Source organism: Aquisalimonas lutea (assembly GCF_030409225.1).
Taxonomy (GTDB): Bacteria; Pseudomonadota; Gammaproteobacteria; order Nitrococcales; family Aquisalimonadaceae; genus Aquisalimonas; species Aquisalimonas lutea.
Genome location: NZ_JAUFPK010000007.1, coordinates 1 through 55,427, shown reverse-complemented (window position 1 = coordinate 55,427; position 55,427 = coordinate 1). Strand labels below are relative to the sequence as shown.

The 55,427-nt window shown below is 70.0% G+C and carries 54 protein-coding genes and 1 pseudogene (1 of these 55 running past the window's edge); 27 read left to right on the top strand and 28 right to left on the bottom strand.

The annotated features are described in order from the left end of the window. The 11 genes from QWY84_RS18010 to QWY84_RS17960 form a co-directional block, all read right to left on the bottom strand. On the bottom strand, positions 1-579 hold the 5' portion of the coding sequence (locus tag QWY84_RS18010; RefSeq protein WP_290204312.1) for an ABC transporter ATP-binding protein. The gene continues 111 nt to the left of window position 1, outside the view; only the first 579 of its 690 coding nucleotides appear in the window; the start codon lies at positions 577-579; its stop codon lies beyond the left edge, outside the window. Further along, positions 579-1,328, bottom strand: a complete 750-nt coding sequence (locus QWY84_RS18005) for an ABC transporter ATP-binding protein (RefSeq protein WP_290204311.1) — start codon at positions 1,326-1,328, stop codon at positions 579-581. The genes QWY84_RS18010 and QWY84_RS18005 overlap by 1 nt, the downstream gene beginning before the upstream one ends. A 6-nt stretch (positions 1,329-1,334) precedes the next feature. Further along, the gene (locus QWY84_RS18000; RefSeq protein ID WP_290204309.1) at positions 1,335-2,318 is read right to left on the bottom strand and encodes a branched-chain amino acid ABC transporter permease; all 984 of its coding nucleotides are present in this window, start codon (positions 2,316-2,318) and stop codon (positions 1,335-1,337) included. Beyond that, on the bottom strand, positions 2,311-3,225 hold the full coding sequence (locus QWY84_RS17995; RefSeq protein ID WP_290204308.1) for a branched-chain amino acid ABC transporter permease: 915 nt from the start codon (positions 3,223-3,225) through the stop codon (positions 2,311-2,313). Before QWY84_RS17995 ends, QWY84_RS18000 begins: the two co-directional genes overlap by 8 nt. A gap of 71 nt (positions 3,226-3,296) precedes the next feature. Continuing rightward, a complete protein-coding gene (locus tag QWY84_RS17990) occupies positions 3,297-4,475 on the bottom strand; it encodes an ABC transporter substrate-binding protein (RefSeq protein WP_290204307.1) in 1,179 nt (392 codons plus the stop codon). A 32-nt stretch (positions 4,476-4,507) separates the two neighbouring features. Next, the gene (locus QWY84_RS17985) at positions 4,508-6,946 is read right to left on the bottom strand and encodes a bifunctional salicylyl-CoA 5-hydroxylase/oxidoreductase (protein ID WP_290204306.1); all 2,439 of its coding nucleotides are present in this window, start codon (positions 6,944-6,946) and stop codon (positions 4,508-4,510) included. Next, complete coding sequence (locus QWY84_RS17980; RefSeq protein ID WP_290204305.1) at positions 6,943-7,353, bottom strand: RidA family protein; 411 nt, start codon at positions 7,351-7,353, stop codon at positions 6,943-6,945. Before QWY84_RS17980 ends, QWY84_RS17985 begins: the two co-directional genes overlap by 4 nt. Positions 7,354-7,371: 18 nt before the next feature. Next, positions 7,372-9,021: a benzoate-CoA ligase family protein gene (locus tag QWY84_RS17975; protein WP_290204304.1), complete on the bottom strand. Its 1,650-nt coding sequence runs from the start codon at positions 9,019-9,021 to the stop codon at positions 7,372-7,374. A gap of 41 nt (positions 9,022-9,062) precedes the next feature. Further along, positions 9,063-10,232, bottom strand: coding sequence for an acyl-CoA dehydrogenase family protein (locus QWY84_RS17970; protein ID WP_290204303.1), 1,170 nt, complete (start codon positions 10,230-10,232; stop codon positions 9,063-9,065). A gap of 1 nt (position 10,233) precedes the next feature. Continuing rightward, positions 10,234-11,103, bottom strand: coding sequence for an enoyl-CoA hydratase family protein (locus QWY84_RS17965; RefSeq protein WP_290204302.1), 870 nt, complete (start codon positions 11,101-11,103; stop codon positions 10,234-10,236). Further along, a complete protein-coding gene (locus tag QWY84_RS17960) occupies positions 11,104-11,883 on the bottom strand; it encodes an SDR family oxidoreductase (RefSeq protein ID WP_290204301.1) in 780 nt (259 codons plus the stop codon). Positions 11,884-12,084: 201 nt separating this feature from the next. Between QWY84_RS17960 and QWY84_RS17955 the strand changes: the two genes are divergently transcribed. Together QWY84_RS17955 and QWY84_RS17950 are read left to right on the top strand one after the other, a co-directional pair. Beyond that, a complete protein-coding gene (locus tag QWY84_RS17955) occupies positions 12,085-12,636 on the top strand; it encodes a MarR family winged helix-turn-helix transcriptional regulator (RefSeq protein ID WP_290204300.1) in 552 nt (183 codons plus the stop codon). 14 nt (positions 12,637-12,650) lie between these two features. Beyond that, entirely contained in the window at positions 12,651-13,100 is a 450-nt protein-coding gene (locus tag QWY84_RS17950; RefSeq protein WP_290204299.1) for an acyl-CoA thioesterase, read from the top strand. 51 nt (positions 13,101-13,151) lie between these two features. Here QWY84_RS17950 and QWY84_RS17945 read toward each other — a convergent pair whose 3' ends face one another. The 4 genes from QWY84_RS17945 to QWY84_RS17930 all read right to left on the bottom strand — a co-directional run bounded on the left by QWY84_RS17945 (position 13,152) and on the right by QWY84_RS17930 (position 16,174). Further along, the gene (locus tag QWY84_RS17945; RefSeq protein ID WP_290204298.1) at positions 13,152-14,261 is read right to left on the bottom strand and encodes an AI-2E family transporter; all 1,110 of its coding nucleotides are present in this window, start codon (positions 14,259-14,261) and stop codon (positions 13,152-13,154) included. A 182-nt stretch (positions 14,262-14,443) separates the two neighbouring features. Beyond that, positions 14,444-14,806 carry a YajD family HNH nuclease gene (locus QWY84_RS17940; RefSeq protein WP_290204296.1) on the bottom strand — a complete coding sequence of 121 codons (363 nt, stop codon included), beginning with the start codon at positions 14,804-14,806 and terminating at the stop codon, positions 14,444-14,446. A gap of 31 nt (positions 14,807-14,837) precedes the next feature. Continuing rightward, positions 14,838-15,824: an NAD(P)H-dependent flavin oxidoreductase gene (locus QWY84_RS17935; RefSeq protein ID WP_290204295.1), complete on the bottom strand. Its 987-nt coding sequence runs from the start codon at positions 15,822-15,824 to the stop codon at positions 14,838-14,840. Positions 15,825-15,976: 152 nt separating this feature from the next. Then, on the bottom strand, positions 15,977-16,174 hold the full coding sequence (locus QWY84_RS17930; RefSeq protein WP_290204294.1) for a tautomerase family protein: 198 nt from the start codon (positions 16,172-16,174) through the stop codon (positions 15,977-15,979). A gap of 93 nt (positions 16,175-16,267) precedes the next feature. Here QWY84_RS17930 and QWY84_RS17925 point away from each other — a divergent pair, with 93 nt between their 5' ends. The 8 genes from QWY84_RS17925 to QWY84_RS17890 all read left to right on the top strand — a co-directional run bounded on the left by QWY84_RS17925 (position 16,268) and on the right by QWY84_RS17890 (position 24,059). Beyond that, positions 16,268-17,287: an aldo/keto reductase gene (locus tag QWY84_RS17925; RefSeq protein ID WP_290204293.1), complete on the top strand. Its 1,020-nt coding sequence runs from the start codon at positions 16,268-16,270 to the stop codon at positions 17,285-17,287. Beyond that, a complete protein-coding gene (locus tag QWY84_RS17920) occupies positions 17,284-17,877 on the top strand; it encodes a TetR/AcrR family transcriptional regulator (RefSeq protein WP_290204292.1) in 594 nt (197 codons plus the stop codon). The genes QWY84_RS17925 and QWY84_RS17920 overlap by 4 nt, the downstream gene beginning before the upstream one ends. Positions 17,878-17,950: 73 nt before the next feature. Continuing rightward, on the top strand, positions 17,951-18,373 hold the full coding sequence (locus tag QWY84_RS17915) for a GFA family protein (protein WP_290204291.1): 423 nt from the start codon (positions 17,951-17,953) through the stop codon (positions 18,371-18,373). A 22-nt stretch (positions 18,374-18,395) separates the two neighbouring features. Continuing rightward, entirely contained in the window at positions 18,396-19,658 is a 1,263-nt protein-coding gene (locus QWY84_RS17910) for a hypothetical protein (RefSeq protein WP_290204289.1), read from the top strand. A 282-nt stretch (positions 19,659-19,940) separates the two neighbouring features. Next, the gene (locus QWY84_RS17905; protein ID WP_290204288.1) at positions 19,941-20,939 is read left to right on the top strand and encodes a metal ABC transporter solute-binding protein, Zn/Mn family; all 999 of its coding nucleotides are present in this window, start codon (positions 19,941-19,943) and stop codon (positions 20,937-20,939) included. Continuing rightward, entirely contained in the window at positions 20,939-21,784 is an 846-nt protein-coding gene (locus QWY84_RS17900) for a metal ABC transporter ATP-binding protein (RefSeq protein WP_290204287.1), read from the top strand. The genes QWY84_RS17905 and QWY84_RS17900 overlap by 1 nt, the downstream gene beginning before the upstream one ends. After that, positions 21,781-22,920: a metal ABC transporter permease gene (locus tag QWY84_RS17895; RefSeq protein ID WP_290204285.1), complete on the top strand. Its 1,140-nt coding sequence runs from the start codon at positions 21,781-21,783 to the stop codon at positions 22,918-22,920. The genes QWY84_RS17900 and QWY84_RS17895 overlap by 4 nt, the downstream gene beginning before the upstream one ends. Before the next feature lie 2 nt (positions 22,921-22,922). Beyond that, positions 22,923-24,059, top strand: a complete 1,137-nt coding sequence (locus QWY84_RS17890) for a metal ABC transporter permease (protein ID WP_290204669.1) — start codon at positions 22,923-22,925, stop codon at positions 24,057-24,059. Between the two features lie 112 nt (positions 24,060-24,171). Here the strand turns inward: QWY84_RS17890 and mntR are convergent, their stop codons facing one another. Then, positions 24,172-24,627, bottom strand: coding sequence for a manganese-binding transcriptional regulator MntR (mntR, locus tag QWY84_RS17885; protein ID WP_290204284.1), 456 nt, complete (start codon positions 24,625-24,627; stop codon positions 24,172-24,174). A 121-nt stretch (positions 24,628-24,748) separates the two neighbouring features. Continuing rightward, positions 24,749-26,761, bottom strand: coding sequence for a TonB-dependent siderophore receptor (locus QWY84_RS17880; protein WP_290204283.1), 2,013 nt, complete (start codon positions 26,759-26,761; stop codon positions 24,749-24,751). Positions 26,762-27,033: 272 nt separating this feature from the next. Between QWY84_RS17880 and QWY84_RS17875 the strand changes: the two genes are divergently transcribed. Continuing rightward, positions 27,034-28,827: an ABC transporter ATP-binding protein gene (locus QWY84_RS17875; RefSeq protein ID WP_290204281.1), complete on the top strand. Its 1,794-nt coding sequence runs from the start codon at positions 27,034-27,036 to the stop codon at positions 28,825-28,827. A 5-nt stretch (positions 28,828-28,832) separates the two neighbouring features. Here the strand turns inward: QWY84_RS17875 and QWY84_RS17870 are convergent, their stop codons facing one another. The 3 genes from QWY84_RS17870 to QWY84_RS17860 form a co-directional block, all read right to left on the bottom strand. Then, complete coding sequence (locus tag QWY84_RS17870; protein ID WP_290204280.1) at positions 28,833-29,423, bottom strand: SCO family protein; 591 nt, start codon at positions 29,421-29,423, stop codon at positions 28,833-28,835. Between the two features lie 32 nt (positions 29,424-29,455). Continuing rightward, positions 29,456-30,325 (bottom strand): cytochrome c oxidase assembly protein, encoded by an 870-nt coding sequence (locus QWY84_RS17865; protein ID WP_290204279.1) that lies wholly within the window; start codon positions 30,323-30,325, stop codon positions 29,456-29,458. 85 nt (positions 30,326-30,410) lie between these two features. Then, positions 30,411-30,914 (bottom strand): MgtC/SapB family protein, encoded by a 504-nt coding sequence (locus tag QWY84_RS17860; protein ID WP_290204278.1) that lies wholly within the window; start codon positions 30,912-30,914, stop codon positions 30,411-30,413. Between the two features lie 137 nt (positions 30,915-31,051). Between QWY84_RS17860 and QWY84_RS17855 the strand changes: the two genes are divergently transcribed. Further along, on the top strand, positions 31,052-32,044 hold the full coding sequence (locus QWY84_RS17855; protein ID WP_290204276.1) for an adenosine deaminase: 993 nt from the start codon (positions 31,052-31,054) through the stop codon (positions 32,042-32,044). Between the two features lie 24 nt (positions 32,045-32,068). On the opposite strand, the gene QWY84_RS17850 is transcribed toward QWY84_RS17855, so the two are convergent. Then, positions 32,069-32,470 (bottom strand): DUF423 domain-containing protein, encoded by a 402-nt coding sequence (locus QWY84_RS17850; RefSeq protein ID WP_290204275.1) that lies wholly within the window; start codon positions 32,468-32,470, stop codon positions 32,069-32,071. Between the two features lie 180 nt (positions 32,471-32,650). Between QWY84_RS17850 and QWY84_RS17845 the strand changes: the two genes are divergently transcribed. The 3 genes from QWY84_RS17845 (at position 32,651) to QWY84_RS17835 (ending at position 34,491) form a co-directional block, all read left to right on the top strand. Next, positions 32,651-33,397 (top strand): VIT1/CCC1 transporter family protein, encoded by a 747-nt coding sequence (locus QWY84_RS17845; RefSeq protein ID WP_290204274.1) that lies wholly within the window; start codon positions 32,651-32,653, stop codon positions 33,395-33,397. Between the two features lie 53 nt (positions 33,398-33,450). Next, entirely contained in the window at positions 33,451-34,074 is a 624-nt protein-coding gene (locus QWY84_RS17840) for a methyltransferase (RefSeq protein WP_290204273.1), read from the top strand. Positions 34,075-34,287: 213 nt separating this feature from the next. Next, positions 34,288-34,491 (top strand): hypothetical protein, encoded by a 204-nt coding sequence (locus tag QWY84_RS17835; RefSeq protein WP_290204272.1) that lies wholly within the window; start codon positions 34,288-34,290, stop codon positions 34,489-34,491. 149 nt (positions 34,492-34,640) lie between these two features. On the opposite strand, the gene QWY84_RS17830 is transcribed toward QWY84_RS17835, so the two are convergent. Next, the gene (locus tag QWY84_RS17830; RefSeq protein ID WP_290204270.1) at positions 34,641-35,327 is read right to left on the bottom strand and encodes a Crp/Fnr family transcriptional regulator; all 687 of its coding nucleotides are present in this window, start codon (positions 35,325-35,327) and stop codon (positions 34,641-34,643) included. Between the two features lie 138 nt (positions 35,328-35,465). Here QWY84_RS17830 and QWY84_RS17825 point away from each other — a divergent pair, with 138 nt between their 5' ends. Genes QWY84_RS17825 through QWY84_RS17810 form a run of 4 tightly spaced genes read left to right on the top strand, consistent with a single transcriptional unit; the run spans position 35,466 to position 39,108 of the window. Further along, entirely contained in the window at positions 35,466-36,251 is a 786-nt protein-coding gene (locus tag QWY84_RS17825) for an ABC transporter permease (protein ID WP_290204268.1), read from the top strand. Then, positions 36,252-36,959, top strand: coding sequence for an ABC transporter ATP-binding protein (locus QWY84_RS17820; protein WP_290204267.1), 708 nt, complete (start codon positions 36,252-36,254; stop codon positions 36,957-36,959). It begins immediately after the preceding gene. Continuing rightward, complete coding sequence (locus QWY84_RS17815; RefSeq protein ID WP_290204266.1) at positions 36,956-37,930, top strand: ABC transporter substrate-binding protein; 975 nt, start codon at positions 36,956-36,958, stop codon at positions 37,928-37,930. The genes QWY84_RS17820 and QWY84_RS17815 overlap by 4 nt, the downstream gene beginning before the upstream one ends. Then, positions 37,927-39,108, top strand: a complete 1,182-nt coding sequence (locus QWY84_RS17810) for an NnrS family protein (RefSeq protein ID WP_290204264.1) — start codon at positions 37,927-37,929, stop codon at positions 39,106-39,108. Before QWY84_RS17815 ends, QWY84_RS17810 begins: the two co-directional genes overlap by 4 nt. Positions 39,109-39,153: 45 nt before the next feature. On the opposite strand, the gene QWY84_RS17805 is transcribed toward QWY84_RS17810, so the two are convergent. The 5 genes from QWY84_RS17805 to QWY84_RS17785 all read right to left on the bottom strand — a co-directional run bounded on the left by QWY84_RS17805 (position 39,154) and on the right by QWY84_RS17785 (position 44,371). Next, positions 39,154-39,423 carry a hypothetical protein gene (locus QWY84_RS17805; protein WP_290204263.1) on the bottom strand — a complete coding sequence of 90 codons (270 nt, stop codon included), beginning with the start codon at positions 39,421-39,423 and terminating at the stop codon, positions 39,154-39,156. Positions 39,424-39,469: 46 nt separating this feature from the next. Beyond that, positions 39,470-41,677, bottom strand: coding sequence for a TonB-dependent receptor family protein (locus QWY84_RS17800; RefSeq protein WP_290204262.1), 2,208 nt, complete (start codon positions 41,675-41,677; stop codon positions 39,470-39,472). Positions 41,678-41,879: 202 nt separating this feature from the next. Next, positions 41,880-42,665 (bottom strand): MetQ/NlpA family ABC transporter substrate-binding protein, encoded by a 786-nt coding sequence (locus QWY84_RS17795; RefSeq protein ID WP_290204261.1) that lies wholly within the window; start codon positions 42,663-42,665, stop codon positions 41,880-41,882. Between the two features lie 33 nt (positions 42,666-42,698). Continuing rightward, complete coding sequence (locus QWY84_RS17790; protein ID WP_290204260.1) at positions 42,699-43,364, bottom strand: methionine ABC transporter permease; 666 nt, start codon at positions 43,362-43,364, stop codon at positions 42,699-42,701. Then, entirely contained in the window at positions 43,361-44,371 is a 1,011-nt protein-coding gene (locus QWY84_RS17785) for a methionine ABC transporter ATP-binding protein (protein ID WP_290204259.1), read from the bottom strand. The genes QWY84_RS17790 and QWY84_RS17785 overlap by 4 nt, the downstream gene beginning before the upstream one ends. Positions 44,372-44,588: 217 nt before the next feature. Between QWY84_RS17785 and fdxA the strand changes: the two genes are divergently transcribed. The 3 genes from fdxA to QWY84_RS17770 are packed head-to-tail and all read left to right on the top strand — an operon-like array spanning position 44,589 to position 46,672. Then, complete coding sequence (gene fdxA / locus QWY84_RS17780; protein WP_290204258.1) at positions 44,589-44,912, top strand: ferredoxin FdxA; 324 nt, start codon at positions 44,589-44,591, stop codon at positions 44,910-44,912. Between the two features lie 15 nt (positions 44,913-44,927). Beyond that, positions 44,928-45,524 carry a hemerythrin domain-containing protein gene (locus tag QWY84_RS17775; RefSeq protein WP_290204257.1) on the top strand — a complete coding sequence of 199 codons (597 nt, stop codon included), beginning with the start codon at positions 44,928-44,930 and terminating at the stop codon, positions 45,522-45,524. A 5-nt stretch (positions 45,525-45,529) separates the two neighbouring features. After that, the gene (locus QWY84_RS17770; RefSeq protein ID WP_290204256.1) at positions 45,530-46,672 is read left to right on the top strand and encodes an NnrS family protein; all 1,143 of its coding nucleotides are present in this window, start codon (positions 45,530-45,532) and stop codon (positions 46,670-46,672) included. Between the two features lie 132 nt (positions 46,673-46,804). On the opposite strand, the gene QWY84_RS17765 is transcribed toward QWY84_RS17770, so the two are convergent. Next, positions 46,805-47,053: a hypothetical protein gene (locus tag QWY84_RS17765; protein ID WP_290204255.1), complete on the bottom strand. Its 249-nt coding sequence runs from the start codon at positions 47,051-47,053 to the stop codon at positions 46,805-46,807. A gap of 324 nt (positions 47,054-47,377) precedes the next feature. Here QWY84_RS17765 and QWY84_RS17760 point away from each other — a divergent pair, with 324 nt between their 5' ends. The 5 genes and pseudogenes from QWY84_RS17760 to QWY84_RS17740 form a co-directional block, all read left to right on the top strand. Further along, entirely contained in the window at positions 47,378-48,547 is a 1,170-nt protein-coding gene (locus QWY84_RS17760; protein WP_290204254.1) for an NnrS family protein, read from the top strand. Positions 48,548-48,600: 53 nt separating this feature from the next. Next, positions 48,601-53,118, top strand: coding sequence for a glutamate synthase large subunit (gene gltB, locus QWY84_RS17755; protein WP_290204253.1), 4,518 nt, complete (start codon positions 48,601-48,603; stop codon positions 53,116-53,118). 25 nt (positions 53,119-53,143) lie between these two features. Continuing rightward, a complete protein-coding gene (locus QWY84_RS17750) occupies positions 53,144-54,655 on the top strand; it encodes a glutamate synthase subunit beta (RefSeq protein ID WP_290204252.1) in 1,512 nt (503 codons plus the stop codon). A 19-nt stretch (positions 54,656-54,674) separates the two neighbouring features. Beyond that, positions 54,675-54,896 carry a DUF3565 domain-containing protein gene (locus QWY84_RS17745; protein WP_290204250.1) on the top strand — a complete coding sequence of 74 codons (222 nt, stop codon included), beginning with the start codon at positions 54,675-54,677 and terminating at the stop codon, positions 54,894-54,896. A gap of 90 nt (positions 54,897-54,986) precedes the next feature. Further along, positions 54,987-55,427 (top strand): annotated as a pseudogene (locus QWY84_RS17740) (cytochrome P450); the annotation flags it as partial.

The following is a 55,427-nucleotide window of genomic DNA, read 5'->3' as shown; positions in this document are numbered from 1 at the left end:
CAGCAGCGCGTCGATGTTGCGGTCGATGATCAGCAGCGACTGTCCCTGGCTGCGCAGCTCTTCCAGGCGCCGCCAGATCTCGCCCCGCAGCGAGGGCGCCAGGCCTTCCGTCGCCTCGTCGAGCACCAGCAGCCGCGGATTGGTCATCAGCGCGCGGCCGATGGCGAGCATCTGCTGCTCGCCGCCGGACAGGGCGTTGCCGCCATGATGCTGGCGCTCGTACAGGCGGGGAAAGAACTCGTAGACCTTCTCCAGGGTCCAGCCCTCGCCCCGCGCGGCGGCGACCAGGTTCTCGCGGACATCCAGGTTGGGAAAGATCAGCCGGCCCTCCGGAACCAGGCCGATGCCCCGCCGCGCCATGCGGAAGGCGGGCTCGCCGGTGACCTCCCTGCCGTCGAACCGCACGCTGCCGCGACGGGGCGGCGTGAGGCCCATGAGCGAGCGGATGGTGGTGGTCTTGCCCATGCCGTTGCGGCCCAGCAGCGCCACGGCCTCGCCCTCGCCCACCTCCAGGTCGACGCCGAACAGCACCTGGGAGCTCCCGTAGGCGGTCTCCACCCCCTGCAACTGCAGCATCATCAGGCGGACTCCTCGAGATAGGCTGCCTGCACCCGGGCATCGCTGCGGATCGCCTCCGGCGCCCCCGATGCCAGTACGGCGCCGTCCACCAGCACCGTGGTGCGATCCGCCACGCGGAAGACCACGTCCATGTCGTGCTCCACCAGCAGGATGGCGTAGTGACTGCGCAGCTCCTCGAGCAGCCGGGTCATGGCATCCACCTCGGCGTTGCCCATGCCCGCCATGGGCTCGTCGAGCAGCAGCACCCGCGGGCGCGTGGCGAGCACCATGGCCAGCTCCAGCTGGCGCTTCTGGCCGTGGGCGAGATCCGCGGCGACCTCGTCGGCCAGGTGCAGCAGCCCGACGCGCCCCAGGGCCTCCTCGGCCCCGGCGTTGAGCTCCGGATCCCGCCGCGCCGGGCGGACCATCCGGAAATGATGGCGCGCCATGGCCTGCACGGCGACGGCAACGTTCTGGCGGACGGTGAATTCCTCGAACACGGCGGTGATCTGGTAGGAGCGCGCGATGCCGCGCCGCGCCCGGGCGGGCATGGACAGCCGGGTGACGTCCTCGCCGTCGAGCACGATGCGCCCGGCATCGGGGGCCAGCTCCCCGGACAACTGCCCCATGGCGGTGGTCTTGCCGGCACCGTTGGGGCCGATCATGGCGTGGATCTCGCCGGCATGCAGGTCGAGATCCAGGTGGCGCGTGGCCACCAGCCCGCCGTAGCTCTTGTGCAACCCCTCGGCACGAAGAAGTGCTTGCGTCATGCGTTGCTACCCCGTTCGCTTGCCCGTCATCCAGCCGTACAGGCCACCCTTGAAGAACAGCACGGCCAGGATCAGCACCGGCCCCAGCACGAGCTGCCAGTGCGGCGTATAGGCCACCAGGACCTCTTCCAGGGCGAACAGGGTCAGCGCCCCGTAGATCGGCCCCACCAGGGTGCTCAGGCCGCCCAGGAGCACCATGACCATGAGCAGCCCGGAACTCTCCCAGCTGAGGAAGTCCGGGCTGACGAACTCGCTGTGGTTCGCCAGCAGCGCCCCGGCCAGCCCGGCCAGCGCGCCGGAGAGGACGAACGCCGTGAGCTTGTAGACAAAGGGCTTGTATCCCAGCGCCCGCATGCGCTGCTCGTTCTGGCGGCACCCCTCGATGATGCGCCCGAAGCGCGAGCGCACCACCATGACCAGGAAGGCCAGCACCGCCACGAGACAGCCCAGGCAGACGTAGTACAGCACGACCCGGCTGCCGAGGATGTCGGTGCCGGCGACGCTGTTGCGCGAGAACATCACCAGGCCGTCCCGCCCGCCGTAGGCGATCAGCGAGACGAAGAAGAAGAACACCATCTGGGCGAACGCCAGCGTGATCATGATGAAGTACACGCCGCCGGTGCGCAGCGAGATGGCACCCACCAGCAGGGCGTAGCCGGCGGCCACCAGCATGGCCAGCGGCCACGCCAGCAGGGCCTCGTTGCTCCCCGCCCAGCCGAACAGGAACGGGGTCATCATGACGTCGTGGTGATGCAGGATACCCACGGTGTAGGCGCCGAGGCCGAGGAAGGCCGCGTGGCCGAAGCTCACCATGCGTCCGTAGCCCATGACGAGATCCAGGGCCACCGCGGCCAGGGCGTAGACCAGCATGCGGTTCGCCAGCGTCACCATGTAGGGCCGGTCGAGGGCCAGGGCCACGGGGGGCAGAATCGCGAGAAACGCCAGAACCCCCAGGGTGAGAAACGTCGCGCGCTTGTTGGTCTCAGGCATGGGCACGGAACAGTCCTTGAGGCCGGACCGCGAGGACGACGGCCATGACGAGATAGATGGTCATCGATGCCAGCGATGCCCCGGCGGCGTCCGCCGTCGCCGGATCGGCCCACAGCCGGAACAGCGCGGGGAAGTAGACCCGGCCCAGGGTATCCGCCACCCCCACCAGGACGGCTCCGACCACCGCCCCCCGCAGTGAGCCGATGCCGCCGATGACGATGACCACGAAGGTCAGGATGAGGATGTTCTCCCCCATGCCCGCCTGCACGGACATCAACGGCGAGGCCATCACCCCCGCCAGGCCGGCCAGGCAGGCCCCCAGGCCGAACACCAGGGTGTAGAGCAGATTGATGTTCACGCCCAGCGCGCCGATCATCTCGCGGATGGAGGCGCCGGCGCGGATCCACATGCCCACCCGGGTCCGCATGATCAGGAAGAACAGGCCCACGATCACCAGCAGGCCGACGGCGATCACGGCCAGCCGGTGCGCCGGGTACGCCACCCCGGGCAGGATCTCCACGGTGAAGGAAAGCCACGACGGCGTATCCACGCCCAGGGGCCGCCGCCCCCAGACGATCTGCACCAGCTCGTTGAAGAACAGGATCATGCCGAAGGTCGCCAGCACCTGGTCCAGGTGCTCGCGGTAGTAGAGCCGCCGCAGGACGGTGTACTCCAGCGCCATGCCCACCAGCCCGGACGCCGCCACGCCCCCCGCGAGCGCCAGCAGGAAGCTGCCGGTGTAGGCCATGACCGTGGCGCCCACGAAGGCGCCGATCATGAACAACGACCCGTGGGCCAGGTTGATCAGGTGCATGATGCCGAAGATCAGCGTCAGGCCCGAGGCCATGAGCAACAGCGTGACCCCGAGCTGAAAGCCGTTCAGCAACTGCTCGATGAAGAACAGCATGGATTTCCCCGCGCAATCCGGACCCCGGTACGGGGGCTCCCGTACCGGGGCGCGTCAGCCAGAAACGGCGCTCAGAGGTGGCACTCGCCCACGAATGCGTCCTCGTGATCCTCGATGACCTTGGCGACCAGGCGGTTGGTCAGCTTGCCATCGTCACCCTCGACCACCTCGCGGACGTAGATGTCCTGGATGGGGTGCTGGTTGGTATTGAAGCGGAAATCCCCCCGGGTGGAGTCGAAATCCGCGGCGCGCAGGGCCTCGCGGAACGCCTCCATGTCGCTGAGATCGCCGTCCACCGCCCGCAGCGCGCTGCCGATCAGCCGGGCCGTATCGTAGCCCTGGTGGGCGTAGAGCGTGGGCTTGCTGCCGTACTCCTCCTCGTAGGCGGCGACGAACTGCCGGTTCGCCTCGTTGTCCAGGTCGGCGCTCCACTGCGAGGTGTTGAACGCGCCCCTTGCCGCATCGCCCACGGCCTGGACCAGCGTGTTGTCGAACGAGAACGCCGCGCCGAACAGCGGGAAGCGGTCGGTGAGCTCGGCGTCGTCGAACTGCCGCACGAAGTTCACGCCGTCGCCGCCGGGCAGGAAGAAGAACACGGCGTCCGGGTCGGCCTCGCGCACCGACGAGATCTCGGCGGCGAAGTCCGACTGCCCCAGCTGCGTGTAGGTCTCGCCGACGATATTGCCCTCGTAGTAGCGCTTGAACCCGGTCAAGGCGTCGCGGCCCGCCGGGTAGTTGGGCGCCAGGAGATAGACGTTGTCGTAGCCCTCATCCTCCAGGTACTTGCCCATGGCCGAGTGCAGGTCGTTGTTCTGCCAGGCCGCGTTGAAATAGTTCTCGTGGCACTGGGCCCCGGCCAGCTGGCTCGGGCCGGCATTGGGGCTGATGAACACCACCCCCTCCCGGACCACCTGCGGGATCACCGCCATGGCCACGTTGGAGAAGATGCTGCCGGTCATGATCTGCACGCCCTCGCTCTGCATCATGCGCTGGGCGATCTGGCGGCCCTGCCCGGGATTGCGGCCGTCATCCTCGACGATCAGCTCCACCGGGACGCCGCCCAGGGTATCGCCGCCTTCCTGCTGCATGGCGAGCCGGAAGCCGTCGCGCACTTCCTCGCCCAGATACCCGCCCCCGGTGGACAGCGTGGTAACCATGCCGATCTTCACGGGCTCCGCCGCAGTCGCCGTGGCGACACCGAGCCCGAGCGTGACGGCCATCGTGCCGAGACTTCTTGTAAGACGATTCATGGCGGTCTCCTTCTCCTGGTCTGTTATTGCTGTTATGCACCATCGCCGGTGACGGACACCGTCCGACGATGGCCGGACGAATCACTGTACTGCAACGAGGCATTGTCTTCGCCTGCCGCCCGCGCATCCAGCCGGGCCAGCGCCTCGTGCGGCTTCTCCGGCCGCGCCGCGGCGCGCAGCTCGGCCATCTCCTCGTTGTTGCGCCGGGCCAGCACCTCCGCCTGGAACTTGCCGGCCTCGTACTGGGGCGGCCAGTACTGCCCGCTGACCCCGTACTCCGCGGCAGCATGCAGGGTAAAGTACGGATCCGCCAGGTGCGGGCGGGCCAGCGCCACCAGATCCGCACGCCCGGCCGCCAGGATGGTGTTCACCTGATCGGCGGTGGTGATGTTGCCCACGGCGATGGTAGCGGTGCCGGCCTCCTGGCGCACCTGGTCGGCGAACGGCGTCTGGAACATGCGTCCGTACACCGGCCGCGCCTCGGTGGAGGTCTGCCCGGCGGAGACATCGACGATGTCGACGCCGTGCTCCCGGAGCATCTGCGCCATGCGCACCGCGTCATCGCCGGTGACGCCGATATCCTCCATCCAGTCCGTCGCCGAGATGCGCACGGAGATGGGCTTGTGCTGCGGCCACACCGCCCGCACGGCAGCGAACACCTCCAGCGGGAAGCGCATGCGATTGTCGATGCCGCCGCCGTATTCGTCGTCGCGGCGGTTCATCAGCGGCGTGATGAAGCTCGACAGCAGGTAGCCGTGGGCCATGTGGATCTCGATCATGTCGAAGCCGGCCTGCTCGGCGCGCCGGGCCGCGGCGACGAAGTCGGCCACGACCTTGTCCATGTCGTCCCGGTCCATGGCCCGCGGCACCTGGCTTTCCTCCCGGTACGGCACGGCGGAGGCGGCCATGATCGGCCAGTTGCCCTCGGGCAGCGGGTAGTCCATGCCCTTGCCCTGCCACGGCAGGCAGGTGGACGCCTTGGGGCCGGCGTGGGCGATCTGCAGGCAGATCTTCGCCCGCGTGTGCCGGTGGACGAAATCGGTGATCCGGCGCCAGGCGGCCACGTGCCCGTCGCAGTAAATGCCCGTGCACGCCGGCGTGATGCGCCCCTCCTCGGAGATGTCCGTCATCTCCGTGAACACCAGGCCGGCGCCGCCGATGGCGCGGCTGGTGAGATGCTGGAACGTCCAGTCGTTGGGGTAGCCGTCACTGGCGGAGTACTGGCACATGGGCGAGACCACGACGCGGTTGGCCAGCTCCATGTCGCGCAGCCGGAACGGCTGGAACATCGGCGGCACCGGGTCCTCGGTCGCCACCGCGAAGCCGAGATCGCGCCGGACGCGGTCGGCGAACCAGCGGTCCACCCGGTCGACGAAGGCGTTGTCGCGCAGGCGCAGGTTGTCGTAGGTGATGCGCTTGGAACGCGACAGCAGGCTGAACGCGATCTGCAGCGGGTCCATGTGCTGGTAGCGCGGCGTGTGCTCGAACCACTCCAGGCTCACCTGGGCGGCGTGCTGCAGCTTGGAGACCTCCTCCTGGCGCCCCTGCTCGAACGCCTGCAGCGCGGCCCGCGGGTCGTCCGCATACGCCCGGAAGGCCTCCAGCAGGTGGATGGCGTCCTCCATGGCGAGCTTGGTACCGGAGCCGATGGAGAAATGGGCGGTGTGCACCGCGTCGCCGATGAGCACGACGTTGTCGTGGACCCAGCGCTCGCACTTGATGGTGGGGAAGTTGCGCCAGATCGAGCGGTTGGTCACCAGCGGGTGCCCGTCCAGGAAGTCGGCGAACAGCTCCTCGCAGAAGGCGACGGTCTCTTCCTCGGTGGCATCGTCCAGGCCGGCCCGCTGCCAGGTATCGTTGGTGGTCTCGACGATCCAGGTGGTCAGCTCGTCGTTGTAGCGGTAGGCGTGGACCTGGAACAGGCCGTAGTCCGTCTGCCGGAAGATGAAGGTGAAGGTATCCAGCGGCTTGGTGGTGCCCAGCCAAACGAACTTGTTCGGGCGCACGTCGACGCTGGGGCGGAAATGCTCGCGGTAGGTCTCGCGCACCAGGGAGTTGATGCCGTCGGCGCCGATGATGACGTCGGCGTCGGCGAGCGTCTCCAGGCTCGCCACCTCGGTGCCGAAGTGCATGATCACGCCGAGCTCGCGGGCGCGCTGCTGCAGCACCATGAGCAGCTCCCGGCGGGCGATGCCGCAGAACCCGTGGCCCCCGGAGCGGATGCACTCGCCGCCGACGTGGACGTCGATCTCGTCCCAGTAGGCGAAGCGCTCGGTGATGGCGCGGTAGCTGGGCTCGTCGTAGTCGAGGAACTCGCCCAGGGTCTCGTCGGAGAACACCACGCCGAAGCCGAAGGTGTCGTCGGCCCGGTTGCGCTCGAAGACCTGGATGTCCGCGTCCGGATCCTGCTTCTTCATCAGGATGGCGAAATACAGGCCCGCCGGCCCGCTGCCGACAATGCGGATCCTCATGGCCCCGTCTCCTCGCGCGGCACCACCGCCGTGGTCTCGATCTCCACCTTGGCGTCGTCCTCGACCAGGTCGGCCACCTGGACCAGGGACATGGCGGGAAAGTGCTTGCCCATGACGTCGCGATAGACCTGCCCCATGGCGGCGGCGTTGTCCAGGTACTCGCGCTTGTCGGTGACGAACCACGTCATGCGCACCACGTGCTCCGGCCGGGCGCCGGCGGCATGCAGCACCGCGGCGGTGTTGCGCAGGGCCTGGTGGACCTGGCCGACGAAATCCCGCGCCTCGAACTGCATCTCCTCGGTCCAGCCCACCTGCCCGCCGACGAACACCATCCGCCCTTCCGCCGTGGTGCCGTTGGAGTAGCCGCGCGGCCTTGGCCATCCCTGGGGCTGCACAATCTCGACCATGATACGTCTCCTCGTCGGTTAGTCCGCAATCGCCCCGGGCCCGCCGCCCGTCCCGAGCTCGCGCAGCCGGAAGCGCTGGATCTTGCCGGTGGCCGTGCGCGGCAGGTCATCCAGGAATTCCACCGTGCGCGGATACTTGTACGGGGCCAGGGATGCCTTGACGTGCTCCTGCAGGCTGCGCGCCACCTCGCCCGTGGCATCGTACTCGTCCCGCAGGACCACGAACGCGGTCACGCGCTGGCCGCGCTCCTGGTCGGCAAGCCCGACCACGGCACACTCGTGCACGGCGGGATGCTCCAGAAGCGCACGCTCCACCTCCGGCCCCGAGATGTTGTAGCCGCCGCTGACGATCAGGTCGTCGGTGCGCGAGGCGTACCAGAAGTAGCCGTCCTCGTCGCGGCTGTAGGCGTCCCCGGTCCAGTTCCAGCCGTCGCGCACGTAGCCCGCCTGCCGGTCGGGATCGTCCAGGTAGCGGCAGCCCGTGGGCCCGCGGACGGCGAGATTGCCCACGGTGCCGGCCGGCACCTCGCGCCCGTGCTTGTCCAGCACCCGGGCCTCGTAGCCGGGCACCGGACGCCCGGTGGAGCCCGGCCGGATGGCATCGCCGGACGAGCCGATGAAGATGTGCAGCATCTCCGTGGAGCCGATGCCGTCGATGATCTTCACGCCCGTCGCCCGGTACCAGTCGTCCCAGGTGGGCCGCGGCAGCGTCTCCCCGGCGGAGACGCAGGTGTGCAGGCTGGAGAGATCGTAGTCGGACACCCGGTCCACCATGCCGCGGTAGGCCGTCGGCGCCGTGAACAGCGTGGTCACCCCGTGCTTCTGGACCGTCTCCAGCGTCGTCTCCGGGGTATAGCGCTCCACCAGCACCGTGCTCGCGCCGGCCCAGAAGGGAAACACCACCAGGGCCCCGAGACCGAAGGTAAACGCCAGCGGCGGGCTGCCGGCGAACACGTCGTCCGGGCCCGGCCGCAGCACGTGGCGCCCGAACGTCTCGGCGATGGCGATGACGTCCCGGTGGAAATGCATGCATCCCTTGGGCGTGCCGGTGGTCCCGGAGGTGAAGGCGATCAGGCAGGTATCCGTGGCGGCGGTGGCCACGGTCCCGAAGCGGGCCGGCTTGTCCGCAATGCGCGCTTCCAGGCTGTCCGCGGCGTCGCCGCCGTAGAAATACAGCGCCCGGGACAGAGGCGAGGTCGCCATGACCTGCTCCAGGTCGTCGCGCAGGCGGTGGTCGCACAGCGCCACCTCGATCCGCGCGCGCTCGCACACCGGCTGGAGCTCGCGGGCGCGCAACAGGGGCATGGTCGCCACCGCCACGGCGCCGGCCTTCATCACCGCGAACCAGGCCGCCACCATCATGGGGTTGTTGGGCGCCCGCAGCAGGACGCGGTTGCCCGGCTGAACACCGAGATCGTCCACCAGGACGTGGGCGATGCGGTCGGCCTGCTCGCGCAGCTCGGCGTAGCTCCAGGTGGTGCCGTTGTAGTGCAGCGCCGGGCGGTCGCCACGTTGCTCGGCCTGGCGGTCCAGCAGCACCGCGCAGTTCACCTGCTCGGGGATGTCGCGCAGCTCCGGCAGCGTGTCGTAGCGCATGTCGGGCCACGCCTCCCGCGGCGGCAGATGCGTCTCGGTAAACCGGTCAACGTGGGCGCTGAAACCCGTCATGACTCTCTCCTCCCCCAAGCCTTCGCCGGATGGCCGGCGTCTCAGGCGCCTTCGCGGTGCGCCTTGTATGTCTGTGCCGCAATAACCAGCTTGTTCACCTCGGTGGTGCCCTCGTAGATCCGCAGGGCACGGATCTCCCGGTAGAGCTCCTCGACCTTGTTGCCGGCGACGGTGCCCAGGGCACCGTGGAGCTGGACGGCGCGGTCGATGATCTGCTGGGCCGCCTCCGTGGCGTAGGTCTTGGCCATGGATGCCTCGCGGGTCACGCGCCGTTGCTGGACGTCCTTGACCCACGCGGCGCGGTAGACGAGCAGGGCCATGGCGTCGATCTCCATGGCCATGTCGCCCACCTTCTCCTGGGTCAGCTGGAAGTCGGACAGGCGGCCGCCGAACAGCTCCCGCCCGTCGCTGTGCGCCAGCGCCTCGTCCAGCGCCCGCCGGGCGAACCCCAGGGCCGCCGCCCCCACCGACGAGCGAAAGATGTCCAGGTTGCTCATGGCCGCCTTGAAGCCGTCCCCCGGGGCGCCCAGGATCCGGTCGGCGGGGATCCGGCACTCGTCCAGGACCAGCGTTCCCAGCGGGTGCGGGGCGATGACGTCGATACGCTCGCTCACCCGGAAGCCGGGGTCGTCCGCCTCCACGATGAACGCCGAGATCCCCCGGGCCCCGGCATCCATATCCGTCTTGGCGAAGACCGTGTACTGATCGGCGATGCCGGCGTTGGAGATCCACGTCTTGGTGCCGTCGAGCACCCAGGCGTCGCCGTCGCGCCTGGCGGTGGTGGTGAGCGCCGCGAAGTCGGAGCCGGCGCCGGGCTCCGACATGGCCAGGGCGGCGATGCGCTCGCCCCGCTGCACCCCCGGCAGATAGCGGGCGCGCTGGGCGTCGGTGCCGAACATGGCGATGGGGCCCGACCCCAGCCCCTGCATGGCGAAGGCGAAATCGGCCAGGCCGAAGCGGTAGCCGAGGATCTCCCGGGCCAGGCAGATGCTGCGGACGTCCAGGGGCCGCTGCGGGTCGGTGCTGACGGCGTAATCCAGCAGCCCTTCCGCGCCCAGGCGGGCGACCACCGCACGGCAGATCGCGTCCATGTCCAGCGAGCCGTCGTGCTCCAGCTCCGCCAGCTCGTCGGCAACGGCCTCCAGCCGTGCCGCCAGGGCACGGTGGCGGTCATCGAAGAACGGCCATTCCAGGAAGCTGCGGTCCGCCATGTCAGTTGCCCTCGAACGCCGGCCGCTGCTTGTTGATGAACGCCTCGTAGGCGCGCTCGAAATCCGCGCTCTGCATGCAGATCGCCTGCGCCTGGGCCTCGGCCTCGATGGCCTCGTCCACGCCCATGCTCCACTCCTGGTGGAGGGTCTTCTTGGTCATGGCGTGGGCGAAGCTGGGCCCGTGCGCCAGACCACGGGCGAACTCCGCTGCCTCCCGCCCCAGGTCGTCCGCGGCGACGATGCGGTTGTACAGGCCCCAGCGCTCGGCCTCCTCCGCGGTGATCGAGCGGCCGGTGTAGAGCACTTCCGCCGCGCGCCCCTGGCCGATGATCCGCGGCAGCATGGAGCAGGCGCCCATGTCGCAGCCCGCAAGCCCCACGCGGCTGAACAGGAAGGCCACCTTGCTCTCCGGCGTGCCGTAGCGGATGTCGGACGCCATGGCGATGCAGGCGCCGGCGCCGGCGCAGACGCCGTCGATGGCGGCGATCACCGGCTGCGGGCAGTGCCGCATGGCCTTGACCAGGTCGCCGGTCATGCGCGTGAACGCCAGCAGGTCGTCCATGCGGCCCCGGCGACGCATCTCCACCAGCGGCCCGATGATCTCGTGGACGTCGCCGCCCGAGCAGAAGTTGCCCCCGGCGCCGGTGACGACCACCGCCTTGACGTCGTCGCAGTACGGCAGCTGGCGGAACGTGTCCCGCAGCTCGGCGTAGCTGTCCAGCGTCAGCGGGTTCTTCCGCTCCGGCCGGTTCAGCGTCACGGTGGCCACCCGGTCCGTGACCTGCCACTGGAAGTGCTCCGGGCGGAAATCGGCTGCCTTCATCCTTCGTCTCCTCGTTTGCGCATCAGCGGCCGCGGCGCACTGCGGCACTCACGGCGTCACCTCGCCGCCGGCCACGGCGATGGACTGGCCGGTGACGGCGCCCGCCCCCTCGCCGGCCAGCCAGGCCACGGCATCGGCGACTTCCCCGGGCTGGACGAGCCGCCCCTGGGGGTTGCCGGCGGTGAGCTCCGCCAGTGCTTCCGACTCCGTGCGCCCGGTCTTGTCGACAATGTTGCGCACCGTCTCCGCGGTCATGTCCGTGTCCGCGAACCCGGGGCACACGGCGTTGACGGTGATGCCGGAGCGGGCGCACTCGAGCGCCAGGGCGCGGGTGAGCCCGATCACGGCGTGCTTGGCCGAGACATAGGCGGCCACGTAGGCGTAGCCCTTGAGGCCGGCCGTGGAGGCGACGTTGACGATGCGGCCGTACCCGGCCTCGCGCATCCGCGGCACGGCGGCCCGGCACACGTGGAAGACACCGTCGACGTTGACCGAGAACATCGACTGCCAGTGGGCATGCTCCATCCGGTGAAAGGGGACGCTGCCGGAGATGCCGGCGTTGTTCACGACCACGGCGGGGGCTGCGCAGAGCGCGTCGAGGCGCGTGAACAACTGCTCGACCTGCGCGGCATCGGTGACGTCCAGGGCGTGGCAGTGCACCTCGGCATGCCCGCCGGCGCGAAGCTCGGCGGCCTGCGCCTCCAGGGCGGCCGCGGTGCGTCCCGCCAGGTGCACGGCAAAGCCCTCCGCGGCCAGGCGGGCGGCGATGGCGGCGCCGATACCGCGCCCCGCTCCGGTAACGATTGCGTGTGCTGCCCGAGCCGTCATTGCCGCTCTCCGAGCCTGTCTCGTGATTAACTTTAGATAACAATATTTTTGGTGTAAAGGAAAATCGGAAAGCGATAGAATGCAACGGACATTCACCTGACACGGCCGGCGGCCCTGCGTAAACTCCGGCCCAGGCGGGCCCACCCGCCGATGGCCGGCAGCCATGGACGCTGCCCCGACGGACAGGCACGAGACACGGTCATGACCCTTCAGCACGACGACACATCAGCGCAGAGCGGAACGACGGCGCGGGCCGAGGACGGCACGGCATCCGTCGAGGCCTCACGGAGCAAGGAATCCCTGCGGCTGTGGCTGCGGCTCCTGCCGGTAACCACGGTCATCGAGAACCAGCTCCGCACCCGCCTGCGGGAGCATTTCGACATCACCCTGGCACAGTTCGATGTCCTCTCGGAGCTCGAGCACGCGGGGGCGCCGCAGACCATGTCGGAGCTCTCGCGCCGTCTGCTGGTCTCGGGCGGCCATGTCACCGGCGTGGTGGACCGCCTGGAGAGGGACGGTCACGTGGCGCGCCAGCCGCTGGAGAACGACCGCCGGGTGCAGCTGGTCGCCCTGACGGAGCAGGGCAAGCGCACGTTCCTGACGGTCGCCGAACGACACGAGGCCTGGCTGGAGGAGCTTCTCGCCGATATGCCCCTGGAGGAGATCCGGACCCTGAATCAGCTCCTTGCCCGGACCAAGGCGGCGGTGCGGGGGGTCGTGGAACGGCGTGCGGGCCGCTCGCCGTCCGAGTGACGGAGGAATCCCCCTTGGCAACGACGGCGCTGTTCCGCTCCCCCATCCGCATCCGCTTCGGCGACACGGACCCGGCGGGGATCGTGTTCTATCCGCGCTACTTCGAATTCTTCCAGGTCGCCGTGGAGGACTGGTTCAACCACTGGCTCGGGATCGACTACGCGGACCACATCCTGCGCAGCGGCAACGGCCTGCCCGCGGTCGCCTCGGACTGCCGCTTCCTGCATCCCTCGCGCCTGGGGGAGCTGCTGGAGATCGAGGTGCGCATCACCCACCTGGGCCGGTCGTCGCTGCATCTCGCCTTCACGGGGTACGTCTCGGGCGAGCTGCGGGTACAGGGCCACACGGTGCTGGTGAATACCGACCTGGCAACCGATCGCTCGTACCCGTTCACGGGCGCACTGCGGCAGCGGCTGGAGGCCTACCGGGAGCTGAGCCGCGCGGCGGCCGACGATCACGCGTGACCCGTCCGGCCCGGCGCCGCGGTGACCACGGGCGCGGCCGGGAGCGTCGGGTCAATCAGGCTCTGTCGCCTCTCCGGGCGATTCCCGGTGCTCGTAGAAGCTGCTCGCCTTGTAGCGCTGGTGCGCGTAGCGCAGCAGCACCATGATCATGGCCGCGACGGGAAGTGCCAGCAATACCCCCGTGAAGCCGAACAGCTGACCGCCGGCGAGCACCGCGAAGATGACCGCCACCGGATGCAGGCCGATGCGATCCCCCACCAGCAGCGGGGTCAGCAGCGCGCCCTCGAGCAGCTGCCCGACGGAGAACACCGCCAGCACCAGGACCAAGGGGAGCAACCAGTCGCTGAACTGGATCACGACGGCGGCCGCGGCGGCACCGAAGCCGATGATGAAGCCCAGATAGGGCACGATATTGGCAACGCCCGCCAGCATGCCGATGAGGATCGCCAGATCCAGCCCCACCAGCCACAGCCCCACGGTATAGACGACCCCGAGGCTGAGCATCACCAGCAGCTGCCCGCGCAGGAAGGCCCCCAGGACGTCGTCGCACTCCCCGGCCAGCCGGGTGACCGTCGGTTCCAGGGTACGCGGCAGCAGGCCGCGGATCCGTGCCATGACCTCGTCCCAGTCCCGCATGAGATAGAACGCCACCACCGGGATCAGCGCCAGGTTGGCCAGCAGGCCCAGCAGTGCCATCCCCGACTGTCCCACGCGGCTCACCAACATGGCCGCCACGTCGCCTCCGGTCTGCCAGTTCTCGGCCAGGACCGTACGCAGCCGCCCGAGATCCAGCGCCTCCGGGTCAACGCCGAGATACGTCTCCAGCATGGGCACCAGCCGGCCCTGGAACCACTCCACGGCAACGGGGATGTAGCCGCCCAGCGCATTCACCTGCCGACCGATCAGGGGCAGAAGAATCAGCACTGCGCCGGTTGCCAGCAGCGTGAGCACGACGAACACCGCCACCACGCCCGGTGTGCGGCCCAGACCCAGGCGCTGGAGCCGGTCCACCATCGGATCGCCCAGATACGCGAGCAGCCCGCCCACCAGGAAGGGCAGCAGAATGGGCTGGAGCAGGTAGATCAGGAAGCCGGCCAGGACCACCGCCGCGAGCAGGAACCACAGCTGGTGGTAGTGAGCCGGTTGCGTCCCTTCCGTCATGCGGGTCTCCCGGAGTTGCGCGCAAACGGGCTGTCGGCACGATCACCGTCAAACAGCCGCCGTCACCGGAGCAAAGGCTCGCAGGATAGCGCACCGCACCCCCGGCACACACCCGGATGGCCGCACCGCGACCGCCGCCCGCCGCGCCGGCCCTGCCCAGAACGAACTTGGGTTACAGGACACTAATCCTTGCCGAGCAGGTCCTTGAGGTTCGCGAACGGCGTATGGGTCGCCCCCGTGCTCTTGTCCTCGGCGGCACCGTCGTCGGGGCGGGCCTCTAGGGCGCGCTGGTGCTCGTTGTCGTGGCAGTACAGGCACAGCAGCTCCCAGTTGCTGCCGTCCGGCGGATTGTTCTCGTGGTCGTGATCCCGGTGGTGGACGGTCAGCTCGCGCAGGTTGGCCCGCGTGAACTCGCGCCCGCACCGCCCGCAGACCCAGGGGAAGAGCTTCAGGGCGCGCTCGCGGTAGCCCCGGTCCCGCTCCTCGGCCGCGCGACGGGCCCCGGCGGTGATCCGGTCGAGCCGGTCGGTGTCGATCTTCTTCATGCCGTCCTCCCGGGCGTGCCGGACCACACCCTCAGGTGCGAAAATCGAGAGCGCACCCCCGCTGGAGACGCTCCCGGGCGCCATTGACCATGTCGTCGATGATCGCTGCAGCGGGCGGCCGCCCCTGGATGAGCCCCACGACCTCGCCGGCGACGGTGGCCACCGTGTCCATGTCGCCGCGGGCACGGGCCTCGTCGTAGGCCTGGGCAAGACTGCCATAGCGGGCCGCCGCGTCGCTCTCGCGATGCGCCCACTCGCGGGTCAGGGCGTTCTCCACGACCCGGAAGGAGAACTCCCCGGGCCACGGCACCCCGCGCAGGGCGTCGATGGCGCGGGTGCGGACGGTCTGGTCGCCGGTGGATACCACCGCCCGCTCCACGGCAGCGGACGGCGTCAGGGCCTCCTGGCAGGCCCAGAACCGGGTCCCGACGACAGCGCCGTCGGCGCCCAGCATGAGCGCGGCCGCCAGCCCGCGGCCGTCGGCGATGCCGCCGGCGGCCAGCAGCAGGGTCTCCGGGGCACGCTGGCGCAGGAGGTCGGCGACCTCCGGCACGAACGGCAGCGTCGAGCGGCCGGCGCCGTGGCCGCCCGCCTCGGTGCCCTGTGCGACGATGCCGTCCGCTCCGGCATCGATGGCCTCGTGGACGTGGCGTAGCGACTGCACCTGGCAGATCAGGCGGGCCCCCGCGTCATGGATGCGCCCGGCGAACGGGCGCGGATCGCCGAAGGACAGGAACACGCAGGCGGGCCCGTGGGCCAGCGCCTCGTCCAGCCGCTGCGGGGCCTTTTCCAGTGCCCAGGTAATGAACCCGACCCCGAAGGGCCGGCCCCGGACCTGCTCCAGTTCCGCCGCCAGCTCCGGCTCGCCGCTGGCGGTGCCGGCGTAGCCGCCGCCGACCAGGCCCAGGCCCCCGGCATCGGTGACGGCGGCCGCCAGGCGCCCGCCGGCGACCAGCGCCATGGGGGCACTGACGATGGGAAACCGGATGTCGTAACGGTCGGTGAGCCGGGTCTGCATGGGTCGCTCCGCCGCTTGCGCCATGGGATCAAGTCTACACGAACCTTCCGGGGGATCGTCACGCCGGAACGGGCGGCTGAAAACCGGGCATCGACCGGACCGCGGAGCGACGCGAGCGGGCCCGCCACGCCGGCGGGCCCGCCACTCGCGGATCAGCCGATGATCTCGCCTCCCACGGCGTAGCCCCCGGGCGCCGTTTCGTTGATCTGCACCATGACGAAGGAGCGGATATCCTCTTCCTTCTCCTCCTGGTAGTAGCTGCCCACGGTCTCGGTCAGCCTCTCCACGACATCCCGCTTCTGGTCCTCCGTCAGGTCACCCTGCGGCACGGTTACGCGAACGGTTGGCATAACGTCCTCCTTTTTGACTGACAAGTATTGTCATTTGTCACTTGATCATCCATGATGACCCCCTGTCAACACACGAGCAGTACGGAGGCAACCATGATGATGCAACGCACGATCGGTACGACGGGCGTCACCACGTCCGCGCTCGGGCTCGGCTGCATGGGGATGTCGGATCTCTACGGCCCGGCCGAGCGGCAGGAGAGCCTGGCCACCGTGCACGAGGCGATCGACCGCGGCATTACGCTTCTTGATACGGGGGACTTGTACGGCATGGGCCACAACGAGCTTCTCATCCGGGAGGCGCTCCGGCACCACCGCCGCGAGGACGTCTTCATTGCCGTGAAGTTCGGTCCCCGGCGGGACCCGGCCGGCAACTTCATCGGCCTCGACTGCAGCCCGGCGGCGGTGAAGAACAGCCTCGCCCACACGCTGACCCGGCTGGGCACCGACTATGTCGACCTCTACCAACCCGCGCGCGTGGACCCGAACGTCGCCATCGAGGAGACCGTCGGCGCCATCCGCGACATGAAGGACGCCGGTCATGTGCGCTTCATCGGGCTGTCGGAGGCCGGAGCCGACACCCTCCGGCGAGCCCATGCCGAGCACCCCGTCGCCTGGCTGCAGATCGAGTACTCGCTGCTGACCCGGAACATCGAGGAGGCGATCCTCCCCGCCTGCCGGGAGCTCGGCATCTCGGTGAGCGCCTACGGCGTCCTCTCCCGGGGGCTGCTGTCCGGCCACTGGTCGGGGCCGGACTCCCTCAAGGAGGGGGATTTCCGCAGTCGCCTGCCCCGCTTCCGCGGCGACAACCTCGACAGCAACCTGGCATTGGTGCAGGCTCTGCACACCATCGCCGGGGAGAAGAACGTGACCACCGCGCAGATGGCGATCGCCTGGGTCCTCGCCCAGGGAAGCGATATCATTCCGCTGGTCGGCGCCCGCAGCCGGCAGCGGCTGCAGGAGTCCCTGGGCGCGCTGGACGTGGCGTTGACCACCGATGATCTTGCGCGCATCGAGGCGGCCATCCCGAAGAACGCCGTCGCCGGCGAGCGCTATGATGCCGCGCAGATGGCCCTGCTCGACAGCGAGCGAACTGGAGACACGCACAGCCGTTGAACGACGACGCCCTGACCCCGGACCGCATCCTCGACGCGGCCGAAAACATGCTCCGCCGCCACGGCATCGGCAAGACCACCGTGGTGGACGTCGCCCGCGCCCTCGACGTCAGCCACGGCAGCATCTACCGGCACTTCCCGACCAAGGCGGCGCTGCAGGACGCCGTGGCCGAGCGCTGGCTGGCACGGGTGGCGTCGCCGCTCGCCGCCATCGCCGGCGAGCCGGGCCCGGCGGACGAGCGGCTCCGGCGATGGCTTGAGTCGCTCGCCGCCGCGAAGCGCCGCAAGGTGCTCGACGACCCGGAGCTGTTCGCCACCTACCACGCGCTGGCCGAGCGGGCGCGGGGCGTGGTGGATGCGCATGTGGACGAGCTGATCGGGCAGATCGCCCGCATCCTCCGGGACGGTGTCAGCGAGGGACGCTTCCGCGTGAGCGACCCCGACGCCGCCGCGCGCGGCGTGTTCGATGCCACGATGCGCTTTCACCACCCGGCCCACAGCCGCGAATGGCAGCAACCCGGCATTGACGCCGCGTTCGAGACGGTTGTCACCATCGTGCTTGCGGCCCTGACAAGGGACGCGCTCGGCTGACGCGCGGTGGAGAAGCGCCGTCGTCGAGCTATGCTTGCGTTCGGACAACGGCAGCAGCAACGGAGTCAGGAGCATGCCCGACAACGAAACCATCAACGGCCGCTGCCTGTGCGGCGCCGTCACCATGCGCGTACGGCCCCACAGCCGGCACCTGGACGCCTGCCACTGCACCATGTGCCGCCGGTGGGGCGGCGGGCCGCTGATCGTGGCGCACTGCGCCGAGGACATGGAACTGTCCGGAGGGGAGCACGTGACCACGTACGTCTCCTCCGACTGGGCCGAGCGCGCGTTCTGCAGCCGCTGCGGCACGCATCTGTACTACCGGCTGCGGGAAGGAGGCCTGCTGGCCGTACCGATCGGCCTGCTGGAGACCGACGGGCCCTGGCGACTCGCCCACGAGATCTTCATCGACGAGAAGCCGGACTACTACGAGCTCGCCGGCGACGCCGAGCGCCTCACCGGCGCGGAGGTCCTCGCCCGGTACGGGAGCCCGTAAGGCCCGGGACGCGGGCACGGACATGACGCGGCAACGGCTGAACGCGGACGGGGCGCCGCCGCGAGGCCGGCTCGCGGCCGTCCTGGCCACGGCGGCATTGCTCGCCGCCTGCACGCTGGACGAGGCGAACTTCTCGCAGCACCCCGGTTTCGCACGCTATCTGGAGGCGCGCCCGCCCTCGGATGCGCCCCCGAGCGCGCGCGAGCGGCGCTGGCTCGAGGCGTTCCGTCCGCGCTTCCATGTGCCGCCCGCGGAGACCGGCCCCATCTCCTTCTACGACGACTACATCGCCGAAGGCAGCCTCTACGACGGCTCCGGCGAGCACGTCTCCTCCAGGGTCGACCGGGAGCGGCTCAACGCGTACCGGGACGACCCCGGGGCCGTGTTCGTGCATGAAGGCAAGGCCGACGGCGGCACCCCGGTCGTTCCCGCGCACGTGGACCGCGACACGCTGCGGCTACCCGGCACGGCCGAGCCGGTGGCGGCGATTTTCCTCACCTATCACCTGGTCTTCCGCCGGTCCGGCATCGGCACCGGCATTCCCGGCTGGCAACGCACCCTGCTCGACTGGGTGGGCGACGCGGACGACTGGCACCAGCTGGACCACTATGCCGCGGTCACCCTGACCCTGGTCCCCCGTAACGGCGCCGATCCGGCCACCGCAGCACCGGCGGACCTGATTCCCGTCGCCGCGACCATGCAGCAGCACAACTACATGCGGACCTATGTCCTGGTGGACGCGCCCGCGGCGGCGGATCACCCCGGCCGCATCGCCCTGGATGGTGACGGGCGGGTGGCGGTGGATGTCGCCGAGGCATCCCACGCGCTGTTCCCGCACGCGCCGGGGCGCCGCACGCACCGGGCGGTGCGCTTCCTGGACGGCGACACCGCCCCGTACCTGCTCCGCGGCGAGGATCCGCCGTGGATCTCCGGTGACGACGTCACGGATCCCGCCCGGCAGGTCGACTACACGCTCGCGTTCCTGCCGCCCGACGACGCCTTCTACATGTTCCGCGGCTGGCTCGGCGAGCGGCGCCGCCTGCCGGGGCGCGACGGGCCGCCCGGCGCCTTTTACAACACGCTCCCGCCCCTGCAGCCCCACCGGGTCCAGCTCGCCGTGTTCTTCTGGCATGAGGGCGCGGAGGGCTACGCCGCGGACCTAGCTGCACTGGACCTGGACACCTGGCGCCCGCCGGACGCGGACGACCTTGCCCCGTTTCACCAGCGGCTCGTCCGCGCCCTTCCGTGCCGCGACGACTGGGCCCTGCCCTGCCGGTCGCCGTAGACCACGCCCCGGGGTCGCCGCGCCCCGGCGGCAGCCAACCCACCCGATGCAGGCCGCGGTCGGGGGCCGAACCGCAGCCTGCGGGCAAATCGTGTCTTGTCTCGAATGATTAGCTTTGGCTAAAATGAAAATTAGCAGAGGCTAACCTCGGCGGCGCATCTCCCGGACCGGGCGTGCGCACGGGGCGTACCGGGCCGCCCGGAGCTGCCCGGATCCCGCCGCCGCAGGGGCTTTCCCGGTTGGTCTCGGCTACCCTTACACCGTAACCGAGGAGCCGTCGCAATGACCGCAGCACCGAACCGACTCGCCCGGGCTTTCGCCGGCCTGGCGGCACTCCTGCTCTGCACGAGCGCCGCGAGCGCCGATACGCAGTCGCCCCGGGCCGTGGCGACGATCGCGATGATCGGCGACGTCGCCGCGAATGTCGCCGGTGACTGTGTCCGCGTCGACACCCTCATGGGCCCCGGGGTCGACCCGCACCTCTACCAGGCGAAGGCCAGCGACGTACGCGCCTTCGAGCAGGCCGATACCATTTTCTATGCGGGCTACTCGCTGGAGGGCCAGCTCGGCGAGGTGCTGGGCAAGTTCGGTGAGCGCAAGCCTACGGTGGCCGTTGCACCGTCGTCCATCGACACGGCCGAGCTGATCACGGTGCAGGACATCTACGGCATCGACCCCCATCTGTGGATGGACGTCGGGCTCTGGAGCCGGATCGCGCCGACGCTCGCGGAGGCGCTCGCGGAGATCGCGCCGGATTGCGCCGATGCAATGCAGCAGCGGGCCTCGGACTACCGCGAGCAGCTCGCGGCGCTGGACGCCTGGATCGGCGAGAGCATTGCCACCATCCCCGAGCGCCAGCGCGTCCTGGTCACGGCGCACGATGCCTTCGCCTACTACGGGCGGGCGTACGGCATCGAGGTCGAGGGCATTCAGGGCATCAGCACGGAGAGCGAGGCCGGCATCGCCGACATCCGCAGAATGGTCGCCACGGTGGTCGAGCGGGGCGTGCCCGCCGTGTTCATCGAGAGCACCATCAACCCGCGGACCATCGAGGCCGTGGTCGACGGGGCGGCCGATCGCGGCCACGAGGTAGCCATCGGCGGTGAGCTGTTCTCCGACGCCATGGGCGAACCCGGCACGGCCGAAGGCACCTACATCGGCATGCTCCGCTCCAACACCATCACGATTGTCGAGGCGCTGGGCGGCGAACCGGCCCCCTGGCCCGACGCCCTCTCCGGCTGGGCGCAGCGCTGGGACACCGGAGAGAACGGGGGCGAGTGATGGCACTGTTCAGCACGCTGCGCAAACGTGCCGCCGACAGCGCGTCATACCACGGGCTCCACGAGCCCGACCTGGCACTGCACGTCGAGGACCTGACCGTCGCCTACGAGGGCAAGCCCGTCCTCTGGGATATTGACCTGAACGTGCCGCCCGGGGTCATGGCCGCGATCATCGGGCCGAACGGTGCCGGCAAGAGCACGCTCCTCAAGGCGGTTCTCGGTCTCGCGCGACCGACCGCCGGTCACGTCTGCATCCACGGCCGGTCGCCGCGCGCGCAGCGGCGCCGCATCGGCTACGTGCCCCAGCGCTCCAGCGTGGACTGGGATTTCCCGACCACCGTGCTCGACGTCGTCATGATGGGGCGCTACGGCCACCTGGGCTGGCTGCGCTGGCCCGGCGCCCGGGAGCGCGAGCGCGCCCGGCGCGCCCTGGAGACCGTACAGATGGAGCACCTGGCCGGACGCCAGATCAGCCAGCTCTCCGGCGGGCAGCAGCAGAGGGTGTTCCTTGCCCGGGCCCTGATCCAGGAAGCCGACGTGTACTTCCTGGATGAGCCCATGGCCGGCGTGGATGCCACCACCGAGCGCGTCATCGTCGGCCTGCTGAAGGAGCTTCGCGATGCGGGCAAGACGGTGATCGTGGTCCATCACGACCTGCAGACGGTGCGCGACTACTTCGACTGGCTGGCGATTCTCAATGTGCGCGTGGTGGCGCAGGGGCGCGTCGCCGACGTGTATACCGGTGAGCACCTGAAGCGGGCGTACGGCGGGCGCATCGCGCTTCTCGAGCGCGAGGCTTTCGAAGGCCCCCGCGGGCCTGACGCCCCCCAGGAGAACGACGCATGACGGGCCTTGTCGAGCTCCTGTCCGACTACACGGTACAGAATGTCGCCATGGGTGCGGTTCTGCTCGGCATCGCCAGCGGCGTGCTCGGCTGCTTCGCGGTGCTGCGCCAGCAGAGCCTGCTCGGCGACACGCTCGCCCACGCCGCCCTCCCCGGCGTGTGCATCGGCTTTCTCATCGCCGGCACCCGCGACATGGGCTGGATCATGGCGGGCGCGCTGGGCACGTCGATCCTCGCCGCGCTGTTCGTGCTCGCGTTGACGCGGCGCACCCGGATCAAGACGGATGCGGGCCTGGGCAGCGCCCTCGGCCTCACCTTCGCCGCCGGCGTGGTGCTGCTGACCTACATCCAGGGGCAGTCGAATGCTTCCCAGGGCGGGCTCGACACGTTCCTGTTCGGGCAGGCGGCGGCAACGCTGCGCTCCGACCTGTGGCTCATGGGCGGCGTGACGATCGCCGCCGTCGCCCTCGTGCTGGGCTGCTGGAAGCAGTTCAAGCTGGTCACCTTCGACCCGGAGTTCGCCCGGGCCGTCGGCCTGCCCGTCGCGCTGCTGGAGACGGTTCTGACCGCAATGATCGCCCTGGCGGTGGTGATCGGCCTTCAGATGGTCGGCGTGGTGCTGATGACCTCCATGGTCATCGCCCCGGCGGTGGCGGCCCGCCAGTGGGTCAAGCGCCTCGAGCACATGGTTCTGCTCGCCGTCGGCGTCGGCATCGTCTCCGGCCTGGTCGGCGCGCTCATCAGCGCCTCGGTGCAGAACCTCGCCACCGGGCCCTTGGTGGTGCTGGCCGCCACCGCGATCGTGGCCGTGTCCATCCTGCTCGCCCCGGGGCGCGGCGTTCTCTGGGAGCAGATCCGCCACTGGCGCGATCGCCGCACCATCGGCCAGCGCCAGATGCTGACGACGCTGTACAAGCTGGCCGCCCACCACCGGGACCCGGACTACCCGGCAGAGACCGGCATGCTCGACAGCTTCCACGGCACGCGCACCCAGCGCGCCCTGCGCCAGCTCCAACGGCGCGGCCTGGTCGAGCCGGTCGCGCACATGCCCGGCGAGGGCCGGCACTGGGTGCTCACCGAGGCCGGGCGGCGCGAGGCGGAACGCGTGCTCAAGACCATGACCCCGGAGATGGCGTGACCATGCAGGCGTTGTTCGGCAACTCCACGCTCATGATCATCCTCACCGGCGCCCTGGTCGGCGTGGCCGGCTCGCTGGTGGGAACGTTCCTGGTCCTGCGCCGCAACGCCATGCTCTCCGACGCCATCAGCCACTCCATCGTGTTCGGCATCGTCATCGTCTGGCTGCTCACCCGCGCCCAGAGCGGCCCGGTGCAGATTGTCGGGGCGGCGCTGACCGGGGTTCTCACGGTGTTTCTCACCGAGCTCGTGGCCAGAACGCGCCGGGTCAAGAACGACGCGGCCATCGGTCTCGTCTTTCCCGCCCTGTTCGCCGCCGGCGTGCTTCTGTTCAATCTCTACGCCCGGGATGTGCACATCGACGAGCACACCGTGCTGCTGGGCGAGATCGGCTTCGTCTGGCTCGATACCACGGCAATCGCGGGCCTCGACGTCCCGAACGCGATCATCTGGATGGGGCTCGTGACGTTGCTGGACGCCGCCTTTGTCGTCTTCTTCTTCAAGGAGCTCAAGCTCTCGACCTTCGATCCGCAGCTTGCGGCCGCCCTCGGCTTTGCGCCCGGTGTGCTGTTCTACGCACTGCTCGCCCTGACCAGTACCACGGCCGTCGCGGCCTTCGACGCGGTGGGCGCCGTGCTGTTCGTTGCGTTCGTCATCGTACCGCCGACAGCCGCGTACCTGCTGACGGACCGGCTGGTGCCCATGCTCCTGATCGGCGCCGGAATCGGGGTGGCTTCCAGCATCTCGGGCTACTGGCTCGCGGTCGCCGCGGACGTGTCCATCGGCGGCATGATGGCGCTGATGACCGGGGCATTCCTGCTCCTGGCCTTTCTGCTCGGCCCGCGTCACGGTCTGCTGGCCCAGGAATGGCGGCGCTTCGGGCAACGCCATGCGGATGCGTCACGAACGCTGGTCGTCCACCTGTACGAGCACGAGCGCTCGGCACGCGTCGATGAGGAGAACGTCGTCTCCGCGCTCGAGCATCATCTCGGCTGGAGCACGGCCAGGGCCCGGGCCGTGCTGGCACGCAGCCTGAAGCACGGCCTGGTGCTGCGTGAGGGCGATATGCTGTATCTCACGCCCCGGGGCCGTGAGACGGCGCGCGCACTGACCGAGCCGTGGGCCCCGGCGGAGATCTGATCAGCCCCTGCCCGAACGACGGCCGCGGCCGGCGCCCCCGGGACGGCGGCGCGCTTGCGCCACGCGCCCACACTTGCGCGGGCGGGCCGGGAGCCTCCGGAGCCGGCTGCCGTCACTCGCGGTGCGCGCGGAGATACCGCTCGAACGCCTGCAGGGTCTCGTCGCTGACGTGGTGCTCCATGCCCTCGGCGTCGTTCTTGGCCACGTCCTCGCTGACGCCGAGCGCCCGCAGGAAGCCCTCGACGATCTCGTGCCGGCGCCGGCTCTCCTCGGCGATGCGCTGCCCCGCCTCGGTCAGGAACACGCCGCGGTAGGGACGCCGCGTAATGAGCCCCTCCTCGGCCAGGCGCTTGAGCATCTTGGCGACGGTGGGCTGCGCTACCCCGAGACGCTGGGCGATGTCCACCTGCCGCGCCTCGCCGTGCAGCTCCATGAAGTCCGCGATCAGCTCGACGTAGTCCTCGATGAGCTCGGTGCGACGGGCGTCACGGGCTTTCTGGAACGCCTTGGCGTGGCGCTCGGCGTCGGCGGGTGGACCGGGTCTGGATTCCGCGAACGATCGGGGCATGGGCGCACGCACCGGCGGCATCGGGCAATAAAAACAGGGCGTGAAATTCTATAGACACAGGAATAATGTTGTCAAACGATGTAATTGTGCACGGGAGGCCAACCGCCTCCCGCCGTCCGCCTCACCACCGGTACGCCGTGCTGGCCGTAATGCTGCGGGATTCGCCGTAGTAGCACCAGTACTCGCAGCTCGCCACGTACTCCTCGTCCGTGACGTTGGCGACGTTGACCTGCACGTGCCACTGCGGCGTGAGGTCATAGCGGGCCATGGCGTCGGCAACCGTGTAGTCCGCAACCTGCGTGGCGCCGTCCTCGGTCTCGCCGACGTAGCGGACGCCGCCGCCGAGCTTGAGTCCGTCCAGGGTGCCATCCGTGAATACATAGTCGAGCCACGCCGATGCCTGATGGCGCGGAATCAGCGGGGCCCGCTGGTCCTGCTGGCTCGCCGACTCGTCCTGCCGGGCGTCGGTGTAGGTATAGGCGAAGGTCGCCTGGAGGCGGTCGGTCAGGTAGCCCACGGTCTCCAGCTCGAAGCCGGTGGAGGTACGCTCCCCGGCCTGCACCTGCCGGCCGGAGCCGTCGGAGATCAGCGTATTGTCCTCGCGCAGGTCGAACGCGGCGGCGGTCAGATAGCCGTTCCACCCGGGCGGAGCCACCTTCACGCCCAGCTCCCACTGCCTGCCTTCCCTGGGCTCATAGAGGTCACCGCTGCTGTCGACGCCGGAGACCGGCTCGAACGATTCCTGGTAGCTCAGGTACGGGTTGACCCCCGCTGCGCTGCGGTACATCAGCCCGCCGGACAGGGACAGCTCGTCGGCCTCCGCGCGCTCGCTGGTGCCGGTCGTACGGTTCCGGGTGGTGGTCTCCGCCTGGTCGAAGCGGGCTCCGCCCAGCAGAATCCAACGGTCGGCAAGCACCAGCTGGTTCTGCGCATAGACGCCCAGCTGCTCACGGGTGTTGCGCCGCTCCTCGAGCTGGCTGTCGCTCACCGGGGTGAAGTTGCCGTACACGGGATCAAAAATGTCGATGGGGGAGCCGAAGGAGAACAGATCCGCCTCGTCGCCCTCGGTCTTCAGATCCTGGTAATCCACCCCTAGCAGTAGGGTGTTCTCGAAGCCGCCGCCGGACCAGTAGCCCGTGAGGCGGTTGTCGGTCGTCCAGCTGCGGGTGGTGCCGTCCCGGTACACCAGCCCCCGCGACGCCTCCCGGGCGTTGACCATCGCTGACGCGTAGACGCTGCGAAGGTCGAGCTGCATGCGGCTGTACCGGGTGCGCTGCTCGAACGACCAGGTATCGTTGAAGAAATGCCGGAGCTCGTAGCCGAGTGCGTACTGCTCCCGGTCGTTGCGCTCGTACCCGGGCTCGCCCAGGTTGGTGGACGGATCGACCTTGCCGAACGGCGTGTCCTCCACGGTGCCGTAGGGGAGCTTGAACGCGTTGACCGGGACGGCATCATCGTGCTGCAGGCTCCCGCGCAGGGTCAGCATGGTGTCGTTGGTCAGGTCGACCTCCAGGCTCGGGGCGAGATAGAAGCGCTCGTTCTCGGTGTGATCGAGATCGCCCTCGCGGTACTTGTAGGTGCCCACCAGGCGGTAGCGCACGTCGCCGTCGCCGGTAAGCGGCCCGGAGGTATCGATGCCGAGCTGCCGATGCTCCCGGTTGCCCGCCTGCAGGTCCAGACGACCCCGGGATTCCGCCGTGGGCCGCTTGCTGATGGCGTTGATCAGCCCGCCCGGGGGCGCCTCGCCGTAGAGGATGGACGACGGCCCCTTGAGCACGTCCACGCGCTCCAGGCCGTAGGGCTCGGGGAGCCACTGGTAATAGCCCTCGCGGTAGACGCGCAGGCCGTCCTGGTAGGTGGCGTGGTCGAAACCGCGCACCTTCAGCCAGTCGGTATCGTTGTCGGCGCCGTAATGCCCGGATCGCACGCCGGCGCGATAGCGGAAGGTCTCGTCCAGGTGCTGGACGTTGCGCTCCTCGAGCTCCTCGCGGTCGACGCTGGATACCGGACGCGGCGTCTCGACCATGGGCGCGTCGAGCTTCAGCGCGGTGCCGACCTCGATGACATCCAGGGTCACCGTGTCGTTCTGGGCGTGGGCAGCCGCGTTCCAGCCAATGGCCGCCGTTACCATCATGGCTGCGGAAAGAGGCGTCCACTTGCGCGAAGCAGGGCTGCGTGGTCCGGACGGGCATGGCGGCAAAGGCATGCGGGACTCCTTGCGACTGGCCAAGCGAGAGCGTTCTAGTGACGAGTAACAGAGTAATGAATCGTAATCAGTCGCATTTGTATATGCAAATCCCCATGCGCCCGCTCTTGCGGAGGCGATGACGGACGTGGTGGAGTTCCCGCTCGCCGGATCACCGGGATCGCGCACCGGGATGACCACCCTCAACAACACGAGTCGAGATGTCCGCCAACACCTCCAGCTTCCACGCTCTCGGCCGCCTGCTGCGCTACGCCCGCGGCTACCGGCGCCGCATCGCGGCGGCGACGACGTGCTCGGTGGTCAACAAGCTCTTCGACATCGCCCCGGAAATCCTCATCGGCGTGGCCATCGACGTGGTGGTCAACCAGGAGGACAGCTTCGTCGCCGCGCTCGGGTTCACTTCGGCCCAGGAGCAGATCCTGCTGCTGGGCGGGCTGACATTCTTCGTCTGGGCGGGCGAATCCCTGTTCGAGTACCTCTACCAGATCCTCTGGCGGAATCTCGCCCAGCGCCTGCAGGCGGATCTGCGGCAGGACGCCTACGAGCACGTGCAGAACCAGGACATGGACTTCTTCGAGGCACGCAGCTCGGGCGACCTGGTCGCGACCATGAACGACGACATCAACCAGCTGGAGCGCTTCCTGGACGGCGGTGCCAACGCCATGATCCAGGTGCTGGTCACCGTGGTCGCCGTGGGTGCGGTCTTCCTGGTGCTGTCGCCGCTCATCGCCGCGCTCGCGTTCACGCCCATCCCGGTGATCATCTGGGGGGCGTTCTACTTCCAGCGCCGGGCCGGCCCCCTGTACGGTGCCGTGCGCGAGCGCGTCGCCGACCTGGCGAACCGGCTGCATGCCAACATCGCCGGCATCGCCACCATCAAGAGCTTCACGGCGGAGCCCTACGAGGCGGACCGCCTGCGCCGGGCCAGCGAGGACTACGTCGAGGCCAACCGCCGGGCGATCCGGGTCAGCTCGGCGTTCATCCCGGTGATCCGCATGGCGGTGCTGACGGGCTTCCTGGCCACGTTCACCGTCGGCGGCATGCTGGCTATCCGGGGCGAGCTGAACGTCGGCGCCTACGGCGTGCTCGTCTTCCTCACCCAGCGCCTGCTGTGGCCGCTGACGGGCATGGCCGAGGTCATCGACCTGTTCGAGCGGGCCATGGCCAGCACCCGCCGGATCCTCGACCTGCTGGCCTCGCCCATCCGCATCCGCGATACCGGCGGGCAGGACCCGGCGCAACCCGTCCGCGGGGCGATCGCGTTCGAAGGCGTGCGCTTCCGCTACAGCGACGGCACGCCGGCACTGGAATCCATCGACCTCACCGTGCCGGCGGGCCACACCGTGGCCCTGATCGGCGCCACCGGGGCCGGCAAGTCCACGCTCATCAACCTGCTGCTGCGGTTCCACGACCCGACGGCGGGCGACATCCGCATCGACGGCCAGCCCATCACGACGCTCCGCCTGCAGGCGCTGCGGCGCGCCATCGGGCTGGTCAGCCAGGACGTGTACCTGTTCGAGGGCAGTATCCGGGAGAACATCGCCTACGGCCGCCGGGACGCGAGCGAGGCGGATATCATCCAGGCGGCGCGGACGGCGGAGGCGTGGGAGTTCATCAACCGGCTGCCCGATGGCCTCGATGCCCGGGTCGGCGAGCGCGGCGTGCGCCTGTCGGGCGGCCAGAGACAGCGGCTGTCCCTGGCGCGGGCCCTGCTCAAGGACCCGCCGATCTTGATCCTCGACGAGGCGACCAGCGCCGTCGACAACGAGACGGAGGCGGCCATCCAGACGTCGCTTCGACGCATGGCCCACGAGCGCACCATCCTCATGATCGCCCATCGCCTGTCGACCATCGTCCACGCAGACCAGATCGCCGTGATGGAGCACGGGCGCATCGTCGAACGGGGCACCCACGACGAGCTCGTCGCCGCCGACGGCCTGTACGCCGCCCAGTGGCGCGTGCAGACGGGAGCCCTCGCCGGGACGGCCGTCTGACCGCCTCAGCCGGCCGTCCCGGCGAGGCGCCGGAGATCGTCGAGAACCGCCTCCCGGTCATCGCTCTGGCGGATCAGCACCCGTGCCTCGCCGTCGGCGGCGAAGCCATAGATCCCCGCGCTGTGGGAGACGTCGTAGTCGCCGCTGCCGTCCTTGTCGCCGTAGCCGTAGGTGACGCGATAGCGCTTGCTCAGGCGGCGCAGCTGCTCCTGGGTGCCGGTCAGGCCCGTGATCGCCTCGTGGAAGTGCGCCGTGTAGCTGCGCAGCCGCTCCGGGTCGTCCCGGTCCGGGTCGACGCTGACGAACAGCACCCGGATCCGCTCGCGGTCGGCCTCGGGCAGCTGCCCGAGCCAGCCGGCGATCCGCGCCATGGTCGCCGGGCAGACATCCGGGCAGTGGGTAAAGCCGAAGAACATCAGCACGGCCCTGCCTTCATAGGCGTCGGCCGTGACCTCCTCGCCGTGCTCGTCGGTCAGGGTGAACTGCAGCTCCGGCATCAGCTGCGAGATATCCTTGGTCTGCCAGTCCTGCCCGCCGCCGCAACCAGCGACGGCGAGCCCGCTCAGCAGCACCAGGGTGACAATCCAGCGTGGCATGCGTCTCTCCGCGAATGACATGGTCCTTGGCCTCAGGCCGTCGACCCCGTGGCGGGGGCACCCTGCCCCAGGCGCTCGGCTTCCCGCTTCTCCTGCCTGAACATCTGGGACAGAACCACCAGCAGGCCCACCACGCTCATCATCGCCGGCGGGATCCAGGTGATCAGGCCGCCCAGCACGCGATCCGTATCGGTATCGATGGGCCAGGGGCTGCCGCAGACCTCGTAGAACTCGTAGATCCCCGTGCCGTAGAAGAAGATGTAGGCACCCAGGATGATCTGCGGGAATGCCACTGCCGCCAGCAGGATGCAGCGCATGCCGTAGCCGAGGCAGTGCCGCCCGGAGCCGGGAGCATGCGGGTTGAGCACCAGCCACCAGAACAGCAGCCCGTCCAGGGCCATGCTCCAGTTCATGACGCTGTACAGCCAGCCGCTGAGCATGGCGTCGAAATGGATGCTGGGGATCAGCCAGAAATACACCAGCCCGGCAAACAGGAACGCCGCCACCGCCGGCTGCTGGAGCACCGCATAACCCGTGCGCACCGGCGCGCTCCGCCACAGCGGCGCGAGCAGGTTGTCGCGCAGCGGCTGCGGCGTGCCCCGGGCCAGCACCGGCAGCGGGTTGGCCAGCACCAGCATCATGGCCGCCACGTGGTGCAGCACCAGGTGCTGGATGCGGTGGATGAAGAACACGTACTGGGAGAAGTAGTCGAACTGGGTCTGGGTGACCCCGTACATCAGCCCCAGCCCGAGGAAGAACGCGAAGTTCCGCCAGAAGCCGGGAGCAGCGCCCCGCGCCAGGCCGGACAGGTACAGCAGCAGCGCGGCGCCGCAGACCAGGGTCACCATCGGCTGCCACTGGTACGGCATCAGCGCAGAAAGGAGCTCCGCGAACTCGGGCATGGGCAAGGGGACAGCTGTAGCGACGGGCCAGGCGGATACCATACCAGCGGCCGCTATCCACCCGCCAGAGCCCGATGCCGCCCGGTCAGGAAGGGCCGCCGTCCCTCCGTCCGCGCTCGCCCCCATTGACGTCGCCCCGCCGCATGAGGATGCCGGACACGAGCAGCAGCCCGAAAATGGCCACGAAGCTGATGGCGGAGAGCACGTAGAAGCCGAACCCGAGGGTCAGCCCGATGCCGCCGGACGCCCAGATGCTCGCCCCGGTGGCCGTGCCGACCACCCGCCCGCCGTCGCTGCGCAGGATGGCGCCCGCCCCCAGGAAGCCGATGCCGGTGAGCACGCCCGAGATGATCGCCATGAAATCCAGGCGGATGGTGTTGTCCGAGGACTGGTAGTCCGCGTACACCTCCTGCGCCATGATGGCAATCATGCAGGAGGTCACGGCGACGATGACGAACGCCCGGAAATCCATGGGCTTGTTCTTCCAGTCCCGCTCCAGGCCGAGCGCCAGCCCGAACCCGCCGGCGAAGGCGACGCGCAGGAACACCTCGTAGAGCGCAACCGTACGGAATTCCAGTAATTCAGCCACGCTGCTCCCCCACTGCCGAGCCGGGCATGAACGGCAGTCTAGCAGACGCGCCGGCGGGGAGGCCGCCGCCGTTGACAGCATCCGCCAGGCCGCGACAATGGTAATGTATACAAATCAGGCATGCCGGGAGGCACAAATTGGAACAGTTCATCGACACCCTGCCGAAGGTCGAGCTCCACGTTCATCTGGAAGGCACGCTGGAGCCGGCCCTGATGTTCCGGCTGGCCGAGCGCAACGGCATCGACCTCCCCTACCCGGACGTGGACAGCGTGCGCGCGGCCTATGAATTCAAGGACCTGCAGTCGTTCCTGAACCTCTACTACAACGGCGCGCGGGTGCTGCAGACCGAGCAGGATTTCTACGACCTGACCTGGGCCTACCTGCGCCGCTGTGCGGACGAGAATGTTGTACACACGGAGATGTTCTTCGACCCGCAGACCCATACCGAGCGCGGCATCCCCTTCGAGACCGTCGTCCGGGGCATTGCGCGTGCCCGCGCGGACGCCGAGGCGCAACTCGGGCTGAGTACCGGGCTCATCCTCTGCTTCCTGCGCGACCTGTCCGAGGAGTCGGCCATCGAGACCTTCCGCACCGCCCTGCCGTGGCGGGAGCACTTCGTCGGCATCGGCCTGGACTCGGCCGAGACCGGCCATCCACCGGAGAAGTTCGAGCGGGTCTTCGCCATGGTGCGCGACGAGGGCTTCCACATCGTCGCTCACGCCGGCGAGGAAGGGCCGCCGGAGTACATCTGGCAGGCCGTCCGGCGCCTGGGGGTCGAGCGGGTGGACCACGGCGTGCAGTGCACCGGCGACGCCGAGCTGGTGGAGCACCTGCGCCGGGCACAAACCCCGCTGACGGTGTGCCCGCTGGCCAACGTAAAGCTCAAGGTCTTCGACCGCATCGAGGAGCACAATCTGCCGCGGCTGCTGGAGGCGGGGCTGAAGGTGACCATCAACTCCGACGATCCCGCCTACTTCGGCGGCTACATGAACGCGAACTTCCGCGCCGTGGCGCAGGCATTCGACCTGGACCGCGACACATTGCGCGGCTTCACCCGCAACGCCATCGATACCGCGTTCGTGGACGACCAGCGCCGCCGCGAGCTGTACGCCCTCCTGGACGCGGCCTGACCCACCGGCACCCGTCGCGCCCGGTCAGCGGCTCGCCGGCCGGGCCCGGAGCTCCATCACGCCGGCCCAGGCCAGCGGCACCCAGGCGATGATCAGCAGGGTGCCGCCGACGGGTGTCGCCGCCGTCAGCGCGGGCGCATCCAGCAACGCCCGCAGGTAGATGCTGAAGCTGAAAAGCAGCGTCCCCGCGGTGAACAGCCACCCGCCCGCCGCCAGGCACCGCAGCAGCCGCGGCTCGTGCACGGCCAGCATCGCCAGCCCCAGCGCCGTGGTCATGATGGCGCCGAAGCGGTGATACGCCATGGCCGTGGTGACCTGCCGCCAGATGTCCGGGCTCACGTGCGGCTGCAGGGCGTGCCCGGCGAGCGCACCGACAACGACCGCCAGGAATCCGAGGATGGCGCCGGCCAGCAGTATTCCGCGCATACAGCCATTCACCCCTGTTCCCTGATGTGTAGTTCCGAATCGGCACGGCACAATACGACACGGTCCGCCGGAGCGCCAGACCCGCCGGCGCTACTGGCAACCACCCCGGGGGACCCTCGGCGGCCACGGCTGCCGGCCGACGCGTCCCGGCGAGACAAGACGAACGGGAGAACGGCCGCCATGCCGCGACAGCTCGAGCACAGCCACGACCCGCAGGCCATCCGCCAGCGCCTGGCCGGCGGCAACCAGCCCAGCTATCTGCCCGACGCCATTCTCGGCGGCATCGACGGCTGCGTGACCACGCTGGCCGTGGTGGCGAGCGTCGCCGGCGCCGGGCTGCCCGGCATGGTCGCCCTGGTGCTGGGACTCGCCAGCCTGGTGGCGGACGCGTTCAGCATGGGGGTCAGCAACTACCAGGCCGTCAAGAGCAACGAGGACGCCCGGCGCCGGTTCCGGGAGCAGGAGAATCGCCACGTGACCGTCGACCCCGCGGGCGAGCGCGAGGAGATCCGCGCCATCTTCGAGGCCAAGGGCTTCCGCGGGGAGGCGCTGGAGAACATCGTCGACACCATCACCGGCGACCGCCGGCTCTGGGTGAACACAATGCTCATGGAAGAGCACGGCCTGCCGCTCACCGGCCCGTCCGCCGGCCGGGCGGGCATGGCGACCTTCGCCACCTTCGTGCTGGTGGGTTTCGTCCCCCTGATGCCGTTCCTGATCCCCGCGCTGTCCGGCAACCAGTACTTTGCCGTAACGGCCGTGATCACTGCCGTTGCGCTGTTCGGCATCGGCTACGCGAAGGGGGTGATCCTCGACATCACCCGCTGGCGCGCCGGCCTGGAGACGCTGCTGATGGGCGGCGGCGCCGCCTTCGTCGCGTTCCTGGTGGGGGCGTTCCTGGAGCCCATGGTCGCGGACTTCTACTGACGTCCGCCGGACGCTCGCGTATGATCGCCGTTTTTTGCGGCGAATACGGCGCCATGGACCAACCCCTTGCACTCCACCAGGCACGGCTGAACTACGTGCTGGGGAGCCTCGTGAACAGCCACGCCCGATCGCTGCTGGATATCGGCTGCGGCTCCGGCGCCCTGCTGAAGCAGGCGGTCGTCGAGACCCAGTTCCGCCGCATCCTCGGTATCGAGGTCTCTCCCCGGGCGCTGGCCGTGGCCCGCCGTGAGCTCGCCGATCACCTGCGTGCCGACGCGGCCCGGCTGTCGCTGGTCCAGGGCTCCTGCCTGGAAGACGACACCACGCCGGCGGGCTTCGATGCCGCCGCCCTGGTGGAGACCATCGAGCACGTGGACCCGCGTCGCCTTGCCGCCCTGGAGCACAACCTCTTCGGCCGCGCCCGGCCCGGCACGGTGGTCATCACCACGCCCAACCACGAGTACAACCTGCTCTACGGCCTGAAGCCCGGCGAGTTGCGGGATGCCGACCATCGCTTCGAATGGAACCGCTCCCGCTTCCGCGCATGGAGCCTGCGCCTGGCGCGGCAGTACGGCTACCGGGTAATGTTCAGCGGCATCGGCGAAGCCCACCCCGAGCACGGCTGTCCGACCCAGGCCGCCCGCTTCTCCCGCCTCCGCGAGCAGGCCGCCGCCTGACGTCGCCCGGGCGCAGCGCCCTTCCGGTGCATTTATGCAACCCGGGCACTTGTGATTGTCATCTCGTGCCCTTCAAGAAAAGACAGACCGTTCCCATACTGTCCCTGCATCGGGCGAAGACCGGATGTGCCGATTCTCCCCAGAAGGGAGTACCGGCGGACGTCGATACCGCATCCCGGTACGGCAACGACTCAATCGAAGGAGGTGCAATCCATGTTCTTCATCGACACGCTCTATCCCAACCTGCACCGGAACAACCAGAGCCGGGGGTTCGGAATCCGGGAAACCGGCAAGCCGGACGATCATCGCGACCGGACCAGCGGGGAAGCCGACATCCCGGCCCGCCGTTTCGTGACGGCGAGCGGCGTCCTCCACGGCGACAAGACGTTTCCCTGGGCGCTGTACGGCTCCATCTAGGGCGTATTGGCGCTCCGCACCGGCGCCCCAAGCCGTTCCCCGGCTTCCGGGGAACGGAAGACGCCGCTGGCCGTTCCGCAAGCCGGTCATCCATCCAGGCAGCCGTCATCGGCTCGCCGTCCAGCGGCCGTCGATAACGCCATGATCAATCAGCGTCCAGAACCGTCGACCAGCCGGTGCAGCCATTCCACCGCCTCGATGCGCACCTCGCTGCCCCGGGTCACGACGCCGTAGCTGCGCAGGCGCGCGAACGCCCGCGACAGGCTCGCCGGCGTCATGCCGAGACGCAGCGCCAGCAGCGACTTCTCGAACGGCAGCTGCAGCGTTACCGGCCCTTCGCTGCGCGGTGCAAGCCCATGGAGGAGCCGGGCCAGACGGTGGTGCGTCGGCGCCCCGCGACTGGCCTCGAGATCGCTGACGAGCATGCGCAACCGCCGGGACAGGCTGGCGATGATGGGCACCGCAACCCGGGGCTCGCGCTCGATCAGCGACAGGAAATCCCGCGCCGGGATGGCCAGCAGACGGCTCCCCGGCAGGGCTTCCGCGCTCACGGGGTAGCGGGCGTCGTCGAAGATGGCCGCCTCGGCGACGGTATCCCCGACACCGAAGATCATGACGACCGTCTCACTGCCGTCCGGCTGCAACCGGTACGCCTTGACCCACCCGGCGAGCACCACGAAAAACGTCTGCGCCGTGTTCCCCTGCCGGAAAAGCAACCGCGCCTCGGCATAATCCCGTACGTGGGCGCCGGCGATCGCATCACCCAGCAATGTCTCGTCGAGATTGCCGAACAGATGCGTCGCACGCAGACATCGCCAGTCCCGTGGCTGCAGCACTGTCTCCCGGGTTGCGTCGCATTTGCTCAAGGACAAGGCAACCGTTCACTCCACGTTCTAGAATTACGAATCATTCGTATTATATACATCAAAACCTTGCATATCACACGACACCGTTCCCAGTCCGGCCCCCGGCCGATGCATGCAGGCCTCTCCGGCCTCGCGCGACTGCCCCGCTCCCTGCTCGGGTCCGCCGGGGGTCTTGCCGGGCTGTGCGCCCTCCTCGCCCTCTGGGAGCTGGCGAGCGCCCGCTACGGCGACTTGCTGCTGCCGTCCCCGCGGGCCGCTTTCGGCGCCCTCCAGGGGCTGTGGCAGAGCGGAGCCGCCGCGGAAGCAGCGCTGGCGACGGCACGACGCGCGTTGGTCGGCTTCGCGCTGGCGGCGCTGACCGGGGTTACGCTCGGTCTGCTCGCCGGTCGCTTGCGGCTGGCCGCACGACTGTGCGATCCGCTGGCAACGGTTCTGCTCGGCGTTCCCCCCATTGCCTGGGTGGTGCTCGCCATCCTCTGGTTCCAGGGCGGTCTTCTCACGCCCGTGTTCACCGTCGTCGCCACCACGCTCCCGGTGACGTTCGCCGCCGCGCAGTCCGGCGCCCGCACGGTGGATCCCCGGCTCGAGGAAATGGCCGACGCGTTCCGGTTCAACGCCTGGAGGCGGCTCACCTGGCTGTACCTGCCGCACTTGCTGTCGTACCTGTTCCCGGCCTTCATCACGACGCTGGGCGTCGCCTGGAAGGTGACCGTGATGACGGAGCTCCTGGCACTGGGCGACGGCATCGGTGCCGAGCTGGCAAGCGCCCGCGCGAGCCTCGACACCCGGGAGACGCTGGCCTGGGTCTGCCTGGTGGTCACGGTGCTGCTGGCTCTCGAGCACGGCCTGCTGCGGCCGCTGCAGCGCCGCGTCGAGCAGTGGCGGGAGACCTGAATGCTCCGGCTCGACGGCATCCGCCACGGCTTCGGCGCCGGGGACGTCCTCGGGGGCGTCGATGTCACCGTCCATCCCGGCGAGATCGTGTGCCTCATCGGCGCCTCGGGCTGCGGCAAGAGCACGCTGCTCCGCGTTGCAGCCGGGCTTCTGCGTCCCGATGCGGGCACGGTGACGAACCGTTTCGGAAGCCATGCCCCCGTCTTCCAGGAGCCGCGGCTGCTCCCCTGGCGGCGCGTGCTGGACAACGTTCACCTCGGCGGCGACGCGGGGACCGCGCGACGCCTTCTGGTCGACCTGGGCCTGGAGGACTACCTGGATGCCTACCCCGCCCAGCTCTCCGGGGGCATGCAGCAGCGTGTCGCCATCGCCCGCGCCTTTGCGCGGGACACACCGCTTCTGCTCCTGGACGAGCCGTTCGGCGCCCTGGACCCGACCCGCCGGGGGAGCCTTCAGCGGGAGCTTCGCCACCGGTGCATCGAGCAGAACAGGGCCGCGCTGTTCGTCACCCATGACCTCCCGGAAGCGGTGCGCCTGGGCGACCGCATAGCCGTTCTCGGCTCATCGCCGGCACGCATCGTCGACGAGGTCCACTGCACGGCAGCCGGCGGTGACGATGCGGCGGCGTTCACGGGCGCGGCGGACCTCCTGCGCCGGCCCGCCGTACACGCAGCCTTCACGCTGGCCAACGAAGAGGCATCGCCATGATCTCGCGCCGTCGCCTTCTCGCGGCCGCGGCGGCCGCCCCCGCCGCGACGCTGATGCGGCCGGTCCGGTCGCGCTCCCGGACCCTTGAGCTGGCGACACCCCCCGGGCTCCCGGCCGTCTACCTGCACCGCCTGGTACAGCAGGACCCGGTGCTGGAAGGATTCAGGCTGGCGCTGCGTCCGTGGCGCAATCCCGATCAGCTGCGCATCTGGATCGCATCCGGCCGGATCGCCGCGGCGGCAAGCCCCACCAACGTGACCGCAAACCTCTACAACCGCGGGGTGGATGTCGGCCTGGTGGACGTCACCGTCCGGGGCATGCTCCACGTCCTGGTGGCCGGCCGCAGCACGGCGAACGGCCTGGCGTCCCTGCGCGGCCTGCGTGTCGGCATACCGTTCCGGGACGACATGCCGGACGTGGTGTTCCGGCGCCTGCTCGAGGCCGCCGGCATCGACCCGGTGAAAGACCTCGAGGCGGTGTATCTGGGCACCCCGGTGGAGGCCGCCCAGATGTTCCTGGCCCGCCGCCTGGACGCCCTGGTCCTCCCGGAGCCCGCCGCAACCCTCGTACGCGAGCGTGCCGAGCTCGTCGGCATACCACTTGCTACGCTGGATCTCCAGGCCGTGTGGGCCGACCGCTTCGGCGGTGAACCGCGGCTGCCCCAGGCGGGCCTGCTCTGCGAGCGCCGCCTGGCCGAGCGCGAGCCCGGGCTGGTGCAGGCACTGGTCGCGGCGAGCGCCGACGCCGTGGCCTGGGTGACGGCCCATCCCGGAGCCGCCGCGGAAGCCGCATCCGAGGTCACCGGGCTGCCTGCCTCGGCCGTGGCCACGGCCCTGGGCCGCGCCCGGCTGGGGCACCGGACCGCCCGCGCGGCGCGCCCGGAGCTGGAAGCGTTCTTTTCCCGGATGGCCGAGATGGACCCGGAGCTGATCGGCGGCACACTGCCCGGCGACGACTTCTACCTGGCATGAGCGTCAACGGACCGAGATCCCTGCTCGCCTACGGCTTCCGCCCGTTCTTCCTGCTGGCGGCGGCATGGGCCATGGTGGCGCCGCTACCCTGGGTCGGCGCGCTCCTGGGCGTCGGTCCCCGGTGGCCCATGGCACTACCGCCGCTGCACTGGCACGGCCACGAGCTGCTGTTCGGCGCCTTCACGGCGGCGCTGGCCGGCTTTCTCCTCACCGCCGTGCCGAGCTGGACCGGGGCGGCACCCATCACCGGCCGCCGGCTGGCCGCCCTGGTGGCGTTGTGGCTGGCGGGCCGCGCGCTCAACCTTGCGGGTGCAGCCGTCCCCCCGGCGGTGACGATCGCCGTGGACAGCCTGTTCCTGCCGGTGCTGCTGGCAGCGCTGCTCGCGCAGCGCATGCCGCAGCGGCCGCCGCGGGACCTGCTCGCCGCCGTGGCCGTGCTCGCATTCTGCCCGCTGGCGGCGCACCTGGCCCTGGCGGAGGTCCTTCCGGTTGCCCCGGATGCGGTGCTGCGACTGGCCGCCGGGCTCTACCTGGTCCTCATCGCCATGACGTTCATGCGCATCCTGCCCGTGGTCGCCACGTTCGCGCAGGCGCGCGCCGGCGGCCCTCCCTACAGGCCCCGACCCGGCCGCGAGGCCCTGGCCGTCGCGAGCCTGGTGGCCTTCACCGCTGCCGACGCGCTGGCCCCGGTCCACCCGGCCACCGGCTGGATCGCGCTGGGCGCGGCCGCCGCCCAGCTGGAACGCCTGGCCGACTGGCCGCCGCCCCGGGCCTGGCGGCACGGCCCCATCGCCCTGCTGATCGTCGTCCAGCTGTGGCTCGTCGCCGGACTGGTGCTGCGCGGGTGGGCCGGTCTCGACCCGCAGCTCCCGGCATACGCCGGCCGGCACGCGCTGCTGATCGGCACCATGGCAACGGCGGTGCTCACCGTCATGAGCATCGCCGGCCTTCGGCATACGGGACGGCCGCTGACCGTGCCGTATGCGGTGACGGCGGCCGCAACCCTGCTCACCGTCGCCGCAGCGTTGCGCACCGCCGTACCGCTCTGGCTGCCGGGCGAGTACCTGCGGCTGGGCGCCGCCGCGGCGCTGCCGGCGTGGAGCCTGGGCTGGCTGCTGTGGCTGGTGCGCTACGGGCGGTGGCTGCTCCGACCCCGCGCCGACAGTCTGCCCGGTTGAGGGGTCCGGCGGGTGCGCCCGCCGCACACCCGCCGAGGGCGACCGTCACTCCCGGCCGTGGACCGCGCAGTCCCCGCGCCGGTGCCGCCAGACGGCGAGCGCCGTCAGCGCGGCGGCTCCGAGCGTGACGAGCACCAGGGCATGCTCCAGCCCGCCCAGCCAGGCGACCGCTCCGGCGACGCCCAGCAGCGTCAACAGGTGGGTGCTCAGGCACGCCAGCAGTGCAACCACGGTGGCGGCGAAACCCGTGCGGAACAGACGGTCCTTCCGCAGGCTGCGCGTCGTTGGGGTCGTCGAGGATGAAATTCCGGTCATGATGAACCTCCTGCGAGTGGCTGGTGTGCGTTGCCGGCGCGCGCCCTCACCAGGACACGCGCACACCGGCGAACAGGCTGCGGCCGCTGCCGGGGATGAATGAGGTCACCTCCGCCGGGCCGGCGTTGGGCGGCTGCGGATCCGGGACGCGCTCGCGGATCAGGTAGCTCGCCGCGTAGGTCTCGTCGGTAAGATTCCGGCCTTCGATGTAGGCCTCCCAGTTGCCCGCCTGCCATCCGGCCCGCAGGGACCACAGGGCGTAGTCGTCCTGGAAGACGGTATTGGCGTGGTCGGTGGGCGTGTCCTCCGGCAGCCAGACGACGCCTGGCTCCAGGTAGGCCCCCGTGGGGTGGCTGTAGCGCAGGCGGCCCTGCAGGCGGTGCTCGGGCACGCCAGCGATCCGGTTGCCCTCGAAGCGCCCGCCGTCGAAGAAGAAATCGCTCCACTCGTAGGCCAGGGCCAGGGTCAGCCGGTCGCCCTCGGTCGCCAGCGCTGCCGCCACCGGGACGCGGCCGCCCAGCTCGACACCGCGGTGGATGGTCGGTGAGCCGTAGTTCGTGGTAATGCCGACGGCGCCGAAGAGCGCCTCGCTGGTGAGCAGCTCGCTGTCGACCCAGGTGTTGTACGCGGCAAGCGACCACTCACCGTCGCCCGCGCGGCCCCTGGCCCCCACCTCGAGGGTGACGGCGTCCTGGGCATCCAGCGGTGCCGCAACCACGGCGTTCGGGCCCTGGTCCGGCGTGCTGCCGCTGTTGGCGAGCAGCTCGATGAATGTCGGCGGCTCGTAGCTGCGGCTGAGGTTGCCGAACACGGTCACCGTGTCACTGGCCCGGAACAGGGCACCCAGCTTCGGGTTCACGGCACTGTAGCTGCGATCCAGGGAGACCGGGCCGCTGGCGAAGCTGGTGTAGCCGTCAGTGCGAGCGTTGTAGCGCGGCCGGGCATCCGGGGTCGCGAAGCGCTCGTCGATCTCGCGGGTGGTGTACAGGGCCTGGGCACCGAGCACCAGGGTAAGCCGCTCCGTGAGGCCGTGGCGCCACTGGCCGTACAGGGTACCGTTGAACGCGTCCAGGCGGTTGTGCGCGAACGCCCGCCCGGCTTCGCCGCGCTCGTTGGCGCGGTAGACCCGGTCGGTGCGGCCGGCATGCAGCGTGACGCCGAGGAGCAGATCGCGCCCCTGCCACTCCAGCTCGGCACCCGCGCCGTCACTGGCGCTGTCCCGCACGCTGCTGGGAGCGCCGAAGACATCGTCCACCTTCTGGTAGAAGGCGCCGGCGCGAAGCACCCCTTCGCCGCTGGGCCGGTCGTGCGTCAGGGCGAGACGGGCGGCCTCCGCGCTGCGCCAGGGGCGGTCGCGTAGCACATCGGGCCCGACACTGGTGGAGCCGGTCTGCGGACCCGGGGGCGGCGGCTGGATGCCGGCGTTCACCTGCTCTGGGTTGCTCTCGAGCTGAGCGGCGTTGAGCGGTCCGGGCACATCGAAATCCAGGTCGGTCGCCTCCGCGTACACCCGCGTCTCGGCCCCACCGGCTGTCCTCCAGCCGGTGTTGCCGCCCAGGGTGAAGCGCTCGCCGCGGTTGTTCTCGCGTCGGAATCCATCCCGCTGGCTGTAACCCAAGCGCAGCAAGCCGTCCTGCCGCCCGCGGCTGCCGCCGGCACGCACGGCAACGCGGCGTGTACCGTAATCGCCGCCGGCGATCGCTGCCTGCCCGCCGTGCAGCGAGCGGCCCGTGGGCGAGACGAGATTGAGGCTGCCCCCCAGGGTCGCCGCGCCGTCACTGAGGGCATTCGCCCCGCGCTTGACGACGATGTGGTCGGCCGCCTCCGGGTCGAACAGCCCGACGACATAGGAGCCGTCGGCCAGGTTGGCGGGCAGACCATTGCGCAGGAAGGCGACCCCGCGGGACTGCGGGTTGCTCTGAATGCCCGACCCCCGGATGTTCACGCGGGGCTGATCGTTGCCGCCGAAGAACTCCTGGACGACCACGCCGGGCTCCAGCGACAGTACGTCCGCCAGCGTGCCCGCAGCCGTCCCGCCCGGGGATACGGGCACCGCCTGCGCGCCGCCGGGTGTTGCCTCGACCTCCCGGCGGCTGTCCTCGAAGCCCGGGACCCCGACGATGACCGGCGGCGCCTCGACATCGATGGCCGGCAGCGCGATACGCTCCCCGTCGTTTGCGTCACGGGCCTGGGCCGGGGCGACGAGCAACGGGCAGACGAGCAGGACGACGGCAATACGTGGCTGGACATGCATGGGCTCTGCTCCCCTCGTTTTCGACGACTCTTCGCGAATGCGATGCATTCACGTTAATCATCGAAAGGAGGCACTGCCTTGCCCGATGCAAAATGGGGAGAGAATCGACGGGTGCTCGTAATGGCAGCCGCTTGTGCGACCGCGAGAAGTCCCGCCTTCCGCCACGCCCGCGGAGGGAGCGGCGGAAGACGGCTTGCGACCGTCAGAACGCGGGCACCACGGCGCCGTCGTACTGCTCCTGGATGAAGGCCCGCACGCTCTCGCTGCGCAGCGCGTCGGCGAGGGCCCGGACGGCGTCGCTGTCGGCGTTGTCCTCGCGGGCGACGAGGAAGTTGACGTAGGGCGACTCCGCGCCCTCGATCACCAGCGCGTCCTCCTGGGGATCCAGCCCTGCCTCCAGGGCGTAGTTGGTGTTGATCAGCGCCAGATCCACCTGGTTGAGCACCCGCGGCAGCATGGCTGCCTCCAGGGGCTCGAAGCTGTAGTTCCCCGGGTTGTCGGCGATGTCGCGGGTGGTGGCGGTGATGTCGTCGCCGTCCTCCAGCGTGATCACGCCCGCCTGGTGCAGCAGCAGGAGCGCGCGCCCGCCGTTGGTGGGGTCGTTGGGAATGGCGATGGTGGCGCCGTCCGGCAGCGCATCCAGGCTGTCCACGGACTCGGAGTAGGCGCCGAACGGCTCGATGTGCACCCCGGCCACGGCCACGAGATCGGTGCCGTGCTCGGCGTTGAAGTTGTCCAGGTACGGCTTGTGCTGGAAGAAGTTGGCGTCCAGGGCACCCTGGGAGACCTGGGTGTTGGGCTGGACGTAGTCGGTGAACACCTCGATGTTCAGCTCCACGCCCTGCTCCGCCAGCTGCGGCTTGACGTGCTCCAGGATCTCGGCATGGGGCACCGGCGTGGCGGCCACGCCCAGGGTGTCGTCGGCGGCCGCGGTGCCGGCCAGCAGCGCGCCGGCGGCGATGATGGCAGTAATGGAACGCACGTTCATGGTTTCCTCCCTGGTTGGTGACGAACGGTGGCGTCAGCGCCGGCTGAAGTACAGCACGAGCCGGTCGCCGAGCATTTGCATCAACTGGACGATGACCACCAGCAGCACGACGGTGACGATCATTACGTCCGTCTGGAAGCGCTGGTAGCCGTAGCGGATGGCCAGATCCCCCAGGCCGCCGCCGCCCACGACACCGGCCATGGCGGCGTAGGAGACCAGGGTGATGGCGGTCACGGTAATGCCGGCGATGATTCCGGGCAGCGCCTCGGGCAGCAGGGCCCCGGTGACGATCTGCCGGGTGGAGGCGCCCATGGCCTGGGTGGCCTCGATGATCCCCCGGTCCACCTCGCGCAGCGAGGTCTCCACCAGGCGCGCGAAGAACGGCGTGCCGGCGGCCACCAACGGCGGGATCACGCCCTTCACGCCCAGGGACGTGCCCACCAGGGCCACCGTCAGCGGGATCATGACGATCAGCAGGATGATGAACGGCACGGAGCGCAGCACGTTCACCACGAACGACACCACGCCGTACAGCGCCGGCTGCTCCAGGAGCTGCCGCTTGCCGGTGAGGAACAGCAGCACGCCCAGGGGCAGGCCGAAGAGGACGATGAAGAACATGGACCCGCCCACCATGAGCAGGGTATCCCAGGTGGCGATGCCGATCTCGTCCCAGCGGACGTTCGCGAACAGCTCGTTCATGCCCGCAGCACCTCCACGTCCACGTCGGCGCCGTGCAGCTCCTGCTCGGCGGCGTTGACGTCGCCGCCCACCAGCGACAGCGTGATCTGCCCGTAGGGAGTGTCCTTGATGTGATCGATGCGGCCGCTGAGGATGCTGTAGTCGACCCCGGTGCGCCGGGCGATTGCCCCCAGGATCGGCGTGTAGGTGGCCTGGCCGCGGAAGGTCAGGCGCAGCACCCGCCCGGGCACGTGGGCGAAGTCCTCCGCCCAGTCCGCCTCGTCGATGCTCTCGGTCTCGAAGACGAACCGCCGCGTGGTCTCGTGGCGCGGGTGCAGGAACACGTCCGCCGCGCCGCCGGACTCCACGACCTCACCGCCGTCGAGCACCGCGACCCGGTCGCAGATGGTGCGGATGGCGTTCATCTCGTGGGTGATCAGGACGATGGTCAGTCCCAGCTCCCGGTTGATGTCGCCCAGCAGCTCCAGCACGGACTGGGTCGTCTGCGGATCCAGGGCGCTGGTGGCCTCGTCGCACAGCAGGATGCGCGGCTCGCAGGCGAGCGCCCGGGCGATCCCCACCCGCTGCTTCTGGCCGCCGGACAGCTGCGCCGGATGCTTGCGCGCCTGGTCCGCCAGCCCCACGCGCCCGAGCAGGTGATCCACCCGGCTGCGGATCTGCTCGCGGGTATAGACCCCGGCCAGCCGCATGGGAAAGGCGACGTTGTCCGCCACGGTCCGCGAGGCGAGCAGGTTGAAGTGCTGGAAGATCATGCCGATGCCGCGGCGCAGGGCCATGAGGTCGGCTCCGCGGTACCCGGTGACGTCGACCCCGTCGATGCGCACGCGCCCGCTGGTCGGCCGCTCGATGAGATTGATCATGCGCAGCAGCGTGGACTTGCCCGCTCCGGAGTGGCCGATCACCCCGAACACCTCGCCGCGCTCCACGCGCAGGTCGATGTCGCGGAGGGCGGATACCTCGCGGCCTTCCACGCGATACGCCTTGTGGACGTTGTCGAGCTCGATCACCGGTATGCCCTGCGGATACACGAAAATGCGCCAGGCGCCTCTGGCGCTGGAAGCGCCGCATCATAACGCAAAGGCCGGATAACCGATAATTCGTCCGGCTATGAAGTTATAACGCGGGCAATGGCATCGGCCGCCGGACCGGCCGTGGAGCATTTGCATTAACGATGTATTTTCAGTACATTTTAAAGCATCGTGCGGGAGCCATGAGGGAAGATTCATGACCTACGTGGTCACCGACAACTGCATCAAGTGCAAATACACGGACTGCGTCGAGGTCTGCCCCGTGGACTGCTTCCACGAGGGGCCGAACTTCCTGGCCATCGACCCGGACCTGTGCATCGACTGCACGCTGTGCGAGCCCGAGTGCCCGGCGAAGGCCATCTACTCCGAGGATGATCTGCCGCTGGAGTGGGACCACTTCCTCGACATCAACGCCGAACTGGCGGAACGCTGGCCGCAGATCACGCAGAAGATCGACGCCCCCGCCGACGCCGGGGAATGGGACGGCGTGCCGGACAAGCTGCCGCTGCTGGAGCGATAACCCATGGGAGGGGCCATGAACACGACAACACTGGACCGCCTGCGCCGGGACCACCGCAACCTCGAGCGACTGCTGAGCCTTCTGGAGGAGCAGCTGGACGTGCTGGAGCGGGGGATGACACCGGATTTCACCGGCATGGCGTCCGTCGTCGACTGCCTGACGAACGACCCGGCCCGGTATCACCACCCTTTGGAGGATCTGCTTCTGGCACGTCTCGAGCGCCGGCACCCGCCGTCCGCCGAGGCGATCGGCCACCGCCGGTACCAGCAGGAGCGCCTCGCCGCACGCGGGCGCGTGCTGCTTGACCGCCTCCGGGACGTCTCGGCCGGCCAGCTCGTCTCCCGCGCCCAGCTGCTGGAGCTGGGCGCAGCCTACTGCCGCGCCTACCGTACGCACCTGCGCTACGAGGAGGCGGCGGTCTTTCCGCAGCTGTCAGCTCATCTCACGCCGGGCGACTGGCTGGAGCAGGTCACGCGCTTCCACTGGCGCCGCGACACACCGACGCCCGCTCCGCCGGAACAGCCGCCGGTGGTACCGAGCCGCTTCCCCACGGACCGGCACGCCGCGGCCGCCGCGGATGACGGTCACTGCCCGCTGTGCGCGGCGAGCTGACGAGCGTGGCGATCGGCGCGACACAGCTCGGGGCGGCGAGCCGTCGATCGGCGGCCGCGCGCCATGCCGCGGAGAAGGTCTTCTTCCCGGCAGCCGCGCTGTACGCCGGGATCACGGTCCCGGCCAGCGTCCACGGCATGCTGTCCGGGAATCCACTCCTGCCGGGGTATGCCACGGTGCTGGGCCACGCCCACGAGCTGCTGTTCGGCTTCGCCCTGGCCGTGGCCGCCGGCTTTGTCATCAACCGCACGACGACCGCCCGGCTCGCCGGCCTTTTCGGGCTATGGCTCCTGGCGCGGGTGATCTTCCTGACCATGCCGGACAGCATGGCCGCGCTGACCGCTAACGCCGCGTTCGCGGCAGCACTCGCGTGGCTGGCGGTGCCCCAGTTCATGAAGGGCGCCAAGAAATGGCGCAACCAGGCCTTTGCGCCCCTTCTCCTAGGCCTGTGCGCGGTGCTGGCGATGTTCCATGCCGGCCCGCTCACCGGCGCGTCCTGGCTGCGCTACCTGGCGCTGCAGGAGGCCGTGCTGCTGTTCGCGCTGCTGATGCTGTTCATGGGCGGGCGCATCATCGCCCCGGCGGCCGCGGGGGCCATCCAGCGGGCCGGCGGCCACCTGGAAGCCCGCGTCCAGCCGCGCATCGAGGGCGCATTGCTGATCGTCGTGGCCCTGGCGGCCGGAGCCGCGGCCACACCCGGCGCCCGCGCCGCCGCCGGCGCGCTGGCCCTGGTCGCGGCCGGCCTCGGCCTGGTCCGCCTGCTGCGCTGGCGTCTCTGGGCGGCAGCGCGGCGCCCGGACCTCTGGTGCCTGGGCCTCGGCTACGCCTGGCTGGTGGCGGGCCTGGCACTGCTCGGCACCGCGTGGACCACCGGGGTGCTCGGGGCGAATACGGCGACCCACGCCATCACCGTCGGCGCCCTGGGCACCCTCACCACCGGCGTCATGGCCCGGGTGCGGCTGAACCGGGCCAAGCTCGACCCGGCACGTTCGCCGACCATTCCCCTGATGGCCGGTGTCATCGCCGCAGCGGCCCTGATCCGCCTGCTCGTGCCCGGCGACGCCACAGCCCTGGCTGCCGCGAGCGGTCTCTGGGCGCTCGCCTATGCTCTGATGCTGGCCCTGCTGGTGCGCATCCCTCCGCGCTGACCGGGCGCAGGCCCGGCAGCGACGATCGGGAAACGACCGCCGCCCCCGGGGGCAGCGGCACGGTCCTCGACGACCCGGAAGCGCAGCAAGCCGACGCGCCGGCGAGCGGCCCGGACGCTGGCTATCGACGCATTACCGCGACGAATCGCTCCCGCAGTTCCCCGCGAGGTAGCGCTTGAGGTAGCAATAGGAGCCCAGCAGACGCAGGCGAAAGGTCTTCTCGCCGGCCGGTGCCGCTCTCTGCACCACGGCGCGCCGATACAGGCGCAGCGTCTGTTCCGCAAACACCCGGGCATGGGCCGTACCGTGAGCCTGTTCCACGAAGGCGATCCGATCGGCCTCCTGCCGTTCACTGGCGTGTACAACCTCGGCCGAATTCATGGCACCAGCCCGACGTTCCGCTCGGCACGCCGTCCTCCGGACACCGGCCGGTAGTATCTTCCGGGCCATCGTCGCGACACGACATTGCCCTCCCCTTCTGCGCTCCCGACCACCGGTGTACCAGGGCAGCGGGGGCGTCCGCCTGTCTTCAGGCTAGTCTCGATATTGTGTCAGTTCGAGTCAAAAGGTATATTTCAAATACATCTTTTAACGACGAGCTCAACCAATGACTCCCCAAACGCACCATTCGTACGTATCCCGGCGGCGGTTCCGGGACGACCACAACCACGCTGGTCGTTCGGAGTCTTCCTGATGGATGGAGCCATGGTCCTGAGAGGTGTCGGCCGCGGTGTGTGGCAACTCTTCAGTTATCCGTTCCGCATCTTCTTCCTCTCCCTCGCCGTGCTTTCGGTGTTCTGGATCCCCTCCTGGGTCGCCGTGGCGTCCGGTCCGCTGACATTGCCCCTGGCGCTGCCCGGCTACTACTGGCACCAGCACGAGATGGTGTTCGCCTTTCTGCATGCGGCGATCGCCGGCTTCCTTCTGACCGCCGTGTGCGTGTGGACGGGAACGCAGCGCACCCACGGGCATGTGCTCCTCGCCATATGGCTGGTATGGCTGGCCGGCCGGGTCATCATGGCGGTGGGCGACGGGTTGCCCGGCTGGCTGACGGCCGGCGTCAATCTCGCATTCCTGCCGCTGATCATGGCCGACGCCGGCTGGCGCATCTGGCAGGCGAGGCAGAAGCGCCAGATTGTCGTCCTCGCCGTGCTGGGGCTGCTCTGGGTGATGCAGCTGGGCTTCTTCATGCGGCCTCAAGGCGCATTCATCGACGCCGCGCTGGTGCTCGCCATGACGCTGATGCTGGTCATCGGCGGGCGCATCACGCCGAACTTCTCCATGGCGTGGCTGCGCAATCACGGTCTGTCCACCCAGGGCATCCGTATCGTCCCCGCCCTGGAATGGGGCGTGCTCGCGAGCATGGGAGCCACGCTGCTCGCCGTGCTGAGCGGCAACGGCCCGGCTATCGCGGCGACGGCGCTGGTCGCCGGAGCCGTGTCACTGACCCGCATCGTGCTCTGGCGGGGCTGGCGCGTGCGGTCCGAGCCGCTTCTGTGGATCCTGCACATCTCCATGCTGTGGATCCCCGCCGCGCTGTGGCTTCTTGCCGGCAGCGCTGCAGGCTGGTGGCCCGCGACCGTCTGGGTTCACGCCATAGCGGTGGGCGGCATGGGCGGTCTCATTCTCGGGGTCATCAGCCGGGTCGCCCTCGGCCATACGGGCCGGGCGCTGCAGCTGCCGCGCGGCATGGCGACGGCATTCGCGGCAGTCCACCTGGCGGCGATCACGCGGGTTGCGGCCGGATTCGGGGTCATTCCGTGGCAGACCGGCCTGGGTATCGCGGGCGCGCTGTGGATCGCGGCATACGGCCTGTTCCTGGTGCGCTATATCCCCATTCTCACCGCCCCCCGCGTCGACGGGCGTCCCGGCTGAAGGGACGCTGAGCCATCCCCGGGCGGACCACCGGCATTGAATCGAGGTAGGCCATGAACAGTCACCGGACAACCAACGGCGACGGGCTCGCGGATCGTCCCCGCGCCCATTGCGGCGTCGGTGCCGTCGCCGACCTCCGGGGGCGCCCGTCCCGCGGTCTGGTTGACGACGCCCTGCGCGTCCTCGAGCGACTCGACCACCGGGGCGCCCGGGGGGCCGAGGACAGCACCGGCGACGGCGCCGGCATCCTGATCCAGAAGCCGGACGCCTTCTTCCGGGCCCGCTTTCCGCTGCCGGCGCCGGATGCGTATGCCGTCGGCCAGCTGTTCCTGCCCGCCGACCGCGCCCTGCGCAGCCTGGTGGAGGAGCAGATGCGCGCGACCATGCAGGCGGCCGGATTCCGCATCCTGGGCTGGCGGGACGTACCCACGGACAATGCCTCCCTGGGTGCCACCGCCCTCGCCTCCGAGCCCGCCGTGCAACAGGTCCTGCTGGACCACGTGGACGGCCACCGGGGCCCGTCCCTGGACCGCGAGCTGTTCGTCCTGCGCCGCCGCCTGGAGCAGGCCGTGGCGACGCGCCTCCCCGGCGCGGCGGATGCCACCTATATCTGCTCCCTCGATCGCCGGCGCCTGGTCTACAAGGGCCTGCTGACGAACCGTCAGCTGCGATCGTACTTCCCGGACCTGGGTGACCCGGATTGCACCAGCGCCCTGGCCCTGGTGCATTCGCGCTTTTCCACCAACACCCTCGGCTCCTGGCCGCTGGCGCACCCGTACCGGACGCTGGTGCACAACGGCGAGATCAATACCTACCGCGGCAACCTGAACCGCATGCGCGCCCGCGAGGCGGACCTCGGCCACCCGGCCCTGGACGCCCACCTGGATGCCATCCGGCCGCTGGTCACCCCGGGACGCAGTGACACCGCCCTGCTCGACGAGGTCCTGGACCTGCTCTGCCAGGGCGGCCGGTCGCTGCCCCACGCACTGCGCATGATGGTGCCCGAGGCCTGGCGCAAGGACGCCACGCTGCCGGCCGCGATCCGCGCCTGGTACGACTACCACAGCCTGCTCATGGAGCCCTGGGACGGGCCGGCCCTCATCGTCGGCACCGACGGCGAGCAGCTCACCGCCGTGCTGGACCGCAACGGCTTCCGGCCCTGCCGGTACGACCGCACCCGGGACGACCGCCTGATCCTGGCCAGCGAGGCGGGAGTACTGGACACGCCCCCGGAGGACATCATCCACCGCGGCCGCCTGGGGCCCGGCCAGATGCTGGTCACCGACCCCGCGGCGGGCACGCTGCGCGAAGGCCGCGAGGTATTCGCGACGTTTCCCGAGCGACCCTACGCGGACTGGCTCGGCGACCACCGGGTCCGCCTGGCCGATCACGCGGCCACGGACACGGGGGTCGCGGCCGTCGACGACATGGTGCAGCGTCAGCGCGCCGCGGGCTTCACTGTGGAGGAGCTGGAGCGCATGATCCGGCCCATGGTGGCCGACGGCGCCGACCCGGTAGGCGCCATGGGCAACGACACGCCTCCCGGGACCCTGGCACGCACCACGCCGCGGCTGCCGGACTACTTCCGGCAGCTCTTCGCCCAGGTCTCCAATCCGGCCATCGACTACCTGCGCGAGGAGCGGGTAACCACCCTGGTGACCCACATCGGCCCGGAACACAATCTCCTTGGCGACGGCCCCGCGCACTGCCGCCGCGTCCAGATCGACTCGCCCGTGCTCACGGAAGCGCAGGTGGCCGCACTGCGGTCCCTGGAGAACCAGGACTTCCACGCGGCAACGCTGGCGACGACGTTCCCGCCCGGGCAGTCCCTGGCCGAGGCGCTGGAGACCCTTTGCCAGGCGGCCGCCGCGCGCGCTGCCGACGGCGCTGAGCTGCTGGTGCTCTCCGATCGCGATGCCGGCGAGCATCGGCTCGCCATTCCGGGTCTACTGGCGGCCTCGGCGGTGCACCAGCACCTGATCCGCCGGGGGTTGCGCGGGCGCTGCGCGCTGATCCTCGAGGCCGCCGATGCCTGCACGGTCCACCACCTGTGCACGCTGCTCGGCTACGGCACCGACGCGATACACCCCTACCTGGCCCTTGCCACCGCGGCCGCCACAACGGACGACGATGTCGATCCGGAAACCGCCGTACGGCACTACATCGCGGCGCTGGAGAACGGCCTGCGCAAGGTCATGGCCAAGATGGGCATTGCCACCCTGGAGAGCTACAAGGGGGCGCAGCTGTTCGAGGCCCTGGGGCTGGACGGCGACCTGGTGGACCGCCACTTCACCGGAACGGCCTCACGCCTGGGCGGCGCAGGCCTCGCCGAGCTGGAGGCCGACCTGCGCGCCCGCCACCGGGAGGCCTACGGCGAGCGCCCCGCGGGCGCCGTCTTCCTGCCCGTGGGCGGCATGCACTACTGGCGCCGGGACGCCGAGCACCACGACTGGAACCCGGATACCCTGGGATTGCTCCAGGCCGCCGCGCGCCAGGACAACGCCGCCATCTACCGGGAATTCGCCGATCGCGTGAACGCACCCGACGGCGCACCGTCGAGCCTGCGCGGCATGCTGGACCTGGTGCCGGCGGGTTCGGCCATTCCCCTGGAGGAAGTCGAGCCCGTGGAGGCCATCACCCGGCGCTTCTTCTCCGGTGCCATGTCCCTGGGCGCGCTCAGCCCGGAAGCCCACGAGACCCTGGCCGCCGGCATGAACCACGTCGGCGGCGTGGCCCACTCCGGCGAGGGCGGCGAGCCGCCGGAGCGCTTCGGCACGGAGCGCGAATGCCGCAACAAGCAGGTGGCCAGCGGCCGCTTCGGCGTTACCGCCGCCTACCTGGCCCGGGCCGAGCAGCTGGAGATCAAGATCGCCCAGGGCGCCAAGCCCGGCGAGGGCGGACAGCTGCCGGGGGACAAGGTGCAGGGCCTGATTGCGTCCCTGCGGCACACCACGCCCGGCGTGGGGCTGATCTCGCCGCCGCCCCACCACGACATCTACTCCATCGAGGACCTGGCCCAGCTCATCCACGACCTGCGCTGCGCCAGCCCGGGCGCGGAGATCCAGGTCAAGCTCGTGGCCAGTGCCGGCGTCGGCACCATTGCCGCCGGCGTTGCCAAGGCCGGCGCCGACAGCATTCTCATCGCCGGGGATTCCGGCGGAACGGGTGCGGCGGCGCGGACCTCCATCCGCTCGGCGGGTCTGCCCTGGGAGATGGGGCTGACGGACGCCCAGCGGGTGCTGGTCGCCAACCGCCTGCGCTCCCGGGTCCACCTGCGTGCCGACGGCGGCCTGAAGACCGGGCGCGATGTCGTCGTCGCCGCGCTCATGGGAGCCGAGTACTACGGCTTCGGCATGGGCGCGCTGATCGCCCTGGGCTGCATCATGCTGCGCAAGTGCCACTGCAACACCTGCTCCGTGGGCATCGCCACCCAGGACCCGGAGCTGCGCAAGCGCTTCCCCGGCAAGCCGGAGCACGTGGCCAGCTATCTGCGCTTCGTCGCCGCCGAGGTGCGCGAGCACATGGCCGCCCTGGGCTTCCGGCGGCTGGAGGACCTTATCGGCCGGCTGGACTGCCTGCGCCAGCGCCCCACCGGCCATGCCCGGGCCGACCTGCTGGACCTGGGCGGCCTGCTGGAGCAGCCCCCGGCCGTGGACGCCCCGCGCCGACAGGGCCCACCCCCGGCGCGGGCCGCCGATCAGGCCGACGCCGGCCTTCTGGCCCGGGCGGGCTCCGCGCTCGGCGGCGAGGCAACCGGCCCGATCAGCATGGATATCGACAACACGGTCCGTACCGCAGGGACGCGACTCGGCTACCACTGGCTTCGGCGAAGACCGGACGGCCAGGGCGCGGCGCTGGATGTCCGTCTGCAGGGGACGGCCGGCCAGAGCCTGGGCGCATTCCTGCCGGCCGGGGTTCACCTGGCCGTCACGGGGGCGGCCAACGACTATGTCGGCAAGGGCCTGTCGGGCGGGCGCATCAGCGTGCGCCCGCCCGCGCATGCCGCCTACGAGCCCGGGCGTGCCGCCACCATCGGCAATGTCGCCCTGTACGGGGCGACCGCGGGCGAGCTGTATGTCAACGGACAGGCCGGCGAGCGCTTCGCGGTCCGCAATTCCGGGGCCGTCGCCGTCGTGGAGGGCGTGGGCCACCACGGCTGCGAGTACATGACCGGCGGGGCGGTGGTCGTGCTCGGCCCGGTGGGGCCGAACTTCGCCGCGGGCATGAGCGGCGGCGAGGCCTATCTGCTCGCCGATGACACCGCCGTGGCCGACCGCGTCAACTGCGCCCTGGTCCACCCCGAGCCGGTCACGGATGCGCGCGACCGCGCCCTGCTGGAACGGCTGCTGCGCAACCATGCCGCGGCCACCGGCAGCCCACGGGCGACGGCCCTGCTCGACGACTGGCCGGGGGCCGTCGAGCAATTCGTGAAGATCATCCCGGAGGCGTATCAAGCCGTGGTGGCAGCAGCCGTCCACCGGGGCGAGGATCTGCGGATGCCCCTGCCGCCGGCACTCGCCGCCGGGCCGGAGGCGGCAGCGCGCCAGCCGGAAGTGCGGGACCGGGCGTAGGCCGGCACGAACAACGAGGCAGACCATGAGCAGCGAGAATCATCCCGACGGCTACCTGCGCTACGCCCGCACCGCCATACCGGACCGGGATCCGGCCGCGCGGGTCGCGGATGACGGCGAGATCTACGCCCCGGAGTGGTCCGAGCAGCAGCTCCGGGAACAGGCCACCCGCTGCATGGACTGCGGCGTCCCGACCTGCAGTGCGGGCTGCCCCATCGGCAATCTCATCCCCGACTGGAACGACCTGGTCAGCCGTGCCGACTGGCAGCGGGCGCTGGAGCGCCTGCACGCCACCAACAACTTCCCCGAGCTCACCGGCTACGCCTGCCCGGCCCCCTGCGAGGACGCCTGCACCCTCGCCTACAATGACGCCCCGGTGACCATCAAGAACCTGGAACGGGCCATCGTCGACCGCGGCTGGGACGAGGGCTGGATCGTCCCGCAGCCGCCGTCGGCCCGCAGCGGCTTCCGCGTCGCGCTGGTGGGCAGCGGCCCGGCGGGCCTGGCCGCAGCGCAGCAGCTCAACCGCGCCGGCCACCGGGTGACCGTCTACGAGCGCGACGACGCCCCCGGCGGCCTGGTGCGCTACGGCCTGCCGGAGTTCAAGTTCGCCAAGTGGCGGCTGGACCGCCGCATACGGCAGCTGCAGGCCGAGGGCATCGTCTTCCGCAGCGGCATGGAGCTCGGCCGCGACCTCAGCCTGGAGGACCTCCGGCGCGAGCATCATGCGGTGGGCCTGACCATCGGCGCCCAGCACCCGCGGGACGTGCCCATTCCCGGGCGCGAGCTGGCGGGCGTGCTGTTCGCCATGCCCTACCTGACCCGGGCCAATCGGGTCGCGGCCGGCCAGGCCGTGCCGGGCGAGCCCGACGCCGCCGGCCGCTCGGTGGTGGTGCTCGGCGGCGGCGACACCGGGGCGGACTGTGTCGCCACCGCCCTGCGCCAGGGGGCCGAGCGGGTGATCCAGATCGGCATCAATGACAAGCCGCCGGCCCATCGCCCGGCGGACAACCCCTGGCCCTTGCCGCTGAAGGTCTACAAGCAGAGCTACGCCCAGAAGGAAGGCGGCGAGGAGGTGTTCAGCATCAACAGCGTCGCCTTTGTCGATGAAAGCGGCGACGGCCGGGTGGACACCCTGCGGGCCGAGCGGGTTCGCTGGATTCGCGACGACGCCGGCCGGCGCGTCGACCGGGAGGTGCTGGAGCCCGACGTGCGCATGCCCGCGGACCTGGTGCTCATCGCCGCCGGCTTTGCGCGGCCGGAGACGGACACCCTGGACGCGCCGGAACTGGCCATTGCGACCGATGGTACCATCCACACCGATGCCTGCATGGCCACCAGCATCCCCGGCGTCTTCGCCGGCGGCGACGCCGCCATGGGCCACTCGCTGCTGGTATGGGCCATCGGCGAAGGACGGGACCTGGCGCGCCACATGGACATCCACCTGACGGGCCACTCGGCCCTGCCCGCCAGTCTGCGCACGCGCAACCGGCCCCTGCGCGCCGACGGCTGGGCCCCGCTGGGAGCGGCGGGCTGAACCCGTGAGCGGGGACGGCATGCAACAGCGCATCGTCGACTTCCATACCGACGACGAAGGCCACTGGGTGGCGGACCTGGAGTGCGGCCATACCCGCCACGTCCGCCACCGGCCGCCCTGGGTGCAGAGGCCCTGGGTGATCACCAGGCGCGGCCGGCGCAACATGCTGGGCTACCGCCTGTGGTGCAAGCGCTGCGCGGACGGCGAACCCCCGCAACGGGATCCCGAGGCGCGCTCTTGATTTTCGTCAAATCCATGGCCGCATGGAACGCCTTAGGATGCGTGGGTCGGCGGGCAACGCCCGCCAAGGCAGCGGCCCCGCGGAGACGTCATGCCGCCATCCCGATCCCAGGACTGGTCGCCTGCCTCGCCGGAGGTCGACGCCGATCAGCGCGCCGCCTACGACGCCATGCGGCAGCGGTGCCCCGTGGCCTACAGTACGCTCCAGGGCTGGACGCTGTTCCGGCACCACGACGTCGTCGACGTGCTCCACGACCCGGAGACGTTCAGCAACTACGTCTCCCGGCACCTGTCCGTGCCCAACGGCATGGACCCGCCCGAGCACACGCCGTTCCGCCGGCTTATCGAACCCTATTTCGACGCCGAGCCCATCGGCCGTCTCGAGCCGGCGGTCCGTGCCATCGCCGCCGGGCTTGTCGACGGTCTTCGCGGCGATCACCAGGTCGAGTGCATGGACGCGCTCGCTCGCCCGTTCGCCGCCCGCGCCCAGTGCGCCTTTCTCGGCTGGCCGGAGTCGCTGGCGCCGGCGCTG

Excerpts from the sequence above, each read along its gene's own strand:
- QWY84_RS17820 (WP_290204267.1), top strand. The coding sequence starts at position 36,252 with ATGCTCCGGCTCGACGGCATCCGCCACGGCTTCGGCGCCGGGGACGTC.
- gltB (WP_290204253.1), top strand. The coding sequence starts at position 48,601 with ATGAACAGTCACCGGACAACCAACGGCGACGGGCTCGCGGATCGTCCC.
- QWY84_RS17805 (WP_290204263.1), bottom strand. The coding sequence starts at position 39,423 with ATGACCGGAATTTCATCCTCGACGACCCCAACGACGCGCAGCCTGCGG.
- QWY84_RS17815 (WP_290204266.1), top strand. The coding sequence starts at position 36,956 with ATGATCTCGCGCCGTCGCCTTCTCGCGGCCGCGGCGGCCGCCCCCGCC.
- QWY84_RS17875 (WP_290204281.1), top strand. The coding sequence starts at position 27,034 with ATGTCCGCCAACACCTCCAGCTTCCACGCTCTCGGCCGCCTGCTGCGC.
- QWY84_RS18000 (WP_290204309.1), bottom strand. The coding sequence starts at position 2,318 with ATGCCTGAGACCAACAAGCGCGCGACGTTTCTCACCCTGGGGGTTCTG.
- QWY84_RS17910 (WP_290204289.1), top strand. The coding sequence starts at position 18,396 with ATGACGCGGCAACGGCTGAACGCGGACGGGGCGCCGCCGCGAGGCCGG.
- QWY84_RS17745 (WP_290204250.1), top strand. The coding sequence starts at position 54,675 with ATGCAACAGCGCATCGTCGACTTCCATACCGACGACGAAGGCCACTGG.
- QWY84_RS17935 (WP_290204295.1), bottom strand. The coding sequence starts at position 15,824 with ATGCAGACCCGGCTCACCGACCGTTACGACATCCGGTTTCCCATCGTC.
- QWY84_RS17835 (WP_290204272.1), top strand. The coding sequence starts at position 34,288 with ATGTTCTTCATCGACACGCTCTATCCCAACCTGCACCGGAACAACCAG.
- QWY84_RS17980 (WP_290204305.1), bottom strand. The coding sequence starts at position 7,353 with ATGGTCGAGATTGTGCAGCCCCAGGGATGGCCAAGGCCGCGCGGCTAC.
- QWY84_RS17985 (WP_290204306.1), bottom strand. The coding sequence starts at position 6,946 with ATGAGGATCCGCATTGTCGGCAGCGGGCCGGCGGGCCTGTATTTCGCC.
- QWY84_RS17930 (WP_290204294.1), bottom strand. The coding sequence starts at position 16,174 with ATGCCAACCGTTCGCGTAACCGTGCCGCAGGGTGACCTGACGGAGGAC.
- QWY84_RS17810 (WP_290204264.1), top strand. The coding sequence starts at position 37,927 with ATGAGCGTCAACGGACCGAGATCCCTGCTCGCCTACGGCTTCCGCCCG.
- QWY84_RS17760 (WP_290204254.1), top strand. The coding sequence starts at position 47,378 with ATGGTCCTGAGAGGTGTCGGCCGCGGTGTGTGGCAACTCTTCAGTTAT.
- QWY84_RS17750 (WP_290204252.1), top strand. The coding sequence starts at position 53,144 with ATGAGCAGCGAGAATCATCCCGACGGCTACCTGCGCTACGCCCGCACC.
- QWY84_RS17840 (WP_290204273.1), top strand. The coding sequence starts at position 33,451 with ATGGACCAACCCCTTGCACTCCACCAGGCACGGCTGAACTACGTGCTG.
- QWY84_RS17990 (WP_290204307.1), bottom strand. The coding sequence starts at position 4,475 with ATGAATCGTCTTACAAGAAGTCTCGGCACGATGGCCGTCACGCTCGGG.
- QWY84_RS17900 (WP_290204287.1), top strand. The coding sequence starts at position 20,939 with ATGGCACTGTTCAGCACGCTGCGCAAACGTGCCGCCGACAGCGCGTCA.
- QWY84_RS17890 (WP_290204669.1), top strand. The coding sequence starts at position 22,923 with ATGCAGGCGTTGTTCGGCAACTCCACGCTCATGATCATCCTCACCGGC.
- QWY84_RS17995 (WP_290204308.1), bottom strand. The coding sequence starts at position 3,225 with ATGCTGTTCTTCATCGAGCAGTTGCTGAACGGCTTTCAGCTCGGGGTC.
- QWY84_RS17825 (WP_290204268.1), top strand. The coding sequence starts at position 35,466 with ATGCATGCAGGCCTCTCCGGCCTCGCGCGACTGCCCCGCTCCCTGCTC.
- QWY84_RS17960 (WP_290204301.1), bottom strand. The coding sequence starts at position 11,883 with ATGACGGCTCGGGCAGCACACGCAATCGTTACCGGAGCGGGGCGCGGT.
- mntR (WP_290204284.1), bottom strand. The coding sequence starts at position 24,627 with ATGCCCCGATCGTTCGCGGAATCCAGACCCGGTCCACCCGCCGACGCC.
- QWY84_RS17800 (WP_290204262.1), bottom strand. The coding sequence starts at position 41,677 with ATGCATGTCCAGCCACGTATTGCCGTCGTCCTGCTCGTCTGCCCGTTG.
- QWY84_RS17975 (WP_290204304.1), bottom strand. The coding sequence starts at position 9,021 with ATGACGGGTTTCAGCGCCCACGTTGACCGGTTTACCGAGACGCATCTG.
- QWY84_RS17795 (WP_290204261.1), bottom strand. The coding sequence starts at position 42,665 with ATGAACGTGCGTTCCATTACTGCCATCATCGCCGCCGGCGCGCTGCTG.
- QWY84_RS17915 (WP_290204291.1), top strand. The coding sequence starts at position 17,951 with ATGCCCGACAACGAAACCATCAACGGCCGCTGCCTGTGCGGCGCCGTC.
- QWY84_RS17895 (WP_290204285.1), top strand. The coding sequence starts at position 21,781 with ATGACGGGCCTTGTCGAGCTCCTGTCCGACTACACGGTACAGAATGTC.
- QWY84_RS17870 (WP_290204280.1), bottom strand. The coding sequence starts at position 29,423 with ATGCCACGCTGGATTGTCACCCTGGTGCTGCTGAGCGGGCTCGCCGTC.
- QWY84_RS17945 (WP_290204298.1), bottom strand. The coding sequence starts at position 14,261 with ATGACGGAAGGGACGCAACCGGCTCACTACCACCAGCTGTGGTTCCTG.
- QWY84_RS17845 (WP_290204274.1), top strand. The coding sequence starts at position 32,651 with ATGCCGCGACAGCTCGAGCACAGCCACGACCCGCAGGCCATCCGCCAG.
- QWY84_RS18005 (WP_290204311.1), bottom strand. The coding sequence starts at position 1,328 with ATGACGCAAGCACTTCTTCGTGCCGAGGGGTTGCACAAGAGCTACGGC.
- fdxA (WP_290204258.1), top strand. The coding sequence starts at position 44,589 with ATGACCTACGTGGTCACCGACAACTGCATCAAGTGCAAATACACGGAC.
- QWY84_RS17865 (WP_290204279.1), bottom strand. The coding sequence starts at position 30,325 with ATGCCCGAGTTCGCGGAGCTCCTTTCTGCGCTGATGCCGTACCAGTGG.
- QWY84_RS17940 (WP_290204296.1), bottom strand. The coding sequence starts at position 14,806 with ATGAAGAAGATCGACACCGACCGGCTCGACCGGATCACCGCCGGGGCC.
- QWY84_RS17925 (WP_290204293.1), top strand. The coding sequence starts at position 16,268 with ATGATGATGCAACGCACGATCGGTACGACGGGCGTCACCACGTCCGCG.
- QWY84_RS17970 (WP_290204303.1), bottom strand. The coding sequence starts at position 10,232 with ATGGCGGACCGCAGCTTCCTGGAATGGCCGTTCTTCGATGACCGCCAC.
- QWY84_RS17850 (WP_290204275.1), bottom strand. The coding sequence starts at position 32,470 with ATGCGCGGAATACTGCTGGCCGGCGCCATCCTCGGATTCCTGGCGGTC.
- QWY84_RS17775 (WP_290204257.1), top strand. The coding sequence starts at position 44,928 with ATGAACACGACAACACTGGACCGCCTGCGCCGGGACCACCGCAACCTC.
- QWY84_RS17905 (WP_290204288.1), top strand. The coding sequence starts at position 19,941 with ATGACCGCAGCACCGAACCGACTCGCCCGGGCTTTCGCCGGCCTGGCG.
- QWY84_RS17880 (WP_290204283.1), bottom strand. The coding sequence starts at position 26,761 with ATGATGGTAACGGCGGCCATTGGCTGGAACGCGGCTGCCCACGCCCAG.
- QWY84_RS17790 (WP_290204260.1), bottom strand. The coding sequence starts at position 43,364 with ATGAACGAGCTGTTCGCGAACGTCCGCTGGGACGAGATCGGCATCGCC.
- QWY84_RS17955 (WP_290204300.1), top strand. The coding sequence starts at position 12,085 with ATGACCCTTCAGCACGACGACACATCAGCGCAGAGCGGAACGACGGCG.
- QWY84_RS17765 (WP_290204255.1), bottom strand. The coding sequence starts at position 47,053 with ATGAATTCGGCCGAGGTTGTACACGCCAGTGAACGGCAGGAGGCCGAT.